The sequence below is a fragment of the Ruegeria sp. C2 genome, assembly GCF_056537765.1.
On record NZ_JBQFRZ010000015.1, the window covers coordinates 1 to 40,537 of the forward strand.

The window sequence follows — 40,537 nt, forward strand, 5'->3', positions numbered from 1 at the left end:
CCCACCGGCCCCGGAAACCATCGTCCAGATGGACCAAAGGCCAGTCATGCACTAACAATCAAATTGGACCACTCAAGTGGGGCTGATCAAGGTCGGGGATGATGGTGATTTGAAAGGTTGGCAAAGCCCGCATTGGGCTCTCGCCTGACCTACACCGCCAGACGTTTGGGAGGACATAGCGCAGCGCTTTTCGACAGTTTGTCAAAGCTCCGCATTTGGGGCACTGGTGATAGTTTGATGTCTCAACTGCTTTCACCATCTTTGTGGCAGACAACCTCGAGCTTAATGCCGTGTGGGTCGAGCCAATAGGCCGCATAGTGGCTACCGTATTGAGGAAACTCCTGGGGTTCGTCCAGAATATGTGACTTCCGCGAGAGTGCCCAATTGTACGCCTCATGCACGATCTCACGCTTTTCCACCGAGAATGCCAAGTGCTGTAGCCCGGTAGCGTGGCGCGAATAGTGCCCATCGTCCCTCGCCTGGTAGAAGAACAACTGCGTCCCGAGTTTTCCATCCGGTCCGTAGTTGAATGCCGGTTCGGTTTTGAACCACTCCTTGAGGCCAAGGATCGGCATTAGCTCATCATAGTAGGCCTTCGCCGCCGCAAGATCCGGCACCGCGATACCGATATGATCTATGAATCCCGTTCTGGGTATGACTGCTCTCCAGTTCTTAGAGCCTCATGGCCCCTACCTTAGCTGTGATCAGCCAGCTGATTTGTGCTCTTGGTTTCGACATCGAGGCTACAATGATTACTCTCTACGATGCAAAATTCGAAAAGCTTGTGCTCGTTCCCGACCCTGGTTGCGTGGCTGACATCGTGTTGCACTCCGTTTATTACGCCAGCCTGTTGCTTACCTCGACCAAATTGTCATCTGGATCGCGGAAGTACACGGACATAAGCCTGCCGACGGCGCCCAGTTTCTCAGAAGGACCTTCCACGATAGTGACGTCATGCGCGCGAAGCGTCGCGGTGATTTCCTCAATTGGTGTGTCGGTCAGTAGGCAGAAATTACCGCTTCCCGGAACGGTTTTATTCGCCAGATCCGGTGCTGTGCCCACACCTTGAAGACTGATTTTGTTTGAACCGAAGTGTAGGGACCATTTGCCGGGGCGTTCCTCTCGCGGGGTCATGCCTAACACTTGTTGATAGAACTCAAGCGTTACGTCGACATTATGAACGCAGAGAACGATGTGATCGAAGCCGTGGATGTTCATGGACAAAGCATACCTTTGGTCAGTTTCCCTGCAAGAGGTGAGCACCGTGATGTCGATCAGACCAAGCTGTCCGACCAAGCGGTTTTGAATTTGCTCGTTTGTCAGAGTTTCAATTGTCTTGCTCAGTATCCAAACATTTCCGAAAGGATCGCGGACGCGGCCCTCTCGCTTACCAGGAGGTCGGTCCTCGATTTCGATGACAACTTCCCCGCCGAGGTCCGTCATCGCCATGGTGATTTCATCCCGGATTTGCGAAACTCGGAGCTGACGCAGCATAAGCCCCTGCCCTGTTTTTCGAGACATTTTCAACGGCCCATTGCCGACTTTGAGCGAGGCCATCAGGTGTTGCAGCAGCAGCCCGCTTTGCCGACATTCGCTGCGGCAGCAAAATCTGGGCGAGCCTGAATTCACAGATCGCGGAAAAAACCGACTTTTGCAGCCACGACTTTTGCTCATGCTGAAAGTGCTCGCATCCGCAGCGGTAGATTTTTCGGTCGTGCAGTGATTTCCCGTTTGCGGCCATTCTACTGGGCGAATCCAGCCCGAGTTCAAGCTATGCTTTCGCTGGATTCAGCGCTTAAAATTGAACGCCAGCGAAGCGGGTTCCCAAAAAGAAAAAACGAAATTCAGTTATGGAATTTTTGTAACTTACACGATTAGCAAAAACGACATCGGGTCGCTGCCAGGAGAGAAAAAATGAGGAAACAGGTTTGACTGATTCCCAGTCCATTGAGCACTTCTCATGCATGAACGCCGAATACCAGAATGGCTTCGCCATGCGCCAGCACCCAGTGTGCCGGGATTCGCCATTCTGGCGGGATCAGAGGCGATTGCCAGGGGTATTTTGATCTCTGTTTTTCCGGTAGCGATATACAACGCGCTGAAGGATGCGCGATTTGTATCCGAAATTTATTTCGCCATTGGCACAGTTTCACTCTTGATCGGTCTTCTGGTTCCCTACCTGATCCGGTTTGTCCCAAGGAGATGGGTCTATGTATTCGGCACTCTTTCGTACGTCGCGGGTGCGGTTGTGACGACCGTTGCGACCCCTGCTGCCGTTATTGCGGGGCTCGCACTCACGACTTTCGCCGTTGTGACGACATTTGTGTGCTTCAACGCCTATGTACTCGACCATGTTGCCAGGATTGAACTGGGACGTTTTGAGACATCTCGGCTTTTTTTCTACAGTGCGCTGGGTTGGACGGCTGGCCCTGCACTTGGCGCGATATTGTACGAGTGGTGGCAACCTGCACCGTTCCTGATTGCCGCCGGTGCAGCGATTGTCATGCTTCTCATCTTTCTTGTTATGCGCCTCGGAAACGGCAGGCTCATCACCAGAAGCCAATGCGCTCCCGCAAATCCGTTCGCCTATTTCGGGAGGTTTTTTGCGCAACCGCGATTGGTTGCCGGATGGGTATTCGCAGTCGTTCGTTCCTGCGGGTGGTGGATTTATGTCGTATATCTGCCCATCTATGCGGTTCAGAACGGGCTAGGCAGCCAGCTTGGAGGGATTGCTTTATCGATTTCCAATGCCGCCCTGTTTTGCACCCCGCTGATGCTTAGGTTTATGCAGCGCAGTTCGGTGCGCGCAGCAGTCAGAACCGGATTCCTCATGTCCGGGCTGCTATTTCTTTTTGCTGGAGTTCCATTCGGAATCCCTGAAGTCACAATCGCGTTCTTGATGATGGGCTCGATTTTCCTGATCTTACTTGATGTTTCCGCAGGTTTGCCTTTCCTTCTCGCAGTCAAACCTTCCGAACGAACTGAGATGTCAGCAATTTACGCGAGCTTTCGCGATGTTTCGGGTATTATTACACCTGGTGCCGCCTGGCTGGTTCTTCTCGTGGCACCGCTCTCTGGCGTGTTCGCCGCGGGTGGCGCGGGTTTGCTTTGGACGTGGGTTCTGGCTCGTAAGCTGCACCCCCGGTTGGGTCAGACACGCATATCTGTCGAAAGTACTTCAAAGGCAGCTGGCAAAGTTGCTTCTGATATGGTGAGCCTGCCAAACTTAGTCCATGAGAAATCAGTCGCCAGTCGCTTACCGACGGATACATAATAGAGGCCAGCCATTAAGTGACCAAAGCAACTCAGGCGTCAGTACCGTGCGGATTCCAGGATTTAGCAGATACGTTGGACTACAGGAAATGCCATTTCAGCGAATATGTTAAAGGCAAGCCTAACTCTTTCGACTCTGTTTCCTACATGAAAGGAATCGTTAGCCTTGTAGTCTCGGACTCTTAATCAATCGAGTTCGGAAATCATCACCGAAACGCCGGGCCATGCGCCCAGACCGTCAACGAATACCGATCACCATTCTCGACCGGTGTCACCTGATGCAACAAGAAGCTGGGAAAGATGGTTGCGCTGCCCTGATGCCGGCTGGCCGTTACAGCATAAGCGCCCGGCATTATCTCCAAGTCTCCGCCGTCGTACATTCCGGGTTTGCTGAGTTGAACAACCAACGACAGCTTTCTTTTTCGGGCGACTGGACCGTCGCCAATATCGGAATGCCACGCAAAATGACCACCATCTGATGCTTTATAGCAGGCAATCTGCGGACTTTCGGCGAACTCGCTCAGATCGAAGCCAAACTTGTCGGTGTTGGAGCGACGGACCACATCAATCAGGCGTGACATCACCCAATCAGAGCCGTCGACGTCGTCCAGCCAAGTCACATCCGCTCTGCGCAGATTATGATCCTTGTTCTGCCCAACAAGCAGGGCCTCGTTTGCCGGGGCTTTTTGTGATTTAGCAACAATTTGCTCACATTCCCGCGCGGTAAAAGCGCCGGGAATCGAATGAACTTCCAGCATTCTGTACACCGTTTTTGATTGGTACTGGATTTTGCCAAAACACACAGAAGGCGCTGCGCTGTTTTCGACCTAAGAGGCCGAAAGCGACGTAATTTTTTCCCATAATCTCAAATGTATTCGGTCATGCTATCCGGAGTGGGAATTCATCTTCGGTGCGCTCGGATCCCAAACGGTATGCGATGCGGGATCAGGGGACGCGAGTATTGCGTCACCTGAGACTGTAATAACCAATGTTCAGGCCTTGGATTTCCCTCAACCTCCTTTGAATCGGTGATTGTGCCCGCGCCAAGGAAGTTCGCCGGTTGCTTCCCATTCGTAATCGCTCGGGCGCAAACGTCGTTCCCGGTTTTCTTTTTCCGGGTCGAATTCGGACGGGTCCCATATCTCGGCGGCATCGTCCCAATCTTGTGCTTTGCAAATCCTGCTGTTTTGCTGCCGAATGCTTCACGATCCCGAACCGTTGTGACGCAATGAAACGCCTTATGTGTTCGGTAACGCGATTAATCCAACGCCTATCCATCGAAACCTCCTTTCCCTCTGCTTCGATATTTTAGGGGATCAATCTTCGTTTTCGGAGTGCCAAACCTTATGATTTTTTCTCAACTGTGCTATCGATGATCTGAATAAATGTTTGTTTTCAGTATATTGCCTCTTTGAGGGTCAGTCCCCACGATTTGGCAGATTTCTATCCCTCCTTATACTGTTCTGGTCTCGATGGACGACCGTGGAGAGAAAAATGCGTTTGCACAGGTCTTTTGGTTGGAGGTACTGGGCTATCATGGGCGGCGTTTTGATGGTCGGGATTACTGCAGGTCTAATGTTCGAGTCTGGCAAAATGCAACCCGCAGCAACCGAAGCCCTGGAGGCTTCCGAAAACTGACAATTCGCCTTCTACATGGTAAGCCGCGAGTAGTCCGCCATCTCAGGCCGTGACGGGAAACTGTTCTTTTGCAAAGGCACTCAATAGCTGGGCGGCCTTGCAGGGGAGGCTTTCAGGATCATCGTCTGCAAAAACAGCATAGGCGGCATAAGCAAACCGAGGAGCATCCTCAATCACCCTCAACCAACCGGTTTCGACTTCCTGCGAAACAACCCGCCAGGGAAAAAATCCGGCTCCCGGCTGGGCTTTCAAATAGTTCAGGCCAAGTGTGCCAATTCCAAGCTGCAACATTGGCGTCGGAATTTCCGGAAAGTTCAGCAGGTGATCGGCACGGAATTCTGGCCCCCAGTCGATCAGAACATAGTTTTCTTCAAATGGGCTTCGCGAGGTATCGAAATCGCTGCTCACGAGTACGAAATCATCTTCAAACAACTGCATTGCGGTCAGCCCGACAGTGTTCCGCGGATCATACATCACAGCCAAATCCAGCGCGCCCGCAGTCGTTTGGCTCAGCAGTGTTTCAGTTGAAACCGTAGACCCGTGAACCGCCACATTCGGAAACGCTTGCATGAACGCTGGCATCGCGTCGATCAGGAACCCGTCCCACAAGCTGGGCACAGCACCGATTTCCAGAGCAGCTTCCACCGCATCAGGCAGGGAGGCGTCGATCCGGGCTTGTGTCCAGCACCTGACAAGTGCCTGCGCGTGTTTATGAAAGCGGTGCCCGGCCGGAGTAAGTGTAGCACCCGATTTTCCGCGCTCGAATACTGGTCGTCCGAGCTGTTGTTCGAGTGACCGAATGCGCATGCTCACTGTTGATTGCGTAACGTAAACCTTGTTGGCAGCCTCCAGAAAACTGCCCGTTTCGACAATCGCCAGAAATGTTCGCGCGAGTTCAATATCCATGGGGTATCTATTTAATTTTCAAATATAATGCATGAAGCAATTTCGCTATTCAACTAAAACAGTATGTGGCAGATTTGGCTCGTAGCATGAAACTGCTGCCGCTGTTCGGTTGCGACCCCAGGGTCTCAGAGTCCCCCATCTCGAAGTGAGTGTCGAAGAACGGCTCCCGGCAGCGCGAAGCATCTTTCATGCTACACGACCTGCCTCAGCTGATCGGGTACGCGTTGGCCTGCGTTCCCGATCCATAACAAGGAATACAATGTTTAGACCCTAGCTAAGCGCAGAACTAATACAATTCTGAGCTATCTCTGTTGACGGTAACAGTCAGCGGGAGTTTCGCCCCAGTGGCTGCTACCGGATTTCCTCCAGAAGCACTTTGAGGTGCGATACAGGAACACCGATGTTGGAGCCGCCAAATTCAGGTAAGATCGCGGCATTGATAGCCACCACCTCGCCATTTCGGTTCAGGGCAGGTCCGCCGCTTCCGCCGGTTGTGGTTTCAGCATCATAAACGACTGCACCGGGACTGGTCTGGGCGACGATTCCCCGGCTGGCCAGAGGCCTGATCTTGTTCTGCTCTGAAAGATTTTTTGCAATCGTCCAGAAGTCGACGGCGCCATCGCTCTCCAGCGTTTTCAGAAAATCCGGCCCGGCCTGCACAATCAAGGCCTTTAGGCCAGTTGGAAATCCAAGCAGGAAAACTTCTTCACCTGCACGCGGCGGGTCAGGTGCCAGTGTAAGCCCAAGCCCTTGAACACGGTTCGCATCAACGGACAGAAGCGCCAGATCGGCCGTTTTGCTTGCCCTAAGCAATACCGCTTCCATTGGCTCGGATTGTTCTGGCAGATAAGCCAGCAGACTAAGTATCTCGGCTTCAAGCCCTGCTGCCTTCAGGGCCTGTGCCCGATCCCCGGTCGTCCAGGGCAAGGCGACATGACGGTTGGTCACCAACAGAGAGGTGTCCTGCAAAAGAAACCCGGTCCCGGTGAACTGAAACTCTGCCGGCGCGCCTGCCGCATCTGGCTCAATCCACGGTTTCCCGAATGGAGTTTTTAGTTTCTCCCCGTCTGGGCCAAGCACATGCCGCAGTAATTTGCCGCTTTCGGTTTGACGCAATCCGTAGGCCCCTTGGATAAAGGCAATGGATCGCGTCGAGCCCGTTATTACCCGCCTGGATGCACCAGCACGCTCTTCCAATGTCCCAAGGCGCTGTTCGGTGGAAAGCACCTGATTGTCAAACGCTTCTCTGAGCGCGACCAGATCATCCGCCGTCAATGCATCTTCTCGCGTCTGCGTAAGCATGACAGCAACCGCCTCGATCTTGAGAGATTCCTGTTTCAGGCTATCCGCCAGCTTCCGATCGTTCTGAAAAAGCAAATAGCCAAAGGCTGTAATCAGTAGAAGTAGACCGATAACGGTAAACCGGAACAAAACCGTGGTTTGTGATGTCAGTCGACGTCCGCCTTCGCGCAGCGCACTGGACATTTTGCTGGCGAAGGGTCGTCGGCTGGAGCGCGCATACACATAAGCGTCACTTATTATGTCTTCGACCGTGTGATGTGCAGGGAATGAGTGGTCACACATCCTGTAGCGCGACATGGGACCCTTTTCACCAAACTCGATCATGTCGCCATGCCTAAGAACTGCCGAAGCAGTCTTTTGACCATTGACCCAGATTTCCCGGCCGGGCAGCGCGTTTAGCGTGTAACCGCCTTGCGACCATTGAAAGGTCGCCACATCTTCGTCATGTGGGGGTACATCCTCTTTCCGCCTTATCTTCAGGATACGGTCTTGACCTAGTGAAGCGGACAAAGCGGTGCCGACAAGCCAGGTTACGGTTCCGCGAGACGGACCGGTCAAGCTTTCCAGAAATGCCCGGACATTGCCCGTTCCATATTCCGTATCGCTTTCATCCGGTAACCGCATGGTTCATCTCTGATCTTATGCGTTGCAAGCAGTTTATCATGCGCAATTGTGAAGCTGCCACAGCTTCCACGGAAAATGTTTGGATCGCGAGAACGGATCGTCAAGTTATAGATGACAACCCCATTTGTCCGGCCCAACTCCGGCTTGATAGACGTTCCCTCTGCACTAGCAACAGTGACCATACTTAACGTTTGCAACACTTCTGGTACTGCGGCTGCACCAAGCGAGAAATTCGAATTCACAGGCTAGGCTCACAGTTGACCTAGGGTGCATCACAGTATCAGCGACAGGGCCAGCAGACGGCCCGTAGCGGTCATTGGAATTCGCTCCGATGCTGTGGCACGGCGCGTCAAACACGACATTGGCTACGAGCGCTAAATCGTAGTTATCCCGGACAGAATATGGTCCCAAAAAACCCGCTCTTGCGACACAGCCTTAGATCTGGTGGGGTTTGAATTGGCTAACGTATACGGCGGTGATCTACCTTTCTGCGGTTGTCATCAAATTGAATCCGAACCGTCACAAAACCGCAATGAATCGCGGCCATGCCACTCTCATCAAGTGAGAGAGGATACCAAACGATGTCATTGCGCTTTGCCTGCCTGACATCTGCCCTTGCCCTGACAGCCGGTCAGGCCGTGGCAGAAATGAATTTTAACCGAATTGCGTCTTTCCCCGTCGTCAAGAACATGGCCGAGGGCGCGGACACCGCACGCGAAACCTCGCCCGAGATCATCGCGGCAACCGCAGATGGCATGACACTGGTTTACACCGATAGCCCGCTGGGCGTGATCGGCATGGTCGACATTACCGATCCTGCGAACCCGGCTCCTTTGGGTGCGATGGAGGTGAGTGGCGAGCCGACCTCGGTCGGGATCGTTGGCGCGACCGCCTTTGTGGGTGTCAACACTTCAGAAAGCTATACCGCGCCATCGGGCAAGCTGATTTCAGTCGATATCGCGGGCAAGGCCGAAACCGGTGCCTGTGATCTGGGCGGTCAGCCCGACAGCGTCGCCATCTCGCCCGATGCCAGCTTTGTCGCCGTCGCGATCGAGAATGAGCGGGACGAAGACCTGAACGACGGTATCATCCCGCAGCTGCCCGCCGGGTCGCTGGCGCTGGTGCCGCTAAAAGATGGCGCGCTGGATTGTTCGGGTATGACCATGGCCTCTCTGACCGGTTTGGCCGATGTCGCCCCGACCGACCCCGAGCCTGAATTCGTTGACATAAACGCTCTGGGCGAAACCGTCGTCACTCTGCAGGAAAACAACCACATCGCTGTTGTTGGCAAGGACGGCACCGTCATCAGCCATTTCTCGGCCGGTAGCGTGGATCTGGAAGGCATCGACGCCACCGATGAGCGCGGTGCGCTGATCTTCACCGAAAACCAGCCGGGCCGCTTGCGTGAACCCGACGCGGTGAAATGGATCGACGATAACCACTTCGCCACCGCCAATGAAGGCGATTATAAGGGCGGCTCGCGCGGTTGGACGATCTTCCACAAAGACGGCACCGTTGTTTACGAAAACGGCGCCGATTTCGAGAAAGCTATCATCCAGATCGGCCACTACCCCGACAAACGCTCGGACAGCAAAGGGGTCGAGCCCGAGAGCGTGACCGCGGCCATCTTCAGCGGCGCACCGATGATCTTTGTGGGTGCCGAACGTGCCTCGGTCGTGGGGGTCTATGACGCCACCGATCCGGCACACCCTGTGCTGAAACAACTGCTGCCCTCGGGTGTTGGCCCGGAAGGCTATGTGGCGATCCCCGAGCGTAACCTGCTGATCTCGGCCAACGAAAAAGACCTGATCGAAGATGGTGGCCCCCGCGCGCATGTGTCCATTTTTGAGTATCAGGATGCCCCCGCAGCTTACCCTCACCTGACCTCGGAAGGTGCAGATGAACTGATTGGGTGGGGAGCTCTGTCCGGTCTGGTCGCGGATGAGGACGGCATGATCTATGCGGTCAACGACAGCTTCTACGGCTTCCAGCCCTCGATCTTCAAGATCGACCCCAGCCAGCAACCCGCCCGTATCGTGGACGTGATCCGCATCCACCGTCAGGACGGAAACCCGGCGCAGAAGCTTGATCTTGAGGGCATCACGCTGGACGGCAACGGTGGCTTCTACGTCGTCTCCGAAGGCCGCACCGACCGGGTCATCCCGCACGGGATCTATCATGTCTCGGCGAACGGCCTCATCAAAGACCGCAAGGGTGAAATCGGCCTGCCGCCGGAACTGATGGCAGTCGAAAAACGCTTTGGCTTCGAAGGCATCACCCGCGTCGGTGACACCTTGTGGATGGCCGTTCAGCGGGAATGGAAGGACGACCCTGAGAACCATGTGAAACTGGTGGCCTATAACCTTGAGAACAAGGAATGGGGTGCCGTGCACTATCCCAAAGCACAGCCCGAAACCGGATGGGTCGGCCTGTCGGAAATCGTGGCCTTCGGTGCTCATGTCTATGTCATCGAGCGCGACAACCAGCACGACCACCGTGCCGTGACCAAGAAGGTCTACCGCATCCCGCTGTCCGAAATGACCCCAGCCCCGCTGGGTGGCCCCCTGCCCGTAGTCAGCAAGCAAGAGGTCCGCGACCTGCTACCCGACCTGACCTCGACCGGCGGCTATGTTCTGGACAAGATCGAAGGTCTGGCCATCCTGCCCTCGGGTGAGGCGTTTGTGATGACCGACAATGACGGCGTCGACGACGCCTCGGGCGAGACGATGTTCTGGTCGATCGGGTCGGTGACGGCTGGGAACTAGGTCAAACAACAGAGATTGGAGAGCCCCGCGTAGAGACTACGCGGGGCTTCTTCATTCAATGGCCTCACCACGCTCCGGCCCAAACCTGCCGTTCACTCACCGCGCTGGTGTCGCACTGCGGCCCGTCATTCCTGACATTCGCTGCAACTGCACATTATTGAAGAGTGTAAGTTCACACATTGATCCCACAGGGTCGATCCGGTTTGAAGGTTGGATTCCCTTAGTTCGAGTTCTCAGGTAATAGGTATTGATGGACATAGTCGTAATTACGACCATCATCACTTCGCTTTTTGTTGTAATCGGCGTGGCGGAGCCACTGGCTGCTCGATTGCGCTTGCCTTTCAGCGTTATTCTCGCCGTCCTGGGGGTGGTGATCGGGCTTGGCGCGACCTTTTTTCTCAACACTGACCTGACGGATGCGCTGAATCCTGGGGCGCAAGCGATCATTGATCTGCCGATCCGGTCCAACGCATTCCTTTATGTTTTCCTGCCAACGTTGCTCTTTCAGGCCACACTCGGCATGAACCTACGCAGGATGCTGGACGACTGGATGCCCATCCTGATGATGGCCGTTGTGGCAGTGATTGTGGCTACACTTTCTATTGGCTACGCGCTCAGTTGGGTAAGTACGTTGCCGCTGGCCGCCTGCCTGTTGATCGGTGCTATTGTGTCGACAACTGATCCCTCGGCGGTTGTCAGCATTTTTCGATCCATCTCCGCACCACGCAGGCTGTCACGAATTATCGAGGGCGAAAGCCTTCTCAACGATGCCGCAGCGATTGCTCTTTTCGGGCTATTCATGAGCTTTGTCATGCTCGGAAGACCCGATCCCTTACTAAGTGAAGCCTTGGGGCAATTTCCTCTGTTGATCTTAGGCGGAGTACTCACCGGTTGGCTCATGGCGCGCATGACGGTTTGGCTGATGGCTTTCGTAGACCGCTGGGAAATGGCGCAAATTTCAGTTTCCGTTGCGCTGCCGTATCTCTCCTATATCGTTGCTGAACAAAGCATCGGTGCTTCGGGTGTCATCGCTGTTGTGGCGGCAGGGCTTACTCTCAATCTGACCGGCCCCGGTCGAGTGTCACCGGTCGCTTGGGCAAATCTGCAAGAAGTATGGGACCTTCTGGCGCATTGGGCCGGGGCGCTGATCTTTATTCTTGCAGCATTGCTGATACCGAGATTGTTGGAAGGCGTGCGACCGTCTGACTTTGGCCTGTTGGCTGTGGTGGTTCTTGCTGCAACACTCGCGCGGGCGGCGGTTCTGTTCGGGTTGTTGCCATTGCTTACGACAATCGGTCTGTCGCCGGCTGTGGAACGCCCCTATCGCACCGCGATGCTGTGGGGTGGGCTGCGGGGTGCCGTGACTCTGGCGCTGGCGCTGGCAGTCACCGAAAGCACGCATATCCCGCTCGAGACCAAGCGTCTGGTTGGCATCCTGGCCACAGGCTTTACACTGTTTACGCTGATTATTCAGGGCACAACCTTGCGCTCGGTGATCACAAAGCTGGGGCTCGACAAGCTCTCTCCGCTTGATACGGCACTATCACGCCAGGTGGTCGCGGTCGCCTTGCAATCAGTGCGCGAGGACGTGTCCCGCACCGCAGAAAACTACAACCTGACTCACGATATCGTCAGAACCGAAGCCAAACAGTTCAGCGAACGCCTCGATGAAGCTGTAAAGGCCGCCGAAGACAGCGCTCAGATCCTTGATCGTGACCGGATCACGCTTGGCCTGATTGCACTGGCCGGTGCGGAGCGAGATTCCGTGTTGGCCCGAATGCGAGAGCGCACCATGTCGTCGGTTCTGAGTGAAAAAGTTCTGTCCGACGCGGATAGACTCATTGAAGGGGCACGGACCGGAGGCCGGATCGGCTATCAACGCGCGTCAAATCGGTCCGTCGTTTACGGCAAGTCTTTCCGGATCGCTGTGTTTCTGCACAACCGGCTTCGAATCTCGTTTCCACTCACGCGTATCACAACGGATCGGTTTGAAAGACTGCTCATGCAACGCCTGATCCTGCGGGATCTCGACGGGTTTGTCCGTGGCCGCATACGACGGATTCACGGCCGCCGGGTTGCGGAATTGCTCGATGATCTGTTGGCACGTCGATCCGAGGCGGTTGAGACCGCGCTTGATGGTTTGCGGCTACAATATCCAGGCTATGCCGAAAAACTGGAGCGGCGGTTCATCCGACGAACTGCGCTGCGACTGGAAGAGCGTGAATACACGGTCATGCGCGAAGACGGCCTGGTGGGTGAAGAACTCTATTCGGTGTTGATGCAGGAAATGGCGGCACGCCGTGCCTTAACTGAAGGGCGTCCGGTACTGGACATCGCCCTCAAAGGACGGGATCTGGTCAGGCAGTTTCCGCTATTCTCTGATCTCGACAAAGCATCACTGAGAAAACTCAGCAGAGCACTGCGTACCCGTTATGCCAATGCAGGTGAAACCATCATCTCCAAAGATGAACTCGCCCGGAGTGTGTTCTTCATCGCTTCTGGCGCAGTCGAAGTGGAGTTAGGCAGACACACTACGCGGTTAGGTCGTGGCGAAATGTTCGGGCAATTGGCCATGCTGTTGAAACGGCCCCGTCGCGTTAACGTGCGGGCGTTGGCGCCCTCGACACTACTTTTGCTCGACGAGGCGCGTTTCCGTCGATTGCTTCGCCGAAGTGAAGCCATGCGGAATTCTGTCAGAATGAGCGCAAAAAACCGCATGATAGACCCTGCGGTGCTGGACTTGGATCAGCGTGCAGGGCTTTCTGAACAGGGTTAATTGTCTTGAAAGATCATCAATTGGAAAGGAGCCGCGGAAACAACGGTGTTGTCTCATGGGCACCAGTCGGGTTCTGTTTTGTCGATGGTCTTCTCCTATCAGAAGCTTGTTCACTCGAAAAACCGTCACTACTCTCAACATCCCGGACAATCGCCCCAGTTTCCTAGCTCCATATTTAATAGCACCAGCCACGAAGTGCGACTTTGTAAGAAGGACGGGTAAGCGATCTGTGACAGGTCCGGCCCCAAGCCGCCGTCTAGCTCTGGTACCTACCGCTGCAGATGCAGCCCGCTTAGCAGACATTCGCCGTGCGAACTGCTCTGGACCTAGGCGTAAATTGGCTGTTTGACGTGATCTTAAGGCCAATTGTCTCCCTCATGATCAGTTTTGCGACTGTATTCTCGATTTCCTCACGGATGGGGTCGGCTTCGATTATCTCTTCCTCATGCCAAGCAACATTCAGTTGCGAGGCAAAAAATGGATCAAAGAAAAGGAAAGAGAAATGGCAAATCCACGCCCTACGAACGGCCCATCAACCACAGGAAACAAATCTGGTTCTGGCCGCGGAAACAATCCGCCTAAGGGGAAATAGTAGCCTCTAGCCAGCCGCGCGCAGCACGCACAAAGGCTTCTAAAAAAGGCTCGGCTACGACAGTTACTGAAAGAAATGATTGGGATGGTGGTTGCGCCGCCATCCCCTTATCGAGGTGCAAAGTGTATTATTCAAAAGACAAGGAGTTGAACAAGGTGATTGCAAAAGAAGTGAAGTCTGGGGCGCGTTATGTCTCTGGAAAAAAACACTCAAAGCTATTCCTGGCTGGTGGTGGATTACTGGTTTTCTCACGAACACCGAGTGATCGGCGGGCGTTTCGGAACGTGAAGGCAGAGCTGTCCAGGCTGCACCGCCAACAGGCTGAGGTGTGACCATGCTCGACACTCTGCCGAAAGCTCAACTTCCAACTTCACATTCCGCACTCCTTTATGCTGTGTCGCTATTCGGCTCACCGAAATGGCAGCACTCCGAACGCCGCCGTTATGCAAATTTTGAGATGCGATTGGAGGGAGGGGCTGACCGAACGCTCGAGTTGCTTGATTTGCTAAGGCAGGCGTTGGGTCTGGAGCAATCATCAACCCTATGGGGCGATGTTGTTGAGCAAGCTTTGAGACTTGGGCTGTCTCTGGATGCGTTAGAGCTCCACACGCGGACATATTCGGTAAATCCGCAGCAGGCACTTTGGGTGCTTCTTGCGTTCGACGTTATGCCTGCCCTTGGCAGAACGTGGGGCTTCTGGTGTCAGGATGAAGCGCTTTTACCTCGCATGCCTGAAGAAGGCCTTTGGTTTTTGCCCCATCAAGACACTGCGAACTCAAATCGTTTGATCCTGCCGGTCGAAGCAATTCTGAGTTGGTGGCTGAAGCAAGTGGAAGGACCTCTCGATCAGCTTTGGGGAGAGTACGATGAAGAAAGGAGACGGACCCTTGACAACTGGAAGTCAGGCCGAACGACGCCAGCGATTTCCAGGATCAAGGAGTGGTTTAATGACGATCATAAGTTTTCATATAAGAGTTCAGACGAAGCTCATCTGTCGACACCGCAGCTTCGCTCGTTGTTGCTTTGGGCGCGTGCACTCGAGCAAAGCTACAAGGATCTCGTTGGATTTTTGACGCCAGGTGTTCAGCCGAACGACGCGGATCCTATGCGCAACAAGGCGCTGCATTTGATCGAGCTTTTTAGGTGGAGCCACGAGGCTACTGTCGCGACAGACCCAGCCAACCCGCCATCGGCCGATCAGGCTTTTGCTAAGGCTCTACCTTTCTGGATAAAGGAAGGCCCGTTTCGTGTGATTACACCAGACGGGTCCGGAAGGCTACTGGCCACAGAGCAGGTAGCCGATTTCCTGAGTGGAATAATAAGTTCTGTACCGTGCGACGATACGCTCCCCGATGTTTTTCGAGATCTAAAGCTAAGGTCGCCGGCGATAATGACATTCAACGGAAGCTTGGTAGAACAGCGACAAAGGATTCAGGAAGCCATCGATCACTGCATTGAAATCCAGAAAAGCAATGAACCCGATCGCCAATACCGTGTCGCAGCACACTTGGCAAAGCTTCGAAAATTGCCCGGCATTGCCGAGTTTGAACCGGACCTCGCCTATCTTAGCGCCCTTAACGAAATTTCGTCAGGAAATTTTGACGGCGCGTGCGAACACGCTGAAAAGGCTCTCGAACTCTGTCTGGCACGGTCCATCGGCCCACTGAAACTGGATATCGCTAAGCTCAACTTCTCACTTGCGGTTGCTCAGGAAGCGTTCAGCCGTCGCAGTGCGGAACGCAGTTTTCGATTACTTTGCAAGTCAGTTGAACCTGAAGTAGCTGCTCGCTGGAAGCTCGGTGAAGGCCCGATCGATTACTCTATGCGCTTAGCGGCGGCCGATCACGCGGCTTGGTTCTGGGAGAACATTGTTCGCCCTTATGAAGGGGTGGAAATCGAAGCGCCGCTTCAACAGGAATCTGACATCATTAGGTCATACGCTGGTTTGCTTCTCTCCAGTGCGTCAGAGTTGGAGTTACGCGGTTTCATCAAGCACTTTCGCGGCAAGCTTAAGCGCAAGCTAAGAGATGTGCGTGGTGACACGTTCTTCACTGTGACATCAAAGATGGTGCCGGATCTTGTGCGTGCAATGAGGCAAATGCCGACCTATTCCGGAATCCACAAAGATCCGGTCGAACTTGCTAACTCGATGGCCGAAACGCATTTGAAGCTAGTAAGCTTGCTGCCCACGGATGTTCTGAATGCGCGGGACTATTTGAAACAGACTGCGCTGATGCTGGCGGCCGAGCGAAAAGATGTAGACATGGTAAACGCCCTCATTGATCGCCATGTGGATATTGATGCGCGTGACGCACTTGGTCGGACAGCATTGCATTCAGCCGCCAAGGTTGGAGCCGATCGATGTTTTGAAGCTCTTCTTGTTGCTGGCGCGAACCCAACTCTCCAAACTTACACCGGCAAGACGCCAGCCATTTTTGCCGCCGAATTCGGTCGTGCCACGATCTTCCAGATGAGATTGGCATACACGGCATATCAAATGGGCAAAAGCGAGCTAGAGGAAGCGCACAAACTGGCGCAGGACTCTGCGAAGCATTTCAAGGCAAAGCGCAAGGCATATGCCATTCAGGGATATGAAATTGCGGGACGGAAGGGCTTTCAGAGGATTGTTGAGCTTACGTTGAAGGTTCTGGACGGGTGACCTCTTGGAATTTGGGTTGCGAGTCGGCCCAAACCAGCCGTTTGCCTCACCACTCGACGCTGCAGCGCAGCCTGCGCATTGCTGCCGTTCGTGCACCTTGCAGCATTTTCGAATAGCGGATGACGGCAAACCACAACATAGCCGTCAAATTCTCGGGATACTCTGCCACAGTTAGGATCTTTCTTTCGGCCAATAATCCTGAAGCAAACCTATGGCTGTGCGCCCTGCTTCCAGCGCTCGGTCTGCCTCTTCTTCGGATTCCGTCAGACGAGCCAGGGTAATCGTGCCCATCAAGAGCGCCATCGCAGCTAAGCCCTGACCCGAACCGGTTTCCGACGTGTCCTGCAAAAGGGCCGCCATGCGATCTAACGCCTGTGCGCCCACTTGATGGGGCGCGCCCGTTGTGCGGGCAAGCTCTGTTCCCATCGCCGCCAACGGGCATCCGTTCCGACTATCTTGAGCGTGAGCTTGGGAAAGATACTTAGCTATGTAGCCTTGGCGCTCCTTCTTTCGCCCTTCGCTGGTTTCTTCGCGCTCCATGTCGGAAACCACATCGTCGACTGCGTGCCAGAAGGCTGTCGCGATCAAATCCTCTTTCGACTCGAAGTGCCGGTAGAAACCGCCATGTGTCATTCCGGCGGCCTTCATGACGTCAGCGACGCTGGTCGCTTCGACCCCGCGTTCGCGGAACAACTGCGCTGCAGCATCCAGTATCCTGTTGTGACTGCGCTGTTTCTCGGCTTCCGACATCCTCGGCATTTTCGCGCTCCCAGACGGGGTTGACATTTAAGATTGCATGTATCATCTAAATTATAGATTGCAAGTATCATCTAAAGGAGCGTGCCCGTGCCTACCAAACCCAAGATCCTTGTCACAAGTGCAAGCGGTAAGACCGGACTGCACGTTGCACATCAGCTCAGAGCCAAGGGTTACCCAGTCCGTGCGTTCATACGACAGAGAGATCATCGTTCTGACATGCTAGATCGCGCGGGCGCTGAATTATTCGTGGGTGACCAGTATTCCCTGAGCGACATGTGCAAGGCCATGAATGGCGTGCAGCGGGCTTATCAATGCGCCCCGACGGCACCCAACGGGCTGCACTTCAATGCAGTCTTCACCGCTGCGGCTTACGAAGCAAAGATTGAACACGTCGTTACGCTAAGCCAATGGCTTTCCAGCGTGGATCACCCATCCCTGTTTACACGCGAAGTCTATCTGGGCGACATCCTGATCGGCATGCGTCCCGAGATGTCTGTGACCAAGGTGAATGTCGGCTGGTTTGCCGAAAACTACCTGATGGTACTGGGCATGGCGGCCCATCTTGGGCAGTTCACGATGCCGCTCGGCGACGGCGACGTGAAGAATAATGCCGCCCCCTCAAACGAAGACATTGCCCGCGTAGTTGTCGGTGCCTTGACGGATCCCGCACACCATGCAGGCAAGACATATCGTCCCACGGGCCCAACGCTGTTGTCACCCAACGAGATCGCTGAAGCAATGGGCCGCGCGCTGGGGCGGCGGGTACGTTATGTCGACATTTCCGAGCGTATGATGGTCAAGGCGCTGAAAGCCCTGCGCCCAGCAAACTATTCGGAAGCGGCAGTCACCCAGCTTGCAATCTATTCAGAAGAGTACAGGCGAGGCGCCTTCGCGGTGAACGCCCCAACCGAAGACGTGTTCCAAGTCAGCGGGCACGAACCTGAAGCCTTCGAAAGCATTGTACGGCGCAAGGTCGCTGATCAACCAGGCCTGGCGCGCAGCCTACCAGGCAGCATTGGCGCGATCGGCAGCTTTCTAAAGATCCTCACGACGCGCCCCTTCGATCTTGATCGCGCCCAGATGCAGCGAGACTATGTACAGCTTTCTTCCCCGTCGTATTGCCAAGACGACGCCGCGTGGGCGGAAAGTCATCAGCCCACCGCCAGAAAGACCGCACCGATGCGTGTCGCCTGACACTACGCAAGACGAAGGATTGTCCCCCAAGACGAAAGGACCTCTGAATGAACATTCAGGACGAACTTATCACTCGAAACCATGAATTCGCGGCGGGCTTTGACAGTGCTAACCTGCCGATCCTGCCAAAGTTGCGAACGGTTGTTCTGACCTGCGGCGATGCCCGGGTCGATCCCGCGCACATCCTCGGACTGGAGCTTGGTGATGCGGTTGTAATCCGAAACAATGGCGGACGGGTTACACGCGCCGCAATCGAAGAAATCGCCACCCTCGCCTTTCTGGTGAGCGTCATGACGGAGGGCCGCGAACAGGCGTTCAACGTAATCCTGATGCAGCACACACAATGTGGAGCCCAGCGGCTGTCCAATCCAGACCTTCAGGACGCGCTGCTGAAAAAGCTTGGGCTAGATGTGTCCGAGTACGCGATCACGGATCAGGAAAGCGACCTTTTCGCAGACATCAAGCGCCTAGCGGTAGCACCGGAGGTACCGGACGCGATCACCGTCTCAGCCTTGCTTTATGATGTCGCCACTGGAACAGCCCACGAGATTGCTCCGGCCGCATCATTGGGGGCGATCCGGGCCGAGGTGAGCGTATTGCAAACTGCGGTTCGAGGGTGAAGGTCTGCCTACCTCCAATTTACGTAAACAAACGCATATCGAAAGGACCGATCAGATGACGCCCACAGTGATATTCCTTCTTCAGTTCGCGATGAGTCTCTTTGTCTTCGCTCTGATCGCGGCGTGGTACGTTGCACCCTGGCTTGCACGGCTGTCGGCGGCGGCAGCGCTCTCAATCCTGCTGTTGCCGCATGCTTTCCGACACATCGGAATGAGCTTCTTGGTACCAAATCTCAACAACGGAGGGTTACCCGAGGCGTTCGCAACCAGCGCCAGCTATGGCGATTTACTCTCGGCGTTTCTGGCAATCGCCGCGCTTATCGCTTTGCGATGGGGATCAGTGGCCGCCCTTCCGTTGGTTTGGGGTTTCAACATCCTTGGTACTGTAGATCTGGTGAACGCCTTGCGCCAAGCCGAGGCAATTAACTACTTTGGCCCCACTTGGTTCATTCCAACATTCTTTGTCCCGGTACTTTTGGTCACGCATGTGATGATCTTTGCACGGCTGTTGAAGGCAGAATGGCCCAAGACGGCGTCGGCATGACAGAACAAATATGCTTCTCAGGCAGGCAGTGCTGCTGCCTGCCCCACTGTGTCTCACGGCCCATAAGAGACATTCATCGCAGTCACTGGTGCCGCAGTGCGGCTTCACCAGACCGGCCATTCGCTACGGACATAAATATCCTGAAACTGCCGAACTCACAGATTGCAGACAATGCAGCCGTTTGATCTACCGCTATTGGGCGGCTCGAAACATCGGAAACAGGGGTGGGGCTTGGTCGGCTTTGATTAGACCCATCTCTTGGAAACCATAGCGCTTATACAGCGATAGATTTGTAGGGTTTGTCGACTCTACGTAAGCAGGTCTTCCATCTTCATCACAACGTTTGAGGCAGCATTCAAGCAACGCGGACCCCAATCCTTTTCCTTGGCGAATTGGATCGACCGCAATAAATGCTAAATGCCAGCAATCCTCATCGGGATGATAATTGTCCATCTGCCCGAAGGTTTCGAACAACGCATCATGCTTTTCTGGTGAGACCGTCTGCTCAAAACAGGCGACAAGCCGTTCTTCGTCAGGGTGAATGCTTGGCGGAAGCCAAAGTGCGCCAGCAGTGAAATCATCGTTCCGAAACGCGCTACCCTGTTCAAATGCACGCCCGCCAAAGAAATCCATTACTCGCGGGAAGTGGGTAAGGAAATCGGCAGGTTCAGGATACAGCCAACGCATGAACGGGTCCGCAGAAAATCCAAGAGCAAGTCCGCTTAACAAACTTTCTGCTTCACTTCGGGTTGATGATCTAAACATGAAATTACCTTTGGTCGTTACACCTCGATTTTCACGTTTCAGCATGTGGGCCGCAAATACTTGTTGTCAAATGCGCAATTTATTGTCCTGCTCAAGCAACGATGGATGGCTACGTCGAGCTCCCAGCAGGCCTCTGAGGCGACGCAGCATCCTGTAATATTGTTTCTCGTCAATGTCGGGTTGTCGTTGTGGGAGGGCATGGCGGATCGGAGGATCAGTCATGGAAACCCAAACATACCTGCCGTTCGCGCGCTTCGCCCAACCTGGAACAAAGGACGTATCGTCGGTCAGAAGCGGCCGCCAAAACCCAAGCATGTCTGGGCGACCCGAGTTCGACTTGAACTGGCCGAAAACCACCGCGATTTCGCGTTGTTCAACATGGCATGTCTTACGGGCGAGGGCATCGATGACGATTGACGGCCTGCACATCATCGAAAGCTTTTTCAGTTACTTTTAGATTGTCTCTCCCATAAAGTTCGTTGAAATCAGAGTTGGCGGTGATCGAATGAATGGCGCAGAATCGTTAGTCAAAACCTTTCTTCACAATGGTGTGGATACGGTTTTCGCCAATCCAGGCACGTCTGAAATGCACTTTGTTGCGGCTCTTGATAGACATCCCGAGATGAACTGTGTTCTGTGCCTGTTCGAAGGTGGAACGACGGGCGCCGCTGATGGCTATTACCGCATGAAACGGGACGTCGCCGGCACTCTGCTGCATCTTGCACCGGGGCTAGGCAACGCATTTGCCAATCTACACAACGCCCGAAAATCAGGGTCCGGGATCGTGAATGTGGTGGGAGATCACGCAACACATCACCTGCGCTATGAAAGCCCACTCAGAGGCGACATTATTGGCGTAAGTCAGGCCATAAGCCATTGGACACGAGTTTCTGATCAGGCCACAAGCGTCGCATCGGACGGGGCCGCAGCCATCCAGGCCGCCCGATCTCAAAACGGCCAGATCGCCACTCTTGTTCTTCCCGCCGATACTGCTTGGGATGCAGCGACTGGCCCTGCGACGAATAGCATTCTGGCCCAACCACTTCATCGCCCGTCCTTGGAAGGCATCGAGGCCGCAGCCATGCGTCTGAAGACTGCAAACGCGGCTTTGATGATAGGTGGTTCCGCGCTTTTTGGTCCACTTCGTGTACTGGCTGGAAAAATTTCCGTCAAAACCGGATGCCGCCTGTTGGCGGATACTCTAATCCCTCGAATTTCGAAGGGGGCCGGGGCTGCCAAATTGGATCAACTTGTGTATCCAATTGCACCCAAGATCGCTCAGCTTGAACAGACATCGTCAATCACTTTGATCGGCGCCGACCAACCCGTTGCCTTCTTTGCATACCCGGGCAAACCGAGCACACCCGAGCCCGCCGGTTGCACGGTTTCAAGCCTGTGTGCTCCGACGGATGATATTGCCTGGACTCTTCAAACACTGGCAGATGCGGTTGGTGTTTCGAGCAAGACACAGCTGAACACATACGCTCTCGACCTGCCTCCAATCCCAACCGGAGATCTCACCCTAGCGAAAGTCGGCCAAGCGTTAGCGGCCCTCATTCCCGAGAATGCTATCGTTTGCAATGAATCCGTGACGTCCGGGTTTCACGTCATTCCTCCGACTGCAACCGCGCGACCACATGACTTGCTTGGGGGAACCGGTGGTGCGATAGGGCTTTGCCTACCGTGCGCAACCGGCGCAGCAATTGCATGTCCAGATAGAAAAGTAATTGCTCTAACAGGCGATGGATCAGCCATGTATACGTTGCAATCTTTGTGGACGATGGCACGCGAAAGCCTGGACGTTACGGTGATTGTTTTTGCAAACCGCGGCTATCAAATCCTTCGAGATGAGCTGGCAAATGTCGGTGTTGAGAGTTTTGGCAAGAATGCGGAGGCAATGTTTGATGTGGAAAACCCAACGCTTGATTGGGTTGCGCTCGCTAAAGGGCATGGGGTTCCCGGAATACGAATTGAAGACACCGATAGCTTTGCAAAAGCCCTTTCCGCGGGGCTATCACGTGACGGCCCTTCCTTGATCGAAGTCATGTGCCCGCCAGCATCTTGAACACAAATTCTTTTTGAAACGGGCGGCCCAAAGCCGCCTTTCGTTACCCAAAGCGAAGCTACATTTTGGCACTGAAAGCAGACTGTCACGAGCGCTCAAACAACATGCAAAAAAATGTCATTGGCGTGCCAGAAGAGAACTCATGACAATGTCCTCCACACAGCCAATTTTCGCGATGACCATAATTGCGAAATGATAGTTGGTCGCACCTTAAACGTCACCGATAATCCGGCAGGACGGAAACCGGCTTCACTTCACTACGCCGAAACACGCCAGGTGCGCCTGGCTCGCTCCATCGAAATAAAGTTATGTGCCAAAGACCCGGACGCCTTCGCGAAGGGTCAATCAACCCGATATGCCCATCTGTTCTGAGCCGATCAGCAGCGAGCCATGAAGACGGTTCTCCGCCCGCAGCCAGGAGTTTGCGCCAGGGTTGACTGGCGAGTGCATAGATATCTGCGGCTTCGGGTCTGCGCAGATCGAACAACGCACATCGTTCCACCTCGAAAGTCAGCACAACCCGCGGGCGATCATCTTTCCTGACGTCCTGTCCAATAGCGACTCTTGCGCTTTCGACATCAGGGCTCAGATACAAAGCGTCCTGCCCGCGGCGATTGAACCGGGCGGGTGGGCGATCTGGTGCGCCGCGCATGAGGTGAACGTCTGGGTCATCGGCCCAAACAATCTTTACGAATTCTCCGGAAACTTCTGTCAGCATAACGGGTGGCGCTGATCGTTGGCGCGTCGCGTCATAGGAAAGACGCAAGGCGGCAGGGGTCTTCCTGGAAAAGAGAAGACGCATGATATCTTGATTGAAATCACTTACTCATGTTTCCTCGCACTGTGTTGCATTTCCAAAGGCCTCTCGCATGACGGCTCCAAAGATCGCCCTCCTTGGCGCAATTCTCGAGTCAAATCGCTTTGCACCCCCGGCTGATTTGTCAGACTTTAAGTCTCTGACATGGCTTTCAGGCGATGCTTTGATGTCTGAAGCCAGATCCGCGACACCAAAGCTGGCAATAGAATTTGCAGCCTTTGTCCGGGCGATGGATGCTACGGGCGACTGGACGCCGGTACCCTGTATCTTGGCAGCCAGCCATCCCGCAGGTCCAGTACGAAAAACCGTGATCGAAGAGATCATAGTGACTTCGGAAGACATGCTTCGCTCAGCTGGCCCTGTTGACGCAGTCTACATCTGCAATCACGGCGCGATGGTGGCCGAACATGACCACGACCCCGACGGCTTGTTGATGTCACGCATTCGGAGAGTTGTCGGACCGGACGTACCTGTCGTTGCGACACTCGATCTGCATGCAAATATCTCACAGCGGATGGTCGATGCCTGCGACCTGATCGTCGGCTATCGGACCAATCCTCACGTCGATCAGATAGAACGTGGCGAGGAAGCCGCCTTTTCGCTGCGCCGAGTTTTGGCGTCGGGCGTCCGGCCCCAAATCGCGCATGTCAAACTGCCTCTTGTTCCGGCATCCGTAACCCTTCTAAGTGCCGAGCACCCATATGGCACGCTGATCGACCGCGGTCAGCGACGACAAGCCGAAAGCCGAGGTGAGATTCTAAACGTATCGATCTTCGGCAATTTCCTTTTCTCTGACACGCCTGACAACGGTTTGAGCATCGTTGTCACCGCGCGTGAAGACCAGAAGGCGGCCAATGCACTGGCGGAAGAATTGGCAGACATGGCCTGGTCATTGAGGAAGGATTTCGTTCGGAAACTGACATCCGTGACGGAAGCGATCTCAATTTCCACTGACCAAGCGCGCACGCCTGTGATTTTCTCCGATGCCGGTGACAATCCTGGTGGCGGCGGCAGTGGCAGGACGACGGAACTGATAGCCGCTCTTCATGCGGCAAAAGTCGAAGAATGCCTATTCGGTTCCTTTTGTGATCCGGAACTTGCGAACGAAGCCCATGGCATCGGTGTCGGCGGCAAATTCAGGGCACGATTCAACCGGTCTTCCGATTCCAGCGCTTTCTGGGCGCAATGGGATGTGCCTTTTGAGGCGGATGCAGAGGTCTTGGGTCTCCATAGTGGAGATGTGGTAGGTGAACTGGGCATGACGGCTGGTCGGAGATTGGCCCTGGGGCCATCCGCTGCGCTTCGTATTGGTGGTATCACCGTGGTGGTGATCACCGATCGCACACAGACTGCCGACCCCGTTTTCTTTCATATGTTCGGGCTGGATATTGCGTCTGCCCGGACTGTTGTTGTGAAATCCCGAGGCCACTTTCGGGCCGGGTTTTCCAACTGGTTTGGGCCAAACCAGGTATCTGAGGTCGACACGGGCGGGCTTACGTCGCCAGTTCACGACCGCTGGCCGTTTGCGAATTTGCCACGACCGAACTTTCCGATGGACGTCGACACCTCGTGGTCGGCTAAGATGCTGCGCTAGACGGGCTCTGAGTATTTGTCCTGCGGCGTCGTCAACTTGACAAATTGCATGAACTGGCGGGCAAGCTGAGAAGGTGGCCTGCCTGATGGAAGTACAAAGCTCGTGTCATAAAAAATGGCGGCGTCAAATGGCCTGACGACGACACCTTCCATCCCTGACGACAACAACGGGAAGGGATTGATCAGCGTCACGCCCAAACCCTCGCGGACGAGCTCCAGTGCGGCCATGTTCGTTGCCGTTTCTGCGACTTGTTTCGGCCGAATTCCAGCGCGCGCAAAGATCTTTTCGGTGATCGCTCGCGTCCCCAGCCTTCGCAGAAACTCGATCAGCGCGACGCCTTCAAGGTCGTGCGGCGTCACCACTCGTTTTTCCGATAGCGGATGGTTGCTCGGCATAGCGCAGACCACCTGACTGCGGCGCCAAGGCATGAGATGAACACCCGTTCGTTGGATCATCGCACTCGTCAAACCAAGATCATAGCGGAGGTCGAGAATGCCAGCGACCAGCACGTCCGTGGCCTGAATATCCAATTGAAGCTGCTTTCCTTCATTCTTCTTGAGAAAACTGGCCACCCTGGAGATGACAAAGTGATGTGCCAGAGTCGGCGGCACGATCAGGCGTAACGGCTCGTTATCCGGAGTAGCCCATTCTGCGCCCTCAATGTCCGCCAGCGTCTCGAAAATTGGGTCCAGTTTTTCGTTGAGACGCAAGGCTTCGTCTGTTGGGTCGATACGTCCCGATCGCCGGAGAAAGAGCGATCGCCCAACACGGGCCTCGAGTTGTGATAAGGACCGGCTCACGGCAGACTGCGAAATCCCGAGACGCCGCGCGGCGCCGATGGTTGTCCCAGTCGTGATCACGGCTCTTAGCGACTCGTACTCGCGCAGTCTGTGTCTGTGTTCCGTCATGCTACATTACTCCCCCGGTACGAGCGGCTGAACATCCAAACTCTTGGATTGGTCTATGCAAAGTCGCATAGCAATAAGTATTGGCAATGATTTTTGCGGTAGCTAGTTTTTTTTATAGGGCGCGGGATCGGCCAAAGATTCGCCCATTCACAAGCGCCAAACAAACAGGGAGTCTTTTTGATGAGGAAACTCACATCTGCGACAGCCGTCGCTGTCAGCATTTTGGCTTTCGGCGCCGGTGCTGTTTCGGCCGAAAAACTAACGATCGGCCTCGCTTCGGAGCCGACGTCACTCGATCCGCATTTTCACAACCTGGGTCCGAACAACGCGATGTCCGTGCACATCTTTGACCGGCTGATCGCGCAGGATGAGAAGCAGCGCCTATCGCCGGGTCTTGCCGTGTCATGGGAGCCGATTGATGAATTGACTTGGGAGTTCAAGCTGCGTGAGGGCGTAAAGTTTCACGACGGAAGTGACTTTACGGCGGACGATGTAGTCTGCACCATGGCGCGCGCGCCGGACGTACCGAACTCTCCATCGGGATACGGCACCTATCTAAAGGGTAAGGAAGTCATCAAGATCGATGACTACACGGTGCACTTCAAAACGGCCGCACCTTATCCGTTGATGGGCAATGACATTTCCACGATCCCTGTGATCTCAGAAGTGGGCTGCGAAGCAACGACGGAAGACTTCAACGCGGGTACGGCCGCCATCGGCACAGGGCCGTTCAAGTTCCAAAGTTACACACCGGGTGAAAGCATCGTACTGGTGCGGAACGACGACTACTGGGGTGACGCGCCGATCTGGTCCGAGGTGGAATTCCGCCCAATCACGTCCGGTCCGAGCCGTGTTGCATCGCTTCTTGCCGGTGACGTCGACATGATATCGGGCGTACCAACGACCGATATCACAACACTTCAGGGCAATGATGGTATCCAGCTGAGCCAGGGCGTGTCCAACCGAGTGATCTATCTTCACATGGACCAATTCCGCGAGGATTCACCCTTTGTGAAGGCCAACGGTGGCGGCGATATCAAGAACCCCCTCATGGACGTCCGCGTCCGCAAGGCGATCAGCATGGCGATCAACCGCGATGCAATCGTTGAGCGTGTCATGGAGGGGGTTGCCCTGCCCGCCGGCCAGCTTCTGCCCGAGGGGTTCTTTGGCGTGTCCGACAATCTGGACGTCGTGGCTTATGACCCGGACGGTGCTAAAGCGCTTCTGGCTGAAGCCGGTTATCCCGATGGATTTGAAATGACAATCCATGGGCCGAATGACCGTTACATCAACGACGCCAAAATTGCCGAGGCAATTGCGCAAATGTTGACCCGTGTTGGCATCAAGACAGCCGTCGAAACAATGCCGCGTTCGGTATACTTTGGACGCGCGTCCAAAGGCAGCCCAGAGGGTCTGCCGGAGTTCAGCTTTATCCTCGTCGGATGGGGCGCGGGGTCCGGCGAAGCGTCCTCGCCTCTCAAATCGCTGATCCACACCCATGACAAGGATGCGGGCTTTGGATCATCGAACCGTGGCCGGCACTCGGATGCTGAAACCGACGCACTGATCGAAGAAGCCCTGCGAACAGTCGATGACGCAAAGCGGCAGGAACTGCTCGCCGCGGCGACAGAGCGCGCGATCGAGAACGTGGCGATCATTCCGACGCACTTCCAGGTCAACACCTGGGCGGCCAAAAAAGGTCTGAGCTACATCCCTCGGACCGACGAATACACTCTCGCGACAGGCGTCGTGAAAGAGTAATCGCAATGCATCCGGGCCGCCTTCGCAGCGGCCCGGAGCCTTTGCCCAGGGAATGTCCTCATGACCGTTTTTGTCATTCGCCGATTGCAGCAAGCAATGCTTGTTGTCTTCCTGATGTCGGTGATTGTCTTTTTCGGCGTCAATATCGTTGGTGACCCGGTCTACATGCTGGTCAGCCCCGACGCGGATCAGGCTGACATCGAAGCTGCAATTCGACGGCTTGGATTGGATCGGCCTATTTGGGAACAGTACTGGTTGTTCCTCAAAGGTGCTGCACAGGGTGACCTCGGCGACAGTTTCGTCTTCGGTGAGCCCGCGCTCAAACTGATCCTGCACCATATGCCTGCCACGATGGAACTGGCCTTCAGTGCACTCTTTCTTGCTATCGTGATCGGTATTCCATTGGGTCTTTATGCCGGGCTCTATCCCGACAGCCCGCTGTCCAAGGGCATTATGGCTGGCTCAATCCTTGGGTTTTCGCTGCCGACCTTCTGGGTCGGGCTTATGCTCATCATGCTGTTTGCCGTAGAACTTAGATGGCTCCCAGCGACAGGGCGCGGCGATATCGGCTCGTTTCTTGGGATTCACAGCAGCCTTTTTACGCTCGATGGGTTGAGCCACATCTTCCTGCCTGCTCTCAACCTAGCGCTTCTTAAGATTTCACTGGCAATCCGCCTTACCCGAGCGGGTGTCCGGGAAGCGATGGGACAGGATTACGTGAAGTATGCCCGGGCCAAAGGGCTTTCGACCCGACGCATCATTCTGGTGCATGTAATGAAAAACATCATGATCCCGGTAGTGACCGTCATGGGCCTCGAATTCGGTAGTTTGATCGGGTTCTCGGTGGTGACTGAATCAATCTTCGCGTGGCCGGGAATGGGCAAACTGCTGATCGACGCAATACTGCAATTGGATCGGCCTGTCGTCGTCGCCTATCTGATGATCATCGTACTGTTCTTCGTGCTGATCAATCTGATCGTCGACATACTCTACTCGATCCTCGATCCGAGGGTTCGTTTGCAGGATCAGGGCGCATGACCGACACCGTCACAGATCATTCTCTGACCCCCGCCAAGTCCCCTAAAGTCGAGACGCCGTTCCAGCGATTTCGGGCCGAGTTCTTCGAAAGCAGGATCGCAACAGCGGCGCTCGGCATATTCCTGATCATCGTTCTGCTGGCCATCCTGGCACCCTGGATCACGCCGCAGAACCCCTACGATCTTGGCCAGGTCAGCGTCATGGATGGGCGCTTGCCTCCAGGTTCCGAAGCATTCGACGGATACACGATGTGGCTCGGTTCGGACGGGTCTGGACGCGATCTCTACTCGGCAATTCTCTATGGCTTGCGTATTTCTCTGACCGTTGGGCTTGCATCTGGGGTGATTGCCCTTCTGATCGGTATGGCGATCGGTCTGGTCGCGGCCTACGCCGGAGGCCGGACCGAAGCGTTCATCATGCGCATCGTGGATCTTCAACTGTCGTTCCCGGCATCGCTTGTTGCGCTGATGATGGTTGCGGCACTTGGTAAGGGTGTCGACAAGATCATCCTCGCCCTCGTGATCGCGCAATGGGCTTATTACGCCCGCACGGTTCGCGCGACCGCGCTTGTCGAGCGTGGCAAGGAATATGTCGAAGCCGCGCAATGCCTTGGAATATCGCGACCCCGGATCGTCTTTCGCCATATCCTTCCGAATTGCATGGCGCCTCTGATCGTCGTTGGCACGGTGCAAACCGCCAGCGCAATCTCATTGGAAGCGACGCTTTCGTTTCTTGGCGTAGGCCTTCCACAGACTGAACCGTCGATTGGGGTGCTGATCGCAAATGGCTTCGAGTACATGCTGTCCGGGCGCTACTGGATATCCGTTTTCCCCGGCATCGCGCTCTTGCTGACGGTCGTGTCCATCAACCTTGTGGGCGACCATTTGCGCGATGTTTTGAACCCGAGGTTGAAGAAATGACGGCAGTACTCGAAGTCAGCGGGCTAAAGACCCACTTCTTCACGCACGCGGGTGTGGTCAAGGCCGTAGATGGTGTGGATTTCACCGTCTCCAAGGGCGAGGTAATGGGTCTGGTGGGTGAGTCCGGGTCGGGCAAGTCGATCACCGGGTTTTCCATCCTTGGGCTGATCGATCCTCCCGGGCGCATCGTCGATGGGTCAATCCGTTTTAATGGTGACGAGATCGCGAACGCACCGGAAGAGCGACTCAAGACCTTGCGTGGCAACCGAATCTCGATGATCTTTCAGGATCCGATGATGACTCTCAACCCGGTCCTGCGCGTCGATACGCAGATGATCGAGGCCATTCTCGCCCATGAAAACGTAAGCCGCCAAACCGCCTGGGAAAGAAGCCGTGATGCGCTTGGTTTGGTTGGCATCCCATCGCCGGAAGAGCGATTGCAAGCCTATCCGCATCAGCTTTCCGGTGGGATGCGGCAGCGCGTGGCGATTGCGACAGCCTTCTTGAACCAGCCGGACCTCATTATTGCCGACGAGCCGACGACAGCGCTCGACGTGACAATTCAGGCGCAGATCATCCACGAGGCACAGAAGCTGACGAAACGCACGGGAACCGCGATGATCTGGATCACGCATGACCTTGCCGTTGTGGCAGGGCTCGCGGACCGGATTTCGGTGATGTACGCAGGACGGATCGTTGAGCAAGGCAGTATCGACGATGTTATCGACCGTCCGTTGCATCCCTATACGGTCGGGCTTCTCGGATCGGTTCCGACGGCGAACCGGCGCGGGCAGCGTTTGTTCCAGATCGAAGGGATGACGCCAAACATGCTCGCCCTGCCTGAAGGATGCGCCTTTGGACCGCGTTGTCAGGCCCGAACGGCAGCGTGTTCCAAGCGCCCCCCGATTAAGGACGTGGATGGCCGCAGCCTTCGCTGTTTCAATCCGCAACGCACCAAGGAGACGACGCTTTGAGTGAGCCGCTCGTTGAAATCCGAGGCGTTTCGAAGCGCTTCACCAAACGTTTGGACGTCGCGGGGAAAATCGCACAGCGACTTGGCGCAAACATCCGGGAAGAAACGGTCCATGCTGTCGATAACGTGAACCTGTCGATTCAAAAGGGTGAGGTTCTGGGATTGGTCGGCGAATCCGGCTGCGGCAAGTCCACTTTGGGACGTGTTGTTGCCGGCATTCACCCTGCAAGTGACGGACAGATGTTCTACGGAGGCAAAGATGTTGCGACGTTGAACGGCACCGACAAACGCGCGGCGACCCTCGCAATTCAGATGATCTTCCAGGACCCCTTTGCCAGCCTAAATCCGCGAATGCGCGTCGAAGATATCATCGGCGAAGCACCGCGTATGCATGGGATCGTCCGCAAGGCAGAGAGTGCGGAATACGTGGACGACGTGATGCGCAAGGTCGGCCTCGACCCGTCGCTCAAGCGGCGTTACGCGCATCAGTTTTCCGGCGGTCAGAGGCAACGGATTGGAATTGCACGTGCGCTCGCCGTGAAGCCGAAGTTCCTTGTCTGCGACGAAGCCATCGCTGCGCTGGACGTGTCGATCCAGGCGCAGGTTATCAACTTGTTCATGGATCTGCGCGAAGAGCTGGGCCTGACCTATCTGTTCATCAGCCATGACCTGAGCGTCGTCGAACACATCGCCGACCGCGTGGCGATCATGTATCTGGGCCGCATTGTCGAGAGCGCATCGACTGAGGAAATTTTTTCGGACCCACGCCATCCCTACACGAAAGCGCTGCTTGCAGAGGCTCCGCGCCTTGATCAGCGCCGGCGTGAGTTTGCCCCGATTGAGGGGGAAATTCCGTCGCCGCTCGATCCGCCATCTGGATGTACCTTCCACCCGCGTTGCCCGGTGGCGACCGCTGAGTGCCGCACCACTGTTCCTGAACTGAAAGCGGGGCGCGGCGGGCGCGAAACGGCTTGCCTGCTGGAACACGCCGAAACCGTTTGAACGAGAAGCTGGAGAGCCCCTTGAAAAACGCCGATCCGATCTGGGACCACGTCGACCGCCATCGTGATGATTTTATCGCCTTGTCAGATCGAGTCTTTGACACGCCCGAGACGCTTTATGCCGAGTACAAGTCCGTCGCCGAACATGTGCAGATGTTACGCGCTCAGGGCTTCAAGATAACAGAGAACGCAGCTGGCATTCCTACGGCCGTGATTGGCGAAGCAGGAGACGAGGGTCCGGTGATTGCCATCCTCGGCGAGTTCGATGCGCTGCCATATCTGAGCCAGGCGCCAGGTGTGGCTGAACATCAGCCGCTTGAAGAGGGCGGCAACGGGCATGGGTGTGGTCACAATCTTTTAGGGGCCGCCGCACTCTTGGCCGCGACGGCGGTGAAAGACTGGCTGGCCGAAAACGGCATCAAGGGCCGTGTGCGATACTATGGCTGCCCCGCTGAAGAAGGGGGCGCGGCCAAGACATACATGGTGCGCGAAGGACTGTTCGATGATGTCGACGCAGCCATCTCGTGGCATCCAGCGACCTTCACAGGCGTGAATGAGGCCAGATCGCTCGCGAACACCCGGATCGATTTCACTTTTCATGGAAAAGCTGCCCATGCGGCGGGTGCACCGGAATTGGGTAGGTCGGCGCTTGATGCGGTTGAACTGATGAACATCGGTGTAAATTACCTGCGCGAGCACATGCCCGACAGCGCCCGGGTTCACTACGCCTATCTCGATGCAGGTGGTGTTGCGCCGAACGTGGTGCAGGCCAAGGCCACAGTGCGCCAACTCGTCCGCGCCAGCTCGCTACCGGACCTCGCCGATTTGGTTACGCGCGTCCGAAAGATTGCGGACGGCGCGGCGCTGATGACAGGAACGCAAGTTACCAGCCAGGTCTTTTCCGGCGTTTCAAACCTGCTTGGCAACCGTCCTTTGGAAGAAACCATGCAGCACGAGCTAGAGAAACTTGGACCCGTCGCCTTTGACGAGGCAGATCTCAGTTTTGCCCGCGACATTCAGACCACATTAACCGCCGCTGACATCAATACGACCTTCAAGCGGATCGGTGCTAAGCCCAAAAAAAATCTCGCACTCTGCGACTTCATCGCACCTCTTGATCGCCACAGCGATGGCGGCGAAGGCTCGACAGATGTTGGCGACGTGAGTTGGGCAGTCCCAACCGTTCAGGCACGAGTTGCCACCTGTGCTATAGGAACGCCGTTTCATACGTGGCAAACAGTGGCACAAGGCAAGGCGCCCGCGGCTCACAAAGGCATGGTCTACGCGGCAAAAGCAATGGCCGCGACAGCTTGTCGACTGGTTGAGGATCCCTCGCGCATCGAAGCTGCATGCGCGACGCATCAAGACCATCTGGGCCAAACACCTTACACATGTCCGATCCCGGACGACGTGCGTCCACCTGTCTGAGGCAAAACAACCGTGACCCGCGCCTCTGCAATAGACAACGCCGCCCAGTTTTTCGACACCGGTCAATTTGCAACAGAACTTAGCGAACTGGTTGCCCATGAGACGGAGAGCCAGACACAAGAAAAAGCCGCGGAGCTTCCGCGCTATCTTGAGGAAGCCCTCGTTCCGCGCCTGAGCAGACTCGGGTTCTCCTGTGAAATCTACCCGAACCCTGTGCACGATGCCGGACCGATCTTGGTTGCAGAGCGCATCGAGGACGACACGCGTCCGACAATCCTGTCCTACGGGCATGGCGACGTGATCCGCGCGCAAACGGATCAATGGCGCGACGGGCTTCACCCATTTCGACTGGTTGATGAGTGCGACCGCCTCTATGGACGCGGAACAGCCGACAATAAGGGGCAGCATCTCATCAATTTGGCGGCGCTGAGCGCTGTCATTGAGGCCCGTGGAGCGCTCGGCTTCAACATGCGCATTCTCATTGAAATGGGCGAAGAAATGGGATCACCGGGGTTGTCGGAGTTTTGCGCCAAGCACAAGGACAACCTAGCCGCAGACGTCCTGATCGCATCGGACGGGCCGCGCCTTCAGTCCGACACGCCCACGTTGTTCATGGGGGCAAGGGGCGGCAATTCGTTCGACCTCATCGTTGATCTAAGAGACGGCGCGCACCATTCGGGTAACTGGGGCGGTTTGCTTGCCGACCCCGCGATGATCCTTGCACAAGCCCTCTCGACGATCACCGATGTGCGGGGCCAAATCCAAATACCAGAATGGCGGCCGACCAGCCTGACTGAAGACATCCGGGACACCCTGCGCAACTTGCCGGTTGGCGGGGATGGTGGTCCGAAGATTGACGAGAATTGGGGAGAGGAAGGCCTGACACCGGCCGAACGCGTCTTCGGCTGGAACAGTTTTGCGGTCCTCGCAATGAAAAGCGGTGTCCCCGAGGCACCGGTCAACGCGATCTCGGGATTTGCCATAGCCGCCTGCCAGCTCCGCTTCGTTGTTGGCACTAACCAATCCGATATCCTGCCCGCCCTTCGACGCCACCTTGATGCGAGAGGTTTTGAGATCGTTCAGATCAAGCCTCATGACCGCAGCTTCTTTGATGCAACGCGAACGTCGCCCAACCATCCGTGGGTGTCTTTTGTCGCGCGTTCGCTTGAAAAAACGTGTGGGAAGCCACCCCATGTCCTGCCAAATCTCGCCGGTTCCTTGCCCAACGAGGTCTTTTCCGATTTGCTCGGTCTCCCAACGGTTTGGGTGCCGCACTCCTATCGCGGCTGTTCGCAGCACGCGCCAAACGAGCACGTGTTAAAGTCAGTTTCGCGTGATGCATTGCGCGCAATGGCCGGGCTTTTTTGGGATATTGGCGACCTTGCCAGGTCGCTCTGATCCCGCGCCACAAAGGACTTCATCCGTACCTGGATCGGGCGTGTATCGCATATCTGACTGTAAATGACCGCTTTCACAGATTGGTAGAGTTGCTCTCGCATATGCAGCGAAAGTCAGCTGTCCGCCCTCTGTGCAGAAGCTAGAGGTCGAATAGCAGAATAAGTTCGATTTCTTACCCCCTACCCTGCGCGGCTGATGCCACCAATTTTAAACTCCCGGTTTCAGTAATCCGCGCCCTTCCGAGTATCCCATAGACGCAGAATTTCTATCTGAGTGGGCATTACACGATAGATTAGCGTAAATGGGGTTCGCGGTACTGAAAGCTCCCGTACGTCTTGGCGTGTGTCACTTGGGTGACCTGCATACGGGTTTGCTGCAAGAGTAAGCTGAATGGCTTTGAGCTGTGCTCGTGCCCTTTCGCTGCCTTCAGGAAAAACTGACGTGTAGTAGTAGCGGAACCATTGAATGTCCCGGGCCGTATCTTCGAGAAATACAATTTTCATTGGCTATTGGATTGCCCGCTTGCGACCGGAGCAGAGAGCTCATTCTCGGTATCCCAGCTGTCTATCCAGGCATTCATTTCGTCTGCCGTGATGAACTTACCTAGATCTGCTTTTTCAACAGCTGCATCAATGGCTGCTCGCTTTGCGGCCTTGGATTCCAACATCGTTCTAATTGCTCGTACAGCGAGCTGCGCAGGCGGCCGATCTTCTATCGCAGCTTCTCGTTCCAGAGACTTTCTCAAGTCTTCATCAAGACGGATTGAATATGGGTTGGTTCTCATCGCAATCACCTGTTTCCGCTGTGTAGTACAATGTAATACATCCGCATTCTATTCACAATAGATCGATGGGATGAACTTCATCTGTTGCTCTGAACTCATAAGCGAGATGGGTATTCATAAGTCCGGCCTGCTCGTCCGCGGTTATTTTGATTTTTGCACCAACAATGCGGTTGGTTGCATGTCTCCCCGATCGATCTTTGACATCAGAGAATTCAAATAGGCCTGGTGAGATTTTATGTTCTCCGCTCGTTGGAAAATATATCCCAAAACCATGAAACGGAGAGCTGGGCCATGTGTCGATTTCATAGCATACCAAGTCTGACCAAGTCGTAGGTATTCGGCGATATCGTCCATAAGACGGTCACAGTGCGTCTGATCTCGGGCGAGGCGAAGTTCGGAGCACAAGCGTGGAAAGCTGCGCTCCATTTGATCTGGAGAAACTTGAATCTGAGAATGTTTTTCTTTCTTAACTATCGGATTCAAAGAGTCCTCTTTATGCCCCTCAATTTCATGGTCATTGGCCGTCAAATTTTCTGTATCTGCTTGTGTTATCTGGGAGATTTCCACAGAGATTTCCGCCAGAAGGTTGCCTAGTACATTTGCATCTGGTTTGCGACGCAGAGCATTGCGTACGGTGGCCATCAAATCTGAAATCGCCGTGTCGTCTGCTACGAGTTTTCTGAGGCTAGCAAGAGCGGCCGATACTTTGTCGCGGAGTAAAGTGAACTCGAGAGCGCGATCAGCATGTCTCTGGGCTTTCTGGATTAACTCGGCATACTTTTCAGACAAGGGCAAAAGGGACAGTCCAGTTGCGGTAACCACCCTGCCCTGTCGGTCCCGGCGCGCCCAACGTTTGCCGTTTGCGCTCATGACGCGACGAATAAGCCCAAGTTCAACCAACGCCGAGATATGGCGCTCAACAGTTTGAACACTAACGTGGGTTCGTTTGGCGATTGCCGCGTTGGAAGCGAAGCAGATGTGACGGTCATCCTGATCCGAAGAAATCTGATCTCCGTCCATAAAGGAAACCATAGCTCTCAGGACATTGAGAGACGTGGATTTAAGCCCAAGCGGTTCTCGGGCTTCCTCAACGGCTCGAAGTAGCATCCATTTTTTAGGCGTATTACCCCCCTGCCCTGCCGTTCCCGACAAGGTTGCTCCGTTTGGAGCCAATGCTGTTACTGTTTTCATGAGTTTATGTCAGCAGACAAAGAAAACCTGTTCACCCAGAGGCGTTTTTTGTTGTCTCGTGATTCGCGGGCTGTTAGGGTTTAGGTGTCAAATCTATAACCACTAGTTGGTTTTTAGCCCTCGGAGCCTTAGGTTTCGGGGGTTTCTTTTTTGCTTTTCTCCTCTTTGCTCGTTGCCTCATGTAGAGTTAACAGTTGTTAACTCGCTTACTCCTCGGCGTTTTCTTTGAAGCGCTCGTAGGATTCCTGAACTATTTGAGAAAGGTTGTCCGAAAGCCAACGTGAATAGGCTTCATTTTCCCCTGCTCTTTTGATCGTCATATTCACCGTTGAATTGCTGATCTTAATGACAACGTCGGGTGCCGGTCGGATTTCTTGTGCTTCTTTCTTACGAGCCAAGCCGCCTAAAAGCTCGTTTAACCGATCGTCTGAACTACCTGCGTTGAGCGTCTCCAAGAGCTTCTTAGCCTTGTCCGCTGTTATCATCTTTTTTCGCAACGCATCGGCGAGTGCCGTCCACTTGGGCCGCCCGGATCTCGGTGCTGGGCCGATCATATCGCCAAGATCATCGGGAATATCGTTTGTAATTCGCTCCAATTGCGACAACGTGTTTTTTGAGATGGCCAGTGCCGTGATCACTTCAGAACGATCATATCCTTGGTTTAGAATCTCTCGCGCAAACCGGGCTCTCTCGTAGTAACTGAGGTCAACACGAGAAGAGTTCTCCAGACCCTTTGCCTGAAGCGCCTCTTTGTCATCCAACGCGCGCACCAAAGCGCGAACAGGCTGATTTAGATACTGACAAGCTAGGATGCGGCGGCGGCCGTAAATAACCTCGAAGTGGCCGTCCGCTTCCTCAGACGGACGCAGGAGGACAGGAACCTGTTGGCCTCCTGCGTCTTGGATGCTTTCAGCCAGTTCCAGAACAGCTGGATCGACTGTTGGTTCTGCCTCGGAGTTAACAGGTGTTAACTCGATCCCAAGCCTATCTCTTGGGCCCCAGGGCAAAATAAGCGAGGTATCGATGTCTTGGATACCACCAGCACCAACACGGACCGAAGCTATGGTGCCGCGAGGAAGTGCCGCGTTGGCGCGTTCCGTTTTTGTAGGTGGGATTGGTGGGTTTCCGGCTGCAGCTGCAATCGCTGCAGCCATGCTGGTTTTATTTTGCTTAAGTGCCATTTCAACGGCCCCACGCGGCTTGAATCATGTTTGAAACTTCGTGTCCCACGGCGTCCATACTAGATCGTGCACGGTCATAAGTAGACCGCGTCATTTCTGACCGAACAACTTCATACATTGTCATTTTCAGCATTGCAGCATCGGCAATAGCAGTGCTTCGCAGCGCAGTTGCTCCGATCACCCGATCTTGAAACAGCGCCCGCATCAGGCTGACAATTTGCTGAGACGGAGTATCGGATGGATCGTCTCGGGTTATGAGGAACCGGAAGTTGTCATGGACTATCGGAATTCCGGAGTTTTCAAACTCTTCCAGATAAGCTGAAGTCATCTCAAGAAATTGCTGCGTGGACGCTACGTCCAACATGCTCGGTGTCAGTGGTACGATTACTGAGGTCGCCGCGAACAATCCCGCCAGCGTTAGAAACCCCAACGAAGGCGGGCTATCGATAATGATCACATCATAGTTTTCTTCTACTGACTCGATAGCGTTGGAGAGTCGATTAAAGAAAGGGATGCCTTTGCGGGCGTAGACGGCGGTTTCTGTTTCAAACTCCGACAGTATTAACTGGGCAGGAGAAAGATCCAGTCCGGGGAAGTAGGTGTCCCGAATACACTCGGACATTGGGATTGGGTCTTCGTATCGAAGGGCATCATAAATCGAATTTCCTTCAAACTCGATCTCGGGCTGTATTCCGCAAAATCCAGTTAAGCTGCCTTGTGGATCAAGGTCGATAGCCAGAACACGATAACCTTGAAGCGCAAGATAGTGACATAGGTGAATAGCTGAAGTGGATTTTGCACTGCCACCCTTGAAGTTCATAAGTTGAATAACCTGAAGCCGGTCGCTATCGCGACGACCGGGTAGGTATCTGCCCGGCTTTCTGGAGCTACCTTCAAGGATCTGGCGCATCGCTTTGATTTCAGCCCCAGAGTAAAAGCGCCGGCCATTCTTGTTGACTTCTGGCTCCGGAAGTGAGCCCTCAGCATGGCCTTTTCGCAGGTACTGTCCGGTTGTACCAAACAGGTCGGCAACCTCAGTTGCACTGAAGAGGCGGAGGGTCTTTGACAACTCTGGCGAATACGCCTGAGTCAGGTGTGTAGTAAGTGCAACTTGTAGACGATCAGAAATTTCACGTGTAACGTGAGACTGCGTCGTCGCAGCAATGGGTGTGGTCTGTAGCATAGTTGCAGTTTTCCTGCTCATTTTTGTATGGTTGCGCAACTTGAGTACATTTAGGCACTCGTATTCCGATTCATGTCAAGAGAAAAATCAATAACTTGTGGGTCACTGCGAGGCCCGCACAAATGTTCTGAAGTTAACAGCTGTTAACTCATGTTTCCATTGGGCAGTTAGGAAGCGCTTTGAGGTTGCAGGATGCCGGTATAAATCGGTCTCGGATTTCGATTTTTGCGGTTGCTGAGTTCGGTCAGATTGCACTCTTTATCGAAATAAGTTCTGCCACAGGTACTTTCATGCGATCACGTCGTGCTCGAGTTGCAGAAGATTTGCCTCACGATGTTCAAAAAGCTTAATCGGTCGGTTTTCTTGATAGGTGCTGACAGGCTAACCGACTTGCTAGGGTAGGGCGGGCCACCTCCGGCAACGGGTTCCCTGTACCCGCCAAATTTGTTGTGGAATGAATTCTATTCCAGTGCGGGTCTTAAGCAAAAACTTCACTGCGAACCAACAAGTGCTGATGTCGCGTATCGATTGAATCAGTTTCTCTCACCCCAACAGGTCCGTCGCCGGGTTTTCTGCGATATCGACGTCGTCATAGTACTTCTGCGCTTGTGCCATGGAACGGTGCAGCGACAGGCGCATGGCGGCCTGGATCGGGGCGCCATCTAGGGCGGCCTGGGTCAGGAAGCCCGAGCGCAGCCCGTGCGGCGAGGCAAACCCCTCTGGCAAGCCCGCCAGTGTTAACCGGTGCTGGACAATCTGATAAATCGCATCCGGGCTGAGGCGGCGTTTCAGCACCCGGTCGGCTTTGGAAACGGGGCGGAACAAAGGGCCGTCGTTAATCCCGCCCACCTCGATCCAATGCACTAGCGCCTGAGCAGCGCGACCCTTGAGCACCAGCCGTGGAGTTTCACCTTTGCTCGTGGTTTTGGTCTCAAGCAGTGAGAGCCAGACCACACCTGTTTTGTTGAATTCCTTCAGCGACACATCCTCGCGCCTCAGTCCGGTGATCTCCGACCGACGGCGGCCGCCGCTGGCCCAGCCCAGCATCAGGATGGCGCGATCGCGGCAATCCCGGCGGGACCCCCGGCAGGTGGCGAGCAGCTGTTCCAGCACATCCCGGGTGATCGGGTGTTGCGATTTCGGGGCAGGGGGCCGGGCCGCGGCGCGACGGGCTTTGGATCGGGCCTGTTTGACTTGCGGCGTGCCAAACGGGCTGGTCAGGTTTTTCATCCGATGAAACGCCAGCCAGGAGGCGATGCGCCGGTCCAGCGTCGACGGGGCAGGGCAGATGAGGGACTTGCGCAGCCCCTGAGCAATCAGCGCTTCTGCGGTTTCGCGCGCTACATCCGTTTCTGGTGCGTCATTCAGATCGCGGGCGTGATCAAGAATGAAGGCGAGGGCGGTGGCTTCGGATTCCGGCCAGTCCAGCGCCGTGCCAAAGCGTGCGGATTTCCAGGCAGTGACATAGAGCAGGTCGCGCTCATAAGCGCGCAGCGTATTGGCCGGCGTGCCGCGCACATAGAGATCTGTCAGCGCCTCCTGATCCGTGTCCGAAAGGGCAGGGGCGGCGGCGGGGAGGTATGGGGCAGGGGGCTTCATGTACCCATTCTGCGCCCATTTCCCCGCAAAATCAATCACAAGTGATAAGGGATACTTATCGGGGGTAATAATGATATTGCCCGGGGTGGAGTGTTGCGCGCAAAATAGGTGATAAAAGACCATTAATAGCAAATAGACCATATAAAACTTATAAAACTCGCAAAAACGTCATGCTAAGTATCCCTTATCTGGTCTTCCCCCACTGAAGTGGTCCTCCGCTATGTTTAGGAAAACGGAGGAAACACATGGCAAACAAACGACCGAAGCCAGAGGAGATTG

31 protein-coding genes and 1 pseudogene are annotated in these 40,537 nt (G+C 54.9%); 17 read left to right on the forward strand and 15 right to left on the reverse strand.

Features of this window, described 5'->3' with window-relative positions; all coding sequences use genetic code 11:
- Positions 1 to 242: 242 nt before the first annotated feature.
- Both ACR0IV_RS21070 and ACR0IV_RS21075 read right to left on the reverse strand, forming a co-directional pair.
- On the reverse strand, positions 243 to 656 hold the full coding sequence (locus ACR0IV_RS21070) for a VOC family protein (RefSeq protein WP_480661035.1): 414 nt from the start codon (positions 654 to 656) through the stop codon (positions 243 to 245).
- A 181-nt stretch (positions 657 to 837) separates the two neighbouring features.
- Positions 838 to 1,674, reverse strand: coding sequence for a VOC family protein (locus ACR0IV_RS21075; RefSeq protein WP_480660997.1), 837 nt, complete (start codon positions 1,672 to 1,674; stop codon positions 838 to 840).
- A 286-nt stretch (positions 1,675 to 1,960) separates the two neighbouring features.
- Here ACR0IV_RS21075 and ACR0IV_RS21080 point away from each other — a divergent pair, with 286 nt between their 5' ends.
- Positions 1,961 to 3,274 carry an MFS transporter gene (locus tag ACR0IV_RS21080; protein ID WP_480660999.1) on the forward strand — a complete coding sequence of 438 codons (1,314 nt, stop codon included), beginning with the start codon at positions 1,961 to 1,963 and terminating at the stop codon, positions 3,272 to 3,274.
- 205 nt (positions 3,275 to 3,479) lie between these two features.
- Here the strand turns inward: ACR0IV_RS21080 and ACR0IV_RS21085 are convergent, their stop codons facing one another.
- From ACR0IV_RS21085 to ACR0IV_RS21095, 3 genes are all read right to left on the reverse strand, one after another.
- Positions 3,480 to 4,031, reverse strand: coding sequence for a 2OG-Fe(II) oxygenase (locus ACR0IV_RS21085; protein ID WP_480661037.1), 552 nt, complete (start codon positions 4,029 to 4,031; stop codon positions 3,480 to 3,482).
- Positions 4,032 to 4,953: 922 nt separating this feature from the next.
- Entirely contained in the window at positions 4,954 to 5,817 is an 864-nt protein-coding gene (locus ACR0IV_RS21090; RefSeq protein ID WP_480661001.1) for a LysR family transcriptional regulator, read from the reverse strand.
- Between the two features lie 351 nt (positions 5,818 to 6,168).
- On the reverse strand, positions 6,169 to 7,743 hold the full coding sequence (locus tag ACR0IV_RS21095) for a trypsin-like peptidase domain-containing protein (protein WP_480661003.1): 1,575 nt from the start codon (positions 7,741 to 7,743) through the stop codon (positions 6,169 to 6,171).
- Positions 7,744 to 8,324: 581 nt separating this feature from the next.
- Between ACR0IV_RS21095 and ACR0IV_RS21100 the strand changes: the two genes are divergently transcribed.
- The 3 genes from ACR0IV_RS21100 to ACR0IV_RS21110 all read left to right on the forward strand — a co-directional run bounded on the left by ACR0IV_RS21100 (position 8,325) and on the right by ACR0IV_RS21110 (position 16,535).
- A complete protein-coding gene (locus ACR0IV_RS21100) occupies positions 8,325 to 10,508 on the forward strand; it encodes an esterase-like activity of phytase family protein (protein ID WP_480473212.1) in 2,184 nt (727 codons plus the stop codon).
- Between the two features lie 250 nt (positions 10,509 to 10,758).
- A complete protein-coding gene (locus ACR0IV_RS21105; protein ID WP_170511042.1) occupies positions 10,759 to 13,284 on the forward strand; it encodes a cation:proton antiporter in 2,526 nt (841 codons plus the stop codon).
- 926 nt (positions 13,285 to 14,210) lie between these two features.
- On the forward strand, positions 14,211 to 16,535 hold the full coding sequence (locus ACR0IV_RS21110) for an ankyrin repeat domain-containing protein (protein WP_480661005.1): 2,325 nt from the start codon (positions 14,211 to 14,213) through the stop codon (positions 16,533 to 16,535).
- A 171-nt stretch (positions 16,536 to 16,706) separates the two neighbouring features.
- Here the strand turns inward: ACR0IV_RS21110 and ACR0IV_RS21115 are convergent, their stop codons facing one another.
- The gene (locus ACR0IV_RS21115) at positions 16,707 to 17,294 is read right to left on the reverse strand and encodes a TetR/AcrR family transcriptional regulator (RefSeq protein WP_299948712.1); all 588 of its coding nucleotides are present in this window, start codon (positions 17,292 to 17,294) and stop codon (positions 16,707 to 16,709) included.
- Positions 17,295 to 17,381: 87 nt separating this feature from the next.
- Between ACR0IV_RS21115 and ACR0IV_RS21120 the strand changes: the two genes are divergently transcribed.
- Genes ACR0IV_RS21120 through ACR0IV_RS21130 form a run of 3 tightly spaced genes read left to right on the forward strand, consistent with a single transcriptional unit; the run spans position 17,382 to position 19,652 of the window.
- On the forward strand, positions 17,382 to 18,488 hold the full coding sequence (locus tag ACR0IV_RS21120; protein ID WP_480661007.1) for an NmrA family NAD(P)-binding protein: 1,107 nt from the start codon (positions 17,382 to 17,384) through the stop codon (positions 18,486 to 18,488).
- Positions 18,489 to 18,535: 47 nt separating this feature from the next.
- Positions 18,536 to 19,108, forward strand: a complete 573-nt coding sequence (locus ACR0IV_RS21125) for a carbonic anhydrase (RefSeq protein ID WP_480661009.1) — start codon at positions 18,536 to 18,538, stop codon at positions 19,106 to 19,108.
- A 55-nt stretch (positions 19,109 to 19,163) separates the two neighbouring features.
- A complete protein-coding gene (locus ACR0IV_RS21130; RefSeq protein WP_480661011.1) occupies positions 19,164 to 19,652 on the forward strand; it encodes a hypothetical protein in 489 nt (162 codons plus the stop codon).
- A gap of 192 nt (positions 19,653 to 19,844) precedes the next feature.
- On the opposite strand, the gene ACR0IV_RS21135 is transcribed toward ACR0IV_RS21130, so the two are convergent.
- Positions 19,845 to 20,462 (reverse strand): GNAT family N-acetyltransferase, encoded by a 618-nt coding sequence (locus ACR0IV_RS21135; protein ID WP_480661013.1) that lies wholly within the window; start codon positions 20,460 to 20,462, stop codon positions 19,845 to 19,847.
- A 153-nt stretch (positions 20,463 to 20,615) separates the two neighbouring features.
- On the opposite strand from ACR0IV_RS21135, the pseudogene ACR0IV_RS21140 reads away from it, so the two are divergent.
- Positions 20,616 to 20,801 (forward strand): annotated as a pseudogene (locus ACR0IV_RS21140) (hypothetical protein); the annotation flags it as partial.
- A 121-nt stretch (positions 20,802 to 20,922) separates the two neighbouring features.
- Positions 20,923 to 22,482, forward strand: coding sequence for an acetolactate synthase large subunit (locus ACR0IV_RS21145; protein WP_480473298.1), 1,560 nt, complete (start codon positions 20,923 to 20,925; stop codon positions 22,480 to 22,482).
- Between the two features lie 217 nt (positions 22,483 to 22,699).
- Here the strand turns inward: ACR0IV_RS21145 and ACR0IV_RS21150 are convergent, their stop codons facing one another.
- Positions 22,700 to 23,284: an RES family NAD+ phosphorylase gene (locus ACR0IV_RS21150; RefSeq protein WP_480734438.1), complete on the reverse strand. Its 585-nt coding sequence runs from the start codon at positions 23,282 to 23,284 to the stop codon at positions 22,700 to 22,702.
- Positions 23,285 to 23,351: 67 nt separating this feature from the next.
- On the opposite strand from ACR0IV_RS21150, the gene ACR0IV_RS21155 reads away from it, so the two are divergent.
- Positions 23,352 to 24,893, forward strand: a complete 1,542-nt coding sequence (locus ACR0IV_RS21155) for a M81 family metallopeptidase (protein WP_480661017.1) — start codon at positions 23,352 to 23,354, stop codon at positions 24,891 to 24,893.
- Here ACR0IV_RS21155 and ACR0IV_RS21160 read toward each other — a convergent pair.
- A complete protein-coding gene (locus ACR0IV_RS21160) occupies positions 24,890 to 25,801 on the reverse strand; it encodes a LysR family transcriptional regulator (protein WP_480661019.1) in 912 nt (303 codons plus the stop codon). The genes ACR0IV_RS21155 and ACR0IV_RS21160 overlap by 4 nt on opposite strands.
- 180 nt (positions 25,802 to 25,981) lie before the next feature.
- Here ACR0IV_RS21160 and ACR0IV_RS21165 point away from each other — a divergent pair, with 180 nt between their 5' ends.
- Genes ACR0IV_RS21165 through ACR0IV_RS21195 form a run of 7 tightly spaced genes read left to right on the forward strand, consistent with a single transcriptional unit; the run spans position 25,982 to position 34,320 of the window.
- A complete protein-coding gene (locus ACR0IV_RS21165) occupies positions 25,982 to 27,562 on the forward strand; it encodes an ABC transporter substrate-binding protein (RefSeq protein ID WP_480472940.1) in 1,581 nt (526 codons plus the stop codon).
- A 60-nt stretch (positions 27,563 to 27,622) separates the two neighbouring features.
- Positions 27,623 to 28,600 (forward strand): ABC transporter permease, encoded by a 978-nt coding sequence (locus ACR0IV_RS21170; RefSeq protein WP_480473304.1) that lies wholly within the window; start codon positions 27,623 to 27,625, stop codon positions 28,598 to 28,600.
- Positions 28,597 to 29,520, forward strand: coding sequence for an ABC transporter permease (locus ACR0IV_RS21175; protein WP_480472946.1), 924 nt, complete (start codon positions 28,597 to 28,599; stop codon positions 29,518 to 29,520). The genes ACR0IV_RS21170 and ACR0IV_RS21175 overlap by 4 nt, the downstream gene beginning before the upstream one ends.
- The gene (locus ACR0IV_RS21180) at positions 29,517 to 30,494 is read left to right on the forward strand and encodes an ABC transporter ATP-binding protein (protein ID WP_480472948.1); all 978 of its coding nucleotides are present in this window, start codon (positions 29,517 to 29,519) and stop codon (positions 30,492 to 30,494) included. Before ACR0IV_RS21175 ends, ACR0IV_RS21180 begins: the two co-directional genes overlap by 4 nt.
- The gene (locus ACR0IV_RS21185) at positions 30,491 to 31,495 is read left to right on the forward strand and encodes an ABC transporter ATP-binding protein (protein ID WP_480473306.1); all 1,005 of its coding nucleotides are present in this window, start codon (positions 30,491 to 30,493) and stop codon (positions 31,493 to 31,495) included. The genes ACR0IV_RS21180 and ACR0IV_RS21185 overlap by 4 nt, the downstream gene beginning before the upstream one ends.
- A gap of 20 nt (positions 31,496 to 31,515) precedes the next feature.
- A complete protein-coding gene (locus ACR0IV_RS21190) occupies positions 31,516 to 32,922 on the forward strand; it encodes an amidohydrolase (RefSeq protein WP_480472950.1) in 1,407 nt (468 codons plus the stop codon).
- 12 nt (positions 32,923 to 32,934) lie between these two features.
- Positions 32,935 to 34,320 (forward strand): M20 family metallopeptidase, encoded by a 1,386-nt coding sequence (locus tag ACR0IV_RS21195; RefSeq protein ID WP_480472952.1) that lies wholly within the window; start codon positions 32,935 to 32,937, stop codon positions 34,318 to 34,320.
- A gap of 221 nt (positions 34,321 to 34,541) precedes the next feature.
- Here the strand turns inward: ACR0IV_RS21195 and ACR0IV_RS21200 are convergent, their stop codons facing one another.
- The 6 genes from ACR0IV_RS21200 to ACR0IV_RS21225 form a co-directional block, all read right to left on the reverse strand.
- Complete coding sequence (locus ACR0IV_RS21200; protein WP_480661023.1) at positions 34,542 to 34,823, reverse strand: type II toxin-antitoxin system RelE/ParE family toxin; 282 nt, start codon at positions 34,821 to 34,823, stop codon at positions 34,542 to 34,544.
- Positions 34,820 to 35,104 (reverse strand): CopG family ribbon-helix-helix protein, encoded by a 285-nt coding sequence (locus tag ACR0IV_RS21205; protein WP_480661025.1) that lies wholly within the window; start codon positions 35,102 to 35,104, stop codon positions 34,820 to 34,822. The genes ACR0IV_RS21200 and ACR0IV_RS21205 overlap by 4 nt, the downstream gene beginning before the upstream one ends.
- Before the next feature lie 141 nt (positions 35,105 to 35,245).
- Positions 35,246 to 36,295: a helix-turn-helix domain-containing protein gene (locus ACR0IV_RS21210; RefSeq protein ID WP_480661027.1), complete on the reverse strand. Its 1,050-nt coding sequence runs from the start codon at positions 36,293 to 36,295 to the stop codon at positions 35,246 to 35,248.
- 206 nt (positions 36,296 to 36,501) lie between these two features.
- Entirely contained in the window at positions 36,502 to 37,476 is a 975-nt protein-coding gene (repB, locus tag ACR0IV_RS21215; protein WP_480661029.1) for a plasmid partitioning protein RepB, read from the reverse strand.
- A 1-nt stretch (position 37,477) separates the two neighbouring features.
- Positions 37,478 to 38,659, reverse strand: a complete 1,182-nt coding sequence (repA, locus tag ACR0IV_RS21220; protein ID WP_480692866.1) for a plasmid partitioning protein RepA — start codon at positions 38,657 to 38,659, stop codon at positions 37,478 to 37,480.
- 543 nt (positions 38,660 to 39,202) lie between these two features.
- On the reverse strand, positions 39,203 to 40,258 hold the full coding sequence (locus tag ACR0IV_RS21225) for a tyrosine-type recombinase/integrase (RefSeq protein ID WP_480661033.1): 1,056 nt from the start codon (positions 40,256 to 40,258) through the stop codon (positions 39,203 to 39,205).
- Positions 40,259 to 40,537 lie beyond the last annotated feature (279 nt).

Bases quoted from the DNA above. Each gene is read 5' to 3' on its own strand.
- ACR0IV_RS21075 (WP_480660997.1), bottom strand. From the start codon at position 1,674: ATGAGCAAAAGTCGTGGCTGCAAAAGTCGGTTTTTTCCGCGATCTGTG.
- ACR0IV_RS21080 (WP_480660999.1), top strand. From the start codon at position 1,961: ATGCATGAACGCCGAATACCAGAATGGCTTCGCCATGCGCCAGCACCC.
- ACR0IV_RS21085 (WP_480661037.1), bottom strand. From the start codon at position 4,031: ATGCTGGAAGTTCATTCGATTCCCGGCGCTTTTACCGCGCGGGAATGT.
- ACR0IV_RS21090 (WP_480661001.1), bottom strand. From the start codon at position 5,817: ATGGATATTGAACTCGCGCGAACATTTCTGGCGATTGTCGAAACGGGC.
- ACR0IV_RS21095 (WP_480661003.1), bottom strand. From the start codon at position 7,743: ATGCGGTTACCGGATGAAAGCGATACGGAATATGGAACGGGCAATGTC.
- ACR0IV_RS21100 (WP_480473212.1), top strand. From the start codon at position 8,325: ATGTCATTGCGCTTTGCCTGCCTGACATCTGCCCTTGCCCTGACAGCC.
- ACR0IV_RS21105 (WP_170511042.1), top strand. From the start codon at position 10,759: ATGGACATAGTCGTAATTACGACCATCATCACTTCGCTTTTTGTTGTA.
- ACR0IV_RS21110 (WP_480661005.1), top strand. From the start codon at position 14,211: ATGCTCGACACTCTGCCGAAAGCTCAACTTCCAACTTCACATTCCGCA.
- ACR0IV_RS21115 (WP_299948712.1), bottom strand. From the start codon at position 17,294: ATGCCGAGGATGTCGGAAGCCGAGAAACAGCGCAGTCACAACAGGATA.
- ACR0IV_RS21125 (WP_480661009.1), top strand. From the start codon at position 18,536: ATGAACATTCAGGACGAACTTATCACTCGAAACCATGAATTCGCGGCG.
- ACR0IV_RS21130 (WP_480661011.1), top strand. From the start codon at position 19,164: ATGACGCCCACAGTGATATTCCTTCTTCAGTTCGCGATGAGTCTCTTT.
- ACR0IV_RS21135 (WP_480661013.1), bottom strand. From the start codon at position 20,462: ATGCTGAAACGTGAAAATCGAGGTGTAACGACCAAAGGTAATTTCATG.
- ACR0IV_RS21145 (WP_480473298.1), top strand. From the start codon at position 20,923: ATGAATGGCGCAGAATCGTTAGTCAAAACCTTTCTTCACAATGGTGTG.
- ACR0IV_RS21150 (WP_480734438.1), bottom strand. From the start codon at position 23,284: ATGCGTCTTCTCTTTTCCAGGAAGACCCCTGCCGCCTTGCGTCTTTCC.
- ACR0IV_RS21155 (WP_480661017.1), top strand. From the start codon at position 23,352: ATGACGGCTCCAAAGATCGCCCTCCTTGGCGCAATTCTCGAGTCAAAT.
- ACR0IV_RS21160 (WP_480661019.1), bottom strand. From the start codon at position 25,801: ATGACGGAACACAGACACAGACTGCGCGAGTACGAGTCGCTAAGAGCC.
- ACR0IV_RS21165 (WP_480472940.1), top strand. From the start codon at position 25,982: ATGAGGAAACTCACATCTGCGACAGCCGTCGCTGTCAGCATTTTGGCT.
- ACR0IV_RS21170 (WP_480473304.1), top strand. From the start codon at position 27,623: ATGACCGTTTTTGTCATTCGCCGATTGCAGCAAGCAATGCTTGTTGTC.
- ACR0IV_RS21175 (WP_480472946.1), top strand. From the start codon at position 28,597: ATGACCGACACCGTCACAGATCATTCTCTGACCCCCGCCAAGTCCCCT.
- ACR0IV_RS21180 (WP_480472948.1), top strand. From the start codon at position 29,517: ATGACGGCAGTACTCGAAGTCAGCGGGCTAAAGACCCACTTCTTCACG.
- ACR0IV_RS21200 (WP_480661023.1), bottom strand. From the start codon at position 34,823: ATGAAAATTGTATTTCTCGAAGATACGGCCCGGGACATTCAATGGTTC.
- ACR0IV_RS21205 (WP_480661025.1), bottom strand. From the start codon at position 35,104: ATGAGAACCAACCCATATTCAATCCGTCTTGATGAAGACTTGAGAAAG.
- ACR0IV_RS21210 (WP_480661027.1), bottom strand. From the start codon at position 36,295: ATGAAAACAGTAACAGCATTGGCTCCAAACGGAGCAACCTTGTCGGGA.
- repB (WP_480661029.1), bottom strand. From the start codon at position 37,476: ATGGCACTTAAGCAAAATAAAACCAGCATGGCTGCAGCGATTGCAGCT.
- repA (WP_480692866.1), bottom strand. From the start codon at position 38,659: ATGCTACAGACCACACCCATTGCTGCGACGACGCAGTCTCACGTTACA.
- ACR0IV_RS21225 (WP_480661033.1), bottom strand. From the start codon at position 40,258: ATGAAGCCCCCTGCCCCATACCTCCCCGCCGCCGCCCCTGCCCTTTCG.